42 protein-coding genes (1 of these 42 only partly in view) are annotated in these 57,671 nt (G+C 39.1%); 33 read left to right on the top strand and 9 right to left on the bottom strand.

What is annotated here, in order from left to right:
* Positions 1-570: 570 nt before the first annotated feature.
* The 14 genes from MR054_RS07680 (at position 571) to MR054_RS07615 (ending at position 19,158) form a co-directional block, all read left to right on the top strand.
* A complete protein-coding gene (locus tag MR054_RS07680; RefSeq protein WP_242157289.1) occupies positions 571-1,152 on the top strand; it encodes a lysophospholipid acyltransferase family protein in 582 nt (193 codons plus the stop codon).
* Entirely contained in the window at positions 1,149-3,473 is a 2,325-nt protein-coding gene (locus MR054_RS07675) for a phosphotransferase (protein ID WP_242157288.1), read from the top strand. The genes MR054_RS07680 and MR054_RS07675 overlap by 4 nt, the downstream gene beginning before the upstream one ends.
* Positions 3,474-3,998, top strand: a complete 525-nt coding sequence (locus MR054_RS07670; RefSeq protein ID WP_242157287.1) for a CDP-archaeol synthase — start codon at positions 3,474-3,476, stop codon at positions 3,996-3,998.
* Positions 3,995-6,427, top strand: a complete 2,433-nt coding sequence (locus MR054_RS07665) for a PEP/pyruvate-binding domain-containing protein (protein WP_242157286.1) — start codon at positions 3,995-3,997, stop codon at positions 6,425-6,427. Before MR054_RS07670 ends, MR054_RS07665 begins: the two co-directional genes overlap by 4 nt.
* Entirely contained in the window at positions 6,424-7,152 is a 729-nt protein-coding gene (locus tag MR054_RS07660; RefSeq protein WP_242157285.1) for a hypothetical protein, read from the top strand. The genes MR054_RS07665 and MR054_RS07660 overlap by 4 nt, the downstream gene beginning before the upstream one ends.
* A gap of 1 nt (position 7,153) precedes the next feature.
* A complete protein-coding gene (locus tag MR054_RS07655; RefSeq protein ID WP_242157284.1) occupies positions 7,154-8,125 on the top strand; it encodes a class I SAM-dependent methyltransferase in 972 nt (323 codons plus the stop codon).
* Between the two features lie 9 nt (positions 8,126-8,134).
* Complete coding sequence (locus MR054_RS07650) at positions 8,135-9,076, top strand: fatty acid desaturase family protein (RefSeq protein WP_242157283.1); 942 nt, start codon at positions 8,135-8,137, stop codon at positions 9,074-9,076.
* 598 nt (positions 9,077-9,674) lie between these two features.
* On the top strand, positions 9,675-11,042 hold the full coding sequence (locus tag MR054_RS07645; protein WP_242157282.1) for a 3-keto-disaccharide hydrolase: 1,368 nt from the start codon (positions 9,675-9,677) through the stop codon (positions 11,040-11,042).
* 2 nt (positions 11,043-11,044) lie between these two features.
* The gene (locus tag MR054_RS07640) at positions 11,045-12,385 is read left to right on the top strand and encodes a Gfo/Idh/MocA family protein (RefSeq protein ID WP_242157281.1); all 1,341 of its coding nucleotides are present in this window, start codon (positions 11,045-11,047) and stop codon (positions 12,383-12,385) included.
* 10 nt (positions 12,386-12,395) lie between these two features.
* Positions 12,396-13,595, top strand: coding sequence for a Gfo/Idh/MocA family protein (locus MR054_RS07635; protein WP_242157280.1), 1,200 nt, complete (start codon positions 12,396-12,398; stop codon positions 13,593-13,595).
* 17 nt (positions 13,596-13,612) lie between these two features.
* A complete protein-coding gene (locus tag MR054_RS07630) occupies positions 13,613-14,458 on the top strand; it encodes an alpha/beta hydrolase (protein ID WP_242157279.1) in 846 nt (281 codons plus the stop codon).
* 59 nt (positions 14,459-14,517) lie between these two features.
* Complete coding sequence (locus MR054_RS07625; protein ID WP_242157278.1) at positions 14,518-15,933, top strand: sulfatase; 1,416 nt, start codon at positions 14,518-14,520, stop codon at positions 15,931-15,933.
* A gap of 354 nt (positions 15,934-16,287) precedes the next feature.
* Positions 16,288-17,607: a sugar porter family MFS transporter gene (locus tag MR054_RS07620; protein WP_242157277.1), complete on the top strand. Its 1,320-nt coding sequence runs from the start codon at positions 16,288-16,290 to the stop codon at positions 17,605-17,607.
* A gap of 9 nt (positions 17,608-17,616) precedes the next feature.
* Complete coding sequence (locus tag MR054_RS07615) at positions 17,617-19,158, top strand: glycoside hydrolase family 32 protein (RefSeq protein ID WP_242157276.1); 1,542 nt, start codon at positions 17,617-17,619, stop codon at positions 19,156-19,158.
* A 331-nt stretch (positions 19,159-19,489) separates the two neighbouring features.
* Here the strand turns inward: MR054_RS07615 and MR054_RS07610 are convergent, their stop codons facing one another.
* Positions 19,490-21,046, bottom strand: coding sequence for a glycoside hydrolase family 10-like protein (locus tag MR054_RS07610; protein WP_242157275.1), 1,557 nt, complete (start codon positions 21,044-21,046; stop codon positions 19,490-19,492).
* A 356-nt stretch (positions 21,047-21,402) separates the two neighbouring features.
* Here MR054_RS07610 and MR054_RS07605 point away from each other — a divergent pair, with 356 nt between their 5' ends.
* The 9 genes from MR054_RS07605 (at position 21,403) to MR054_RS07565 (ending at position 38,796) form a co-directional block, all read left to right on the top strand.
* The gene (locus MR054_RS07605; protein WP_242157274.1) at positions 21,403-25,512 is read left to right on the top strand and encodes a two-component regulator propeller domain-containing protein; all 4,110 of its coding nucleotides are present in this window, start codon (positions 21,403-21,405) and stop codon (positions 25,510-25,512) included.
* 229 nt (positions 25,513-25,741) lie between these two features.
* Positions 25,742-26,827, top strand: a complete 1,086-nt coding sequence (locus MR054_RS07600; protein ID WP_242157273.1) for a PKD domain-containing protein — start codon at positions 25,742-25,744, stop codon at positions 26,825-26,827.
* A gap of 27 nt (positions 26,828-26,854) precedes the next feature.
* On the top strand, positions 26,855-29,983 hold the full coding sequence (locus MR054_RS07595) for a SusC/RagA family TonB-linked outer membrane protein (RefSeq protein ID WP_242157272.1): 3,129 nt from the start codon (positions 26,855-26,857) through the stop codon (positions 29,981-29,983).
* Between the two features lie 19 nt (positions 29,984-30,002).
* The gene (locus MR054_RS07590; protein WP_242157271.1) at positions 30,003-31,550 is read left to right on the top strand and encodes a RagB/SusD family nutrient uptake outer membrane protein; all 1,548 of its coding nucleotides are present in this window, start codon (positions 30,003-30,005) and stop codon (positions 31,548-31,550) included.
* A 25-nt stretch (positions 31,551-31,575) separates the two neighbouring features.
* Complete coding sequence (locus MR054_RS07585; protein WP_242157270.1) at positions 31,576-32,775, top strand: glycoside hydrolase family 27 protein; 1,200 nt, start codon at positions 31,576-31,578, stop codon at positions 32,773-32,775.
* 144 nt (positions 32,776-32,919) lie between these two features.
* Positions 32,920-35,151 (top strand): T9SS type A sorting domain-containing protein, encoded by a 2,232-nt coding sequence (locus MR054_RS07580; RefSeq protein WP_242157269.1) that lies wholly within the window; start codon positions 32,920-32,922, stop codon positions 35,149-35,151.
* Positions 35,151-35,855, top strand: a complete 705-nt coding sequence (locus MR054_RS07575; protein WP_242157268.1) for a hypothetical protein — start codon at positions 35,151-35,153, stop codon at positions 35,853-35,855. The genes MR054_RS07580 and MR054_RS07575 overlap by 1 nt, the downstream gene beginning before the upstream one ends.
* Before the next feature lie 311 nt (positions 35,856-36,166).
* Positions 36,167-37,675 carry a glycosyl hydrolase family 28 protein gene (locus MR054_RS07570; protein ID WP_242157267.1) on the top strand — a complete coding sequence of 503 codons (1,509 nt, stop codon included), beginning with the start codon at positions 36,167-36,169 and terminating at the stop codon, positions 37,673-37,675.
* 191 nt (positions 37,676-37,866) lie between these two features.
* Entirely contained in the window at positions 37,867-38,796 is a 930-nt protein-coding gene (locus MR054_RS07565; protein WP_242157266.1) for a sialate O-acetylesterase, read from the top strand.
* Between the two features lie 329 nt (positions 38,797-39,125).
* On the opposite strand, the gene MR054_RS07560 is transcribed toward MR054_RS07565, so the two are convergent.
* The 5 genes from MR054_RS07560 to MR054_RS07540 all read right to left on the bottom strand — a co-directional run bounded on the left by MR054_RS07560 (position 39,126) and on the right by MR054_RS07540 (position 47,021).
* Positions 39,126-41,492: a glycoside hydrolase family 88 protein gene (locus tag MR054_RS07560; protein ID WP_242157265.1), complete on the bottom strand. Its 2,367-nt coding sequence runs from the start codon at positions 41,490-41,492 to the stop codon at positions 39,126-39,128.
* 293 nt (positions 41,493-41,785) lie between these two features.
* The gene (locus MR054_RS07555) at positions 41,786-43,417 is read right to left on the bottom strand and encodes an alkaline phosphatase D family protein (protein WP_242157264.1); all 1,632 of its coding nucleotides are present in this window, start codon (positions 43,415-43,417) and stop codon (positions 41,786-41,788) included.
* A gap of 55 nt (positions 43,418-43,472) precedes the next feature.
* Complete coding sequence (locus tag MR054_RS07550) at positions 43,473-44,594, bottom strand: alpha-L-fucosidase (protein ID WP_242157263.1); 1,122 nt, start codon at positions 44,592-44,594, stop codon at positions 43,473-43,475.
* A 57-nt stretch (positions 44,595-44,651) separates the two neighbouring features.
* Complete coding sequence (locus MR054_RS07545) at positions 44,652-45,602, bottom strand: NmrA/HSCARG family protein (RefSeq protein ID WP_242157262.1); 951 nt, start codon at positions 45,600-45,602, stop codon at positions 44,652-44,654.
* 825 nt (positions 45,603-46,427) lie between these two features.
* Positions 46,428-47,021 carry a riboflavin synthase gene (locus MR054_RS07540; RefSeq protein WP_242157260.1) on the bottom strand — a complete coding sequence of 198 codons (594 nt, stop codon included), beginning with the start codon at positions 47,019-47,021 and terminating at the stop codon, positions 46,428-46,430.
* A gap of 139 nt (positions 47,022-47,160) precedes the next feature.
* Here MR054_RS07540 and pdxA point away from each other — a divergent pair, with 139 nt between their 5' ends.
* The 9 genes from pdxA (at position 47,161) to MR054_RS07495 (ending at position 54,652) form a co-directional block, all read left to right on the top strand.
* Positions 47,161-48,207: a 4-hydroxythreonine-4-phosphate dehydrogenase PdxA gene (gene pdxA / locus MR054_RS07535; protein ID WP_242157259.1), complete on the top strand. Its 1,047-nt coding sequence runs from the start codon at positions 47,161-47,163 to the stop codon at positions 48,205-48,207.
* A 73-nt stretch (positions 48,208-48,280) separates the two neighbouring features.
* Positions 48,281-48,823, top strand: coding sequence for a YceD family protein (locus MR054_RS07530; RefSeq protein ID WP_242157258.1), 543 nt, complete (start codon positions 48,281-48,283; stop codon positions 48,821-48,823).
* Positions 48,824-48,829: 6 nt separating this feature from the next.
* Complete coding sequence (gene rpmF / locus MR054_RS07525; protein ID WP_242083456.1) at positions 48,830-49,033, top strand: 50S ribosomal protein L32; 204 nt, start codon at positions 48,830-48,832, stop codon at positions 49,031-49,033.
* A 180-nt stretch (positions 49,034-49,213) separates the two neighbouring features.
* Complete coding sequence (locus tag MR054_RS07520) at positions 49,214-50,206, top strand: beta-ketoacyl-ACP synthase III (RefSeq protein ID WP_242157257.1); 993 nt, start codon at positions 49,214-49,216, stop codon at positions 50,204-50,206.
* Positions 50,207-50,237: 31 nt separating this feature from the next.
* Positions 50,238-50,723 (top strand): acetyl-CoA carboxylase biotin carboxyl carrier protein, encoded by a 486-nt coding sequence (gene accB, locus MR054_RS07515; protein WP_242157256.1) that lies wholly within the window; start codon positions 50,238-50,240, stop codon positions 50,721-50,723.
* A gap of 76 nt (positions 50,724-50,799) precedes the next feature.
* Positions 50,800-52,152 carry an acetyl-CoA carboxylase biotin carboxylase subunit gene (gene accC / locus MR054_RS07510; protein WP_242083451.1) on the top strand — a complete coding sequence of 451 codons (1,353 nt, stop codon included), beginning with the start codon at positions 50,800-50,802 and terminating at the stop codon, positions 52,150-52,152.
* 236 nt (positions 52,153-52,388) lie between these two features.
* Positions 52,389-53,504 (top strand): NAD(P)/FAD-dependent oxidoreductase, encoded by a 1,116-nt coding sequence (locus MR054_RS07505; protein ID WP_242157255.1) that lies wholly within the window; start codon positions 52,389-52,391, stop codon positions 53,502-53,504.
* A gap of 1 nt (position 53,505) precedes the next feature.
* Positions 53,506-54,195 (top strand): monofunctional biosynthetic peptidoglycan transglycosylase, encoded by a 690-nt coding sequence (gene mtgA, locus MR054_RS07500; protein ID WP_242157254.1) that lies wholly within the window; start codon positions 53,506-53,508, stop codon positions 54,193-54,195.
* The gene (locus MR054_RS07495; RefSeq protein ID WP_242157253.1) at positions 54,185-54,652 is read left to right on the top strand and encodes a 3-oxoacyl-ACP synthase; all 468 of its coding nucleotides are present in this window, start codon (positions 54,185-54,187) and stop codon (positions 54,650-54,652) included. Before mtgA ends, MR054_RS07495 begins: the two co-directional genes overlap by 11 nt.
* On the opposite strand, the gene MR054_RS07490 is transcribed toward MR054_RS07495, so the two are convergent.
* Genes MR054_RS07490 through MR054_RS07480 form a run of 3 tightly spaced genes read right to left on the bottom strand, consistent with a single transcriptional unit; the run spans position 54,653 to position 57,367 of the window.
* Positions 54,653-55,099, bottom strand: coding sequence for a GNAT family N-acetyltransferase (locus MR054_RS07490; protein WP_242083443.1), 447 nt, complete (start codon positions 55,097-55,099; stop codon positions 54,653-54,655).
* Positions 55,100-55,103: 4 nt separating this feature from the next.
* Positions 55,104-56,414 carry a phosphoribosylamine--glycine ligase gene (locus MR054_RS07485; protein WP_242157252.1) on the bottom strand — a complete coding sequence of 437 codons (1,311 nt, stop codon included), beginning with the start codon at positions 56,412-56,414 and terminating at the stop codon, positions 55,104-55,106.
* Positions 56,415-56,455: 41 nt separating this feature from the next.
* The gene (locus MR054_RS07480) at positions 56,456-57,367 is read right to left on the bottom strand and encodes an ABC transporter ATP-binding protein (protein ID WP_242157251.1); all 912 of its coding nucleotides are present in this window, start codon (positions 57,365-57,367) and stop codon (positions 56,456-56,458) included.
* Positions 57,368-57,569: 202 nt separating this feature from the next.
* On the opposite strand from MR054_RS07480, the gene MR054_RS07475 reads away from it, so the two are divergent.
* On the top strand, positions 57,570-57,671 hold the 5' end (the start) of the coding sequence (locus MR054_RS07475; protein WP_242157250.1) for a M28 family metallopeptidase. 855 nt of this gene lie beyond the right edge of the window; only the first 102 of its 957 coding nucleotides appear in the window; it begins with the start codon at positions 57,570-57,572; its stop codon lies beyond the right edge, outside the window.

Genomic DNA, 57,671 nt, shown 5'->3' with positions numbered 1-57,671 from the left:
CACCCCTTTAGGTTATTTAACTACAAATAATGACCCCGAGATTTAACATATTGTGCGATCACAGGTATTGTGATAGGCGGTGCGGGATTATCTTATATGCTTGTAAGCACTTGATAAACAATGAATTATATCTCCCTGTTTTTTAATTGCTCCAATATTTGATCAAAACTTCTGTCAAAAACCTATCTTTTATTGATTTGTGGAAAAATAAAGTGTATTTTTCTGGTAAGTTCATAACCTGTTAGTGATCGCCTTAATTTTGTTGAAATGGCCAATGAGAAGAGATAGTTCTTATCTTAAAATGAATTTACTGCATTTATTATGGAGGACTAAAATTATTTTATTTAATACGTATAAATGAATTAAAATGGAACACCTTGTACCAGTAAAGTCTATTTTTATTTACTATTGAAAGTCCTTATCACAATCTACAGGAGGATTACAGGATTAACAATTATGTTAATTACAGGAAGCATTTCTTTATTTCTTGTTATTGTAAGTTTTGGATTACTCAGAGGCTTTTGTATTACCTATATAATCAGGTATTCTTCTCGGTTCATACTGACAGTCATGGGTTTCAAAAGTTTTTACCCATCCTTAAGCGAATTTCCTAAGCATCAAGTTCTATATACTTTTAATCACAACGCAGAACAAGATATTTTACTTTTAACCGCTTTGGGACTCAAGAATACCAGATTTGTACTCTCCGAAAAGACCTGGATTTACATTCCAATTCTAGTTTCCGCTATATCCATTGGAACGCGCTATATACCTCAAAAAAAACACGCAAAAAGGCGCAAGAGGTTCTTTAAAAACACCACCCAATTTTTAATAAAATCGAAATATTCCATTGCAGCCTCGTCAGAAGGCGTTCACGATCATTTTCATGGAATAGCGCCTTTTAATAGAGGGATTTATAAAATGGCATTGGAGGCAAACTTGCCCATTGTTCCTCTTTATATTCATGTGCCCGAAGAGAGTAATATGACCGACTTTAAATATGCTAAAAATGGAACTTTAGGTATTGAGCTATTGGATGAAATTTCTACAAAAGATTGGAATATGGATAATCTCGATAAACACATTAATGATGTTAGAACCGTTTTTGTAAACCGTTTCAATGCGTTAAATCCTAATTGCAAAACCGTATGAATGCAAAATATCAACAGGCCCCTGGTAGAGGGTTAATGAACCAAACGGCGTTCGATTTAAGAATGAATTATTTGGAAACCTTATCTAAAGATATTAGTAAGGCTATAAAGTCTGAATCCATAGGGCTATTTCAAATACAAAACAATATTGAAAGTTTTATTGGAACCGTCGAAATTCCACTAGGATTGGTTGGCCCCCTGTTATTTATTGATAAAGATAAAAAGCTAGAATGGGTTCATAGTGCTGTTGCCACAACAGAAGGAGCCTTAGTAGCAAGTATGAACAGAGGGATTAAGGCGATCAGTGAGTGTGGAGGGTTTGAAGCTCATATTGTGCATCAAAAGATGGTTAGAACTCCCATGTATACCTTTAAGCGGCTGTCTGAATCTATTGCTTTTGATGAATGGATTAAAAGAAATTTCAAAAAAATAAAGGCAAAAGCACAACGGCATAGTAATCATGCCGAATTACTTGAAATTGGAAGTGTTATTATTGGAAAAATTGTACATCTAAAGTTTGTGTATTCCACAAGCGATGCTTCCGGACAAAATATGACCACTTCTTGTACCTGGAATGCCTGTTTGTGGATTGAAGAGAACTTTGAACTTGAGACCAATATAGAGATCTTAAATTTTGTTATTGAAGGGAATGGTGCATCAGACAAAAAAGTTTCTTTTTATGCCATTCAAAATGGAAGAGGATGTCACGTCATTAGCGAATGCTTTCTTACCAATGAAGTTATTGAAAAAACATTGAGAACGAATGCAAACGATATGTTTAGTTCCTATAATCATTCGCTTTCCATTAGTCGTTTAGATGGGATGGTGGGACATAATGTGAATGTGGCAAATGCCATTGCCGGAATATATGCTTCTACAGGTCAGGATTTGGCATGTATTCATGAATCTTCTATCGGGATTTTGCAGATAGAACAAACAAAAGAGGGGTTATACTTATCCTTAGTGCTTCCTAACTTAGTTGTAGGTACGGTTGGTGGTGGCACCCATTTACCGGTGCCTTCCAGAATATTAGAATTGATGGACTGCAGTGGGGCAGGAAAGGTAGAGCGGTTTGCAAAGTTAATTGCGGGATTTGCCTTATCCATAGAAATTTCGACGTTGGCTGCCATTGTGAGCGGTCAATTTGCGCGTGCACATCAAAAATTAGGAAGGAATAAACCTGTAAAATGGTTATTGGCATCTGAAATTGATATGAATTTCGTTAAAATGAATACGCCATACTTTAGGGATACCATTGACCGTGTAAGTTTTGATAATGAAGTCCATTTAGACAACGGAATTCTAACTGATTTAACAAAGAAGATTACTAAAAAGGTCATAGGATTCATTCAGGCAGATATCCATACAGCAGATGGGCAACACTATCCCTTATTACTAAAAAGCAAGGCACTTGGTAAGGAAGTTTTGGATGGCTTACATTTTATGGCAAGTAATGTTAGTGTTGATTTGGCGGATATTCTTGCAAAGCATTATAATGCCTTGGAATATAAGGACAACCATATTAAAGAATTGGCAGTTTATGAAGCATTGCAAAGTATTGGTTTTTCGTATATGCCTCGATTATATGGGACAGTAAGGAACAGAGATCGAGAAATTTATTTGATTCTTATGGAGCGTTTGGATTCAAGAGATATGCTATTAATGAATTCTGAATCCACTCCTGAAAAATGGACCATCCCATTTATTAAAAAAACAATAGACAGCATTCATCTTGTACATGTCCATTTTCAGTATGATAAGAACAAATTGGAATCTATAGAGGTCTTTGCTATCCAAAAGGCACTTAAGCTATACAATGCTTTTGTGGATTTGAACAGAAAGGATTATGACTATTTAAATGCAGATCATCGTTTTGATGAATTAAGGGATTTTATAAATGATTCGAGCAATAACGGATATAAGCCGATAAGTAAAATGAGCCTGATTCATAATGACTTTAATCCAAGGAATATTGCAATAAGAGCTAATGGAGACCCTTGTATTTATGATTGGGAGTTAGCAATCTACGGGATTCCGCATCGCGATATATTTGAGTTATTGGCCTTTACATTAACACCTGATTTTGAGTGTTCGGATTTAGGGGACATATTGAAATATCATTTTACACGGGTTCAATCCATGAATAATGAAGATTACAGTTGGTCCGATTATTTGCATGATTTTAAACTGGGAGGCCTGGCATTTTTAATTTCAAGAGTTAATTTTTATTTGACAGGAAGCATCTTAATGAATTACCCATTTATTGAACGAGTGTTTACAACATCATTTAATATGTTGGATTCGGTTAAAAAGATGCCATAAATGAATAATTTATATATCCACATATATCTGTTTTTCATTCCTTTAATTATTGGAAATGTTTTGCACATGATTATTGTCCATCGGAATTGGTTTAGTGGTTTGGCTTTCCCTATATCAAAAAAATGGTTTGGGAATAGTAAAACCTACAGAGGAATCATTGTACTACCGGCCCTAACAGGAGCAATAGCTTTAGTAAATAGTGTTTCGTTCGGTCCATTCGAAATATCGGTGGCAAATGATGCATTTGTCGGCTTTGGACTTGGACTGGCTTATATCCTGGCGGAGTTGCCTAATTCATTTGTGAAAAGAAGGTTAGGAATAGCAAATGGAGAACAGTCAAAAAAGTACAAATATCTGCAAACCTTTACGGATAAATCAGATTCTTTAATCGGTGTTTTAGTCTTTTACTTTTTAGCAACAGTAATATCGTTTAAGACTGTTGTATTTCTGTTTTGTATAGGCATGATTTTACATTTAGGGATCAGTCAACTGTTAGTGTTAATTAAAATTAAAAGGAATTTTTGAACCATATACAATCCCTTAAAGAACCCTTGTCTACTGATTTGGTAGGAGCAAAAGCCGCAAGTCTTTCTGCGCTATTTGCATATGGTTTTTCGGTACCTGACGGCTATGCCATTTCTAAAGGAGTGTTGGAATTTTATTCTAAAAATAACACTTTACCTAATGGGTTTAAACACGCTTTGGAGAGTTGTTTAATTACTCTGAATTCTCGAAAAATAATCATAAGAAGCTCTGCCATTGGAGAAGATTCTGATAGTTTTTCATTTGCTGGCCAATTAGATTCTTTCGTGGTGAATAACAAGACAGAAGAGGCACTGGAAGCAATCCGGAACTGTTGGAATGGTCTTAAAAATGACAGAGTCATTGCGTATGAAAACCTTTCCGGAAAGAAGCTCATGGAAATGGGTGTGGTAATTCAAGAATTTGTGGAAGCGGATTACGCAGGAGTAACATTTACATCTTCTCCGTATCATGCGGACCAAATCTATACAGAATATGTAAAAGGAGATGGCGAACAATTGGTTACGGGAAAAGTAACACCCAAAAGTTTCTCAGTTGATTTCACCTTAACACCTAAAGACGAACTTCCTTTTAATGGGGTTGAATTGATTCGGTTGGCAACAACGTTAAAAGAAAAGTATGGCTATCATATCGATATTGAATGGGTGTCTAAAGGGCAAAGCCTTTTTTTTGTACAAGCCAGACCGATCACCGTTCTTCGAAAAAAGAAAGTGCATTGGTCGAACACCAATTTAAACGAGAATTATCCCACGCCAATATCGCCGTTATTGTATTCGATAGCAAGGGATTCGTATTATCATTATTTTAAAAATCTGGCAGGATTATTACAAATCCATAACAGCAGCCTCCGCAAATTGGAATATGATTTTAGTAATACGGTTGGTATTTGGGGTAACAGACTGTATTACAACATGACCAGTATTCATAATATTCTGTCTTCATCGCCATTAAAAGCGTATTTCAAAGATGCATTTAATAAATTTGTAGGATATTCTGAAAAGGATGTTGCTCAAGTAGATACTTCAAAATCTACATCTTTGATTCCTTTTATTTTTCGTCTTATCCGATTAAATTTTTCTTTAGAAAAGCATGTTAAAAGTATCGAATTGATGGTTGATGATTTTGCTTTGAATGCACGTAAAAAGGGTAATAACGTTCCCCTGGAAACCTTGTTCTACAACTTCTTAGATTTGAGATTCAATCAATGGTATCGTGCAAGTTTAGCAGATTTTTTCTCTATGATACATTATAGCGTTTTAGGAGGAATAACTCAGAAATTTTATGGTGAGAAAAGTGTTGGAATGCACAATACTTTAGTACAGGCTATTCCTGGATTAATGAGTAGTGAACCATTAAATGACACCTATGATATGGTTCAAGAAATCAATAATAATAACGAAATAAAGGCCTTTTTTCAGTCTCATTCATCCATGGAAGTATATCAGGAAATTCAAGAGAATCCGAGTTATTTACAACTGAAGGAAACCCTGGATTCCTATCTTGAAAAATGGGGATTTAGATGTTCGGGAGAACTTATGTTTTTGAGTACCAATTATATTGAAGAGCCGGCGAAATTTATAGAGCTCTTAAAAGTGTATATGGCCCAAAATGCTCAAGATCCTCGAGAAGTAATTGCCATTAAAGATCGAGAGCGTAGACGAGCTATGCGCCATTTTGCGTGGAAAATAATTAAAAAAAGGGCTCTGTTATTTCCGATATCATTTGTTGAGGTCGGGATACTAAATCTAAGCGCAAAACTTTGCAAACAAGCCATTTCAAGTCGAGAAAGGGTGCGTTATAAACAAGCTGAAATGTATTATTATTTTAAAACTGTGGTTAAAAAGATCGGAGCTCAGTTTAAAGAAGAAAATAAAATAGAACATATTGATGATATGTTTTTTATGAGTTATAAAGAGATTGGAGAATGCGTATCATCTTCAACGATGTTTTCCAAAGATCTCAGACCATTGATTCAAGAACGCCGTGCTCGATTTAGTCTTGAATCTGAAAACAAATATCCTGAAAATTTCACCACTAATTTTGGTGAACGTCCAGAATCGATATATGAAGAAGTTTCCTTTACGGGAGATTTTACAGAATATAATGGGCTGGCGGTTAGCGGGGGCAGGATAAAGGCAAGAATAAAAGTGCTGGAATCGGTATTAGAAAGCCCTAAGCTGAACAAAGGAGATATCTTAGTCACTAAACAGACAGATCCAGGCTGGGCTATGGTATTCCCGTTAATTGGAGGACTAATTGTTGAACGTGGTGGTGCGTTGTCTCATGGCGCGATTGTAGCAAGAGAATTTGGAATTCCTGCAGTGATTGGAATCACAAATATTACAGAGATCTTAAAGGATCATGATGAAGTCATATTAGATGGCGATCTGGGTAAGATTATAATTTTATGATAGCAGTTTTAAGAGATTATATAAAAATTAGAATTCATCTAATTCCGCTGATTGGATTAACGATTCTTATGACTATTTTAATTCTTTCTGTCAATGACACTTTGGGGATCTGGCTTTATTCAATGGTGTTTTTATTTTCGTCTTTTATTGTCTTTAGAATAGTTGATGATATTTTTTCAGCTGAAACAGACATAAAAGAACATCCCGAAAGGACCTATCTAGTCCCTGCCAGATTTAAATTATTTAAAAAAGTAACGGGACTAATAATAGGGCTTTATCTTTTAACTGTTAGTCTTGTTTTTCCGTCTGCTTTTTTAATAATCCTTTTGCTCTTGGCAGGTTCAGTGGTTTTATATCTTTTATTTGGACGTCATTTGTTCCTATTAAAAATAATTCCATTATTAAAATACCCTGTACTCCTCTTTTGCGTTTCGATAACCTCAAGTTATCGTGGAGAACCAGAGGTGTTTCTAGCCTCTTTTTTACTTATAGCCGGCTTTGACAGTTTTGATCTTGTAAAAAGACACTCAAATCACATTTGGAAACCCATGATACTTTTTTTAGGCTGTAGCCTCCTGCTTTTTAAACCTTGGGAAGGCTATTTTAATAGTCTCCTGAGTTTGGCCCCATTACTTTTTATCTATAGGGCTAGAGATAAAAATTTTACCCCTTATATAATGATGGTATATTTTCCAGTACTGTATGTTATACTAACACATTTATAATATGAAGAGTTCATTTTTAAAGGAATTCAAAAATCCGGACAGGTATCGATTTGAAGCGGTTAATTGTTATTATTGTAATAGCGACAATTATGCCTTTTTCTTAAAAGGAGAAGAAGATTTAACGGGTAAAGAAGGAGAATTCCAATACGTAAAATGCAATAATTGTGAGATGGTATATCAAAATCCAAGAATATCCATAGATCAAATCAAGGAATTTTATGATGGAGAGTATATTGCACACCGTAAAAAGAAAAACTGGGGACTATTGACGCCATTATATGAATGGGCCATGAATAAACACGACCGGGAAAAAGAAAAGATCCTTATAAAACATGTTGCCCTCAATGAACAAACAGAGATCCTTGATGTGGGGTGCGCCGTAGGGACATTTTTACTTCACATAAATAAAAAGTACGGCGTTAACATTAGCGGTGTGGATTTTAAGGAGGGATTAGCCTATCCCGATTTTGATAAAATAGAGTTCTATGAAGGGTTGTTTTATGAACAAAAAATTAAAGAAGAACGATACGATGTTGTGACCATGTGGCACTTTTTAGAACATTGCTACGACCCCAATAAATCGATCCAAATGGCGAAAAAAGTACTTAAAAAAGAAGGGAAACTCATTATTGAGGTCCCACGATTAGATAGTACCACCTTTAGATTATTTGGCAGGAAATGGCCCGGAGTTCAAGCACCTCAACACACGGTTTTGTACGATAAAAAAGCCTTTGTTAATATGATGAGAAAAAATGGATTTCAGGTGATTAAATATTTACCTTGGGGTGCATTCCCCCCATATTTTTATGTTTTTGCCGGGGCATATTTTAAAATAATAGGAAAAAATTTAAATCTAAAATATATTATTTTTCCATACTTTTTAGGTCAACTTATTTTGACACCCCTACTATGGTTTCAAAAGTATTTGAATCTCTCTATGCAGACTGTAATTTGTGAAAAGATGGAGGTCTAATTTAATCCTATGAATAAGCATAATACAATATCCTCAAATTTAAAAGCCAGAGACGATCTTGCCTTTTATAGTCTTTTAATTCCAATGACTCTTCTAAGCTTGGGGGTTATACTCTCATCAAATAATGACGGGATCCTATATTGGACAGGCCAACTGCTATTATCATTTTTCTTTCTACAGGCCTTTATTTTATTACACGAATGTGCACATTTGAGTTTTTTTAAAACACGATCAATAAATAAAGTACTGGGACATGTGTTTGGCTTTCTATCAATGATCCCCTATTATTCTTGGCAGCAAATGCATAACTTACATCATCGATGGACGGGTTGGAGAGATAAAGACCCTACCACTGAAACTACCATCAATCCAAGTTCTTCGGCTGTAAAAAATTTAGTTGTCAATATAACTTGGCGTTTATTCATCCCCGTGTTTTACCTTAGTTATAAATTAAGTAATTATTGGAATTTGTTTAAAATTAAGCGGTTCTTAAGTCCGAAAAAATATAATAGAGTAAAAACTCAAGCCATAATATATATCCTCATATATATACTGTTGAGTTACTTTTTTGGAGGACTTATGGTCCATCTTTTTGTTCCTGCTTTCGCCATGAGTTTATTGTTGAAGGAATTGGTTATTATGACGCAACATTCCCATATTGAAATACCGGTTTCTAACCATAAGGAAGTGAAACCCCTACCCTATTTAGACCAGGTTAAATACACTAGAAGTTTTTATATCCATGCATGCTTTACCAGGTATTTCTTGTTAAATTTCAATCTTCATGAGGCACATCATGCGCACCCTGCCATACCGGCCTATAAATTATCGAAGGTTAATTTGGCTATTTCTGAACGGCCTACATTTATCTCCTGGTTCATCAAGGCAAAAAAGATGAAAGGCGTAGATTATATTTTCAAAACCTCCAAGCACACGGGTGAGTTCTTCTAATCTCGGGGAGTCATGGAAGTATTTTTGTTTACCGTTGAATGGGATTGAGGCCTCCAAAGATAAATTTCAAACTTCTAATGGGATGGAGTTAAAAACGCATTCCAAGTTGTGGACTTTATGGGTTTATGCTTATGTTACCTGAACCCCAAGATCTCAAGGGCCTAGAACATATCGGAAAAATAGTTGTTATATCTTAAGGAGACTCCATGCATATTATATCCTCTTATGGGATTTTGATGACTGCAACAGTCCCAATACGTCAAGAGACCCTTATGCAGGGGTCATAACCGCCTCTGTCCTGTTGGAATAGCAGGCCGATGTGTCCAACGACAAACGTCAAATATACTTGAAGTCGCATAGAGGCTTCTTGCTCAATTGAGTTAGGAAGACTATCGTAAACCGGCAACTGTAAACGCGCCTTTTATATTAAAACATGCCACAGAAATTTACCGGCAGGCAAGGAAATAGATCTTCCTATTAATATATGCCGATTATTATTATATTGTAGCCTTATTACGCGATAAAAACCTTAATACCCTTAACCGTGGGGTAACACATTAAAAAATTACGAATTAAAATGAAATTTAAAAAAAACCACATGTATCTCAGATCAATCCTTATTATTGTTTTTATGGTCTTCTGCGGGCAAACCTACAGTCAGAATTGGGAATCCTTATTTAACGGGGAAGACCTTCAGGGATGGAAAGTTGTTGGAGGGACCGCCACTTATGTTGTTCAAGAGGGGAACATTATCGGCAGTTCAAAAAATGACAGGCTTAACACCTTTTTATGTACCGAAAAAAGCTATTCGGACTTTATATTGGAATTAGAGATATTCCTTCCCAATAAATTAAACTCCGGTGTCCAGTTTAGGAGTAACACCAGAGAGGAGGAATTCGGAACACGGGTCTTTGGTTATCAGTGCGAAGTAGATCCGACCAAGCGTAAATGGACAGGAGGCATATATGATGAAGCACGGCGTAAATGGTTATATCCCATAACGAGAAACACCAAAGCACAAGAGGCCTTTGAAATGGCCACATGGAATACCATACGAATAGAAGCTTTTGGGAATGAAATTAATACGTTTGTCAATGGGCAGCATGCAAGCCGATTGGTTGACGATATGACGGCTTCCGGTTTTATTGGTTTGCAAGTGCACAATGTAAAGGAAGAAGAAGTTGGGAGGAAGGTCATGTGGAAAAACATTAGGATCATTACTGAAAATGTTCAGGAATATCTAACAACTGCCGACCCTGAAGTACCTCAGGTAAGTTACCTTAAAAACGAATTGACCCCCTGGGAAAAGGATCATGGCTTTAGACTGCTATGGGACGGCAAGACCTCCACGGGTTGGCGGGGGGCAAAATTAGATGATTTTCCCGAGTCCGGTTGGATCATCAAAGACGGTGTGCTAAGCATTAAAGGGAGCGATGGTGGCGAAGCCACAGGCCCGGGAGATATTGTTACCACAAAACTGTACAGTGATTTTGAATTAGAGCTTGAATTTAAGATTACTGAAGGCGCTAATAGCGGTATTAAATATTTTGTCGATCCCGGACTGAACAAGGGTGAAGGTTCTGCCATTGGTTGTGAATTTCAGATTTTGGATGATAAGAAGCATCCGGATGCAAAAATGGGCGTGATGGGAAACAGAACGCTGGGCTCACTCTATGACCTCATTACGGCAAAGAACCTATCGACTAAAGGGCGATCTAAAGATTTTAAAGGCATAGGGCAATGGAACAAAGCCAGAATTGTATCAAGAAACGGAAAAGTGGAACACTGGCTCAACAACGAAAAAGTTGTGGCATATGATCGATTTTCTCCAATGTTTGAAGCGCTCGTTAATTACAGTAAATACCAGCAATGGGAAAATTTTGGCAGATGGCCGGAGGGGGCTATCTTACTTCAGGATCATGGTAATGATGTGAGTTTCAGAAGTATAAAAATAAGAGAATTTTAAAAATGACAAGCAGAAGAAATTTTATAAAAAAGACCACTTTGGCCGGAACAGGCATAGCTCTGGGAAGTTCGGCAATGGCAATGACCGCTAGAAGTTATCGTAACATTATGGGTTCAAACGAGAGATTGAATATTGCCATAGCCGGTTTGGGAAGACGAATGGGAGCCTTTATTGAGCCCATAGCACTTAAGGAAAGCAATGTTAAGTTACTCTATTTGTGTGATGTCATGGAGAAACAAGGCTTAAAGGGGCAAAAGGCCTTTAAAGAACATATTGATTACAGTCCCAAATTTGAAAATGACATTAGAAGAGTGTTGGACGATAACCATGTTGATGTATTCATTAATGCCACACCGGATCATTGGCATACGCCCGGATCGATCTTGGCCATGAAGGCCGGAAAACACGTCTATGTTGAAAAACCTTGTAGTCATAACATGTATGAAAACGAACAACTGGTAAAGGCATCTAAGCATTTTAACAGAGTGGTTCAAATGGGTAACCAACAGCGTTCCTCAGGTCACACCATTGAAATCATTAAGGAGATCCATGATGGAGTCATTGGAAAACCATACAAGGCCCTTGCATTTTATTCGAACGGACGGGGCGAAGTGCCCTTACAGCAGGCTGCAGCGGTACCTGAAGGATTGGATTGGGACCTGTGGCAGGGCCCGGCCCCAAGAAGAGCCTATACTTCTGAAACATGGAATTACAACTGGCATTGGTATGGTTGGGATTATGGTACGGCCGAGGCCGGAAACAATGGCACCCATGAACTGGATGTGGCACGCTGGGCTTTACAAGTCAATTTTCCGCGAAGTGTTTATGTTGAAGCAGAAAAGCGACACTTTATTAACGATGGCTGGGAAATGTATGACGATATGGAGGCCACGTTTAATTTTTCGGATAATAAAATCATTAAATGGGATGGTAAATCACGTAATGAGTACAAAACCTATGGAACCGGTCGTGGTACCATAATTTACGGGACCGAAGGTTCTGTTTATGTCGATCGGGGTAAATATGTGCTTTATGATCGCTCAGGTAAAGCCATCAAAACATTTGATTCAGAATCGAATGAGGCAGGCACCGCCTTAGGGGGTGGTGGTGATACCTCCACCAAACATGTTCAAAATCTTTTTCAAACCATACGGGGCAAATCTACCCTGGCTGCTCCCATTGATGACGCCAGTATCAGTATGGCCATGGTCCATTACGCCAATATAGCCTATAGAATTAAACAAGGGTTTGATATTGATGACCAAACCGGTATGATGTACAACAGGGATGCGATGAACCTATGGTCACGATCCTATGAACCGGGATGGGAGCCTGTTTTTTAACATCAAGGAGATGAATAGACGGAAATTTATAAAACAAGGGGGCGCAGCTTCAGCCCTCATATTAACGGGTACATCGGCATTAGCTGATATGGCCTTACGGAAGGATAAAAAGGATATACATATCGGAATTATTGGAACAGGCCAAAGAGGCACTGGTTTAATTCCTTTTATAAACAGCATTGAAAATTTAAAGGTTTATGCCTGTTGTGACACCATTCCCTTTAGACTTCAGGAAGGATTGAAGCGAACTAATGGGAAAGCCAAGGGATATGCTAATTATAAGGATCTACTAGCTAATAGATCCATTGATGCCGTCCTTATAGCAACACCATTTAGTATGCATGCTCAAATCGCTTTGGATGCTATCGATGCCGGTAAACATGTTTATTGTGAAAAGACCTTGGCAAAAGGATACCAGGATATCCACCATTTGATCGCTAAAGTAAAAAACGCCAATATTATTTTTCAAACCGGTCATCAATATCATAGTTCCAGACTTTACCAACATGTGGTCAACCTTATTGAAGGGGGTAAAGTGGGGCAAATTACAGCGTTTGAGTGCCAATGGAACCGACATGGCGACTGGCGAAGACCGGTTCCGGATCCCAGCCTTGAAAGAGCCATCAATTGGCGGATGTATCGGGAATATTCCGGTGGACTGCTTGCTGAATTGTGTTCCCACCAAATAGATTTTGTCAACACCATTCTCAAGGCCAACCCCATACAGGTTATGGGTACCGGAGGTGTTGATTATTGGAAGGATGGACGAGAGACCTATGACAATATACATGTCCTTTACAGCTATCCTAATGGTGTGACAGCAAAGTTCACATGCCTTACCAATAATAAAAAGGATGGGTACCAAATTAAAGTTATTGGAGATAAGGGAACACTTATAATTACAACCGATTCTGCAACATTTTATTCTGAGGAGAAGAAAGAAACGAAACAACCCCTGTATGGGGATGTTGATGGGGTTTCCGGTGCAACTGCACCAGGCCGTTCCTGGGATTATGGTGAGCCTATTGAAATCACCCACGAAGATCCAAGCAAGCAGGCCCTGATGGATTTTAGGGATAGTATAGTTTATGGTAGAGAACCCATTTCCAATGTGGTTACCGGAGCTAAAGCGGCTATATGCGTACAAATGGGATTGGATGCCATGTACAATAATGAAATCGTTCCATGGAACCCGGAGCACAGTTTTTAAGATAACACCCCGGCTCGATGAGTAAGCGGAAACTATTCATACTAATAATAGGCCTTTTGATATCCGATTTGGGGTCCTCCCAGGAAAAGGTTTTGTATAAAGAAATAGATACTGCAAAGTTGTATTTGGATGTTTATTATCCAAGCCAAAGGGATACCACAAAAACATATCCTGCTATGGTTTTCTTTTTTGGTGGCGGTTGGAAAGGAGGAAGCATTGCGCAATTTGAACCCCATGCTACATATTTTTCTAAAAGAGGGTTAGTTTGTTTCCTGGTCGATTATAGGACCTTCAAAAAGTATAGTACAACACCCTTCGATGCCTTGAAGGACGCCAAAACGGCTATGCGCTTCATCAGGGAGCGGGCCAATTTATTTAATATAGACCCTTTAAAAATTCTAGCGGCCGGAGGATCGGCTGGGGGGCATTTGGCCGCGGCTTGCGCTTTAATACCGGAATATAACGAACCTACGGACCAGGGATCCATTAGTCCCGCTCCAAACGCTTTGGTACTTTTTAATCCCGTAATCGATAATGGTCCCGGAGGCTTTGCCTATGATCGCATTGGCTATGCCTATAAAAACTTTTCACCCCTTCACAATATTGTATCGGGCGCCCCACCAACCATTATGTTTTTTGGAACTGAAGATCATCTGGTTCCGGTAGAAACGGCAAAGTACTATCAAATGGTAATGGAAAAAGTGGGAAGTCGATGCGAACTTCATTTATATGATGGTCAGGGCCATGGGTTTTTTAATAAGAATCGAAATTTTGAACATTACGAAAAAACAGTAAATGCCACGGATGTGTTTTTGCAATCCCTTGGGTATTTAAGTCAGAACCCTGTTATTAAAATCGAATAAATTAATTAATCCTATTGCTCATTAAATACCTCTAAGGTTTGAAACTATCTAAATGTACTATGAAATTTATCTTATCTATCGGTATTCTATGGTTTTGCCTGCTCAATTGTAAACAAGCTGAGGTTGAAGAACGCCCCAATATTTTACTCCTTTGCATTGATGATCTGCGTCCGGAGATAAACGCTTTTGGGGCCAGCCACATAATTTCTCCTCATATGGATCGACTCGCCCAAATGGGGATGTCCTTTCACAGGCATTATGTTAATGCCCCTAGTTGTGGTCCATCGCGATACACCTTGTTAACCGGACAATACGGCCCTCCCAATAACAATGCCTTGTTCCTGAGAGCTCAAAAGAGGACAGACAATTCTTCTGCGATACAACCCAGCATGCCCGAATGGTTCAAATCCTATGGTTATAGAACCGTATCTGTTGGTAAGGTCTCCCACCACCCCGGTGGAAGAGGGGGCCAGGATTGGAATGACAGCACTGTTATTGAAATGCCCGACGCCTGGGACAAACAACTCATGCCTGTGGGACCATGGAGGCATCCACGTGGAGCCATGCACGGACTGGCTAATGGAGAAGTCAGGAAAAAATCCGGCCACATGGACGTATTTCAATCGGCTCAAGGTAATGATGTGGTCTACCCCGATGATTTGATAACAGCTGAAGCAACGAATCAGTTGAAAGAATTAACAACACAAAAAGACCAGCCCTTTTTTCTAGCTGTGGGCATAATAAAACCCCATTTACCTTTTGGTGCCCCTAAGTCCTATTATGATTTGTATCAGAAGGGCGCATTACCTGCCATTGCACATCCTGAGAAGCCAAAAGGACGAACCACATGGCACGAGTCCAATGAATTCATGAAATACAACCGTTGGGGAAAAGATCCCAATCGAGATGCGTCGTTTGCCGAAGAGGTACGCCGACATTATATGGCCTGTGTCTCCTACGCTGATGCACAAGTAGGCATTATTCTGGAGGAATTAAAACGGACCGGCGCAGACAAAAACACCATCGTGGTGTTATGGGGAGACCATGGTTGGCATTTGGGGGAACATGCTATTTGGGGCAAGCACAGCCTGTTCGAGGAGTCCTTACGCTCCCCCCTTATTATTTTTGATCCGGCTAACAAACAAGGAGGTCAACACATAAATGAAATCGTTGAGACCTTGGACATTTTCCCTACCCTCTGTGAATTGACGGGTATCGCCATCCCGGATTTTGCCGAAGGCACTTCGTTAAAAGGGGTTTTCGACGGACAAGACCCTGTTGATAAAATGGCTGTAGCCTATACATCAAAAGCTGAGACCATCAGGACGACAACGCATCGTCTGGTTGTACATAACGACGGCTTTGTAGAATTGTACGATCATTCGAAACCGGAAAAAGAGACGAGAAATATTGCTGAAGAGCATATGGATTTAGTAAACGAGTTGACAGCATTATTGAAGGCGAAACGACCTTAAATGGACTCCAACCTTACTAATGAATAATACTTTTATTTAAAATTTGCCATGATGAGGAAGAACTCACCCTCCATCTAAACCATTGTATTATCAAAAAATTGAAAGGATCTGGAGGTATTATTTTAAGTGTACTGAAAGGTTAAAATAGGGTTTAGTCACTTAACTATGGAGTGTCCCGGTATGATGGCGTATTGTTTGATTCAACCGGGCACTGGACCGCAGGGGCGGTAAAAGGTTACTATAATCTGTGCCGATTAACAGGTTGAAGCCTGAATAAAATGTAAAAGGCTTCAGAATGGGAATGCTTTTAATTTGATATCTTTAAACGACTAAATTAAACCAACTAATAACGATATGAACAGGAAAATAGTGTTATGGTCCCTTACGGCCGCCCTTGCCGGATTTCTTTTTGGATTTGATACGGTAGTGATTTCCGGAGCTGAAAAAAAACTGCAATTGCTATGGGGGTCATCCGATATGTTTCATGGCATAGTGGTTATAGGAATGGCACTTTGGGGGACCGTAATTGGTGCTTTTTTTGGAGGGATACCCACCAATAAAATTGGACGTAAGAAAACCCTGGTTTGGATTGGAGTCCTATATACCGTTTCCGCTATTGGTTCAGGTTTGTCCAATGATCCCTGGACATTTGCCGTTTTTAGATTTATTGGCGGTTTGGGGGTAGGGGCATCAACGGTTGCTGCTCCTGCATATATATCTGAGATTGCACCAGCAAAGGATCGCGGTAAGCTGGTTGGTTTATATCAGTTCAATATTGTTTTTGGTATCCTTGTCGCATTCTTCTCCAACTATATGTTAAATGGCATTGGAGAAAATGCCTGGCGGTGGATGGTGGGCATTGAAGCTATTCCGGCCGCAATATATACGCTATTTGCCCTAACCGTGCCCAAAAGTCCAAGATGGTTGCTTACCAAATTTAAGGATGACGAAGCAAAGCATGTGCTTCAAATTATTAATCCTGACTTTGATCCGGAACATTTGATGATGGAGATAAAACAGGAAATGGAAGATACCGTACCAAATGAAAATATATTCCTTAAAAAATATAGATTTCCAGTAATTCTTGCTTTTCTAATAGCATTTTTTAATCAACTTTCAGGAATTAACGCCTTTTTATATTATGCACCGAGAATACTCGAGGAAGCAGGTTTGGCGGAAAGTTCTGCTTTATTAAGCAGTATTGGTGTTGGCGTAACCAATATGGTCTTCACATTAATAGGAATTTACCTTATCGATAAGTTTGGCCGTAAGCAACTCATGTATATCGGATCTGTGGGCTATATCATTTCACTAACCCTGGTGTCTGTGGCCTTTACATTAAATTGGGAAGGCTCGCTTATGCCTGTTTTTCTTTTTATGTTTATTGCGGCCCATGCCATAGGACAGGGGACCGTTATTTGGGTGTTTATTTCAGAGATTTTTCCAAATCATTTACGGGGTTATGGACAGGCCTTCGGCAGTTCGGTACATTGGGTGTTGGCAGCAATAGTACCTTCCCTGGTACCTGTACTGTTTTCAACCATTGGGGCGGGAACGGTATTTGGCGTGTTTGCCTTTATGATGGTATTGCAATTGGCATTTGTTTACTATATGATGCCCGAAACCAAAGGGGTATCGCTTGAGGAACTAAGCAAGACGTTGATAAAGGATTGATATTTAGAGATGAGAAAATTTAAGTTCTTAATTATTGTGGTCCTGTTAGTTGTTGGGTGCAAAAAAACAACTCAATCTAAGCATGATATTATCCGTCAAACGGTACACGAAAGCCTGAAGACCGAAAAGTACCGTCCAAAATTCCATTTTACACCAAAAGCTAATTGGATGAATGATCCTAATGGTTTGGTGTATTATAATGACAATTACCATCTATTCTATCAGTATTACCCTGATAGTACCGTTTGGGGACCTATGCATTGGGGACATGCAAGGAGTAAAGATTTACTGAATTGGGAGCATAGACCTGTGGCCCTGTATCCGGATAGTCTGGGGTATATTTTTTCAGGAAGTGCCGTCATAGATAAAAATAACAGTTCTGGTTTTGGTCAAGATGCCATGATTGCCATGTTCACCTATCATGATCCCATAAAGGAAAAAGCAGGGGCCAATGATTACCAAACCCAAGGGATAGCCTACAGTACTAATGAAGGTGAAACCTGGACAAAGTATGAGGGCAATCCAGTAATAAAGAATCCGGGTATAAGGGATTTTAGAGATCCGAAAGTATTTTGGAATGAAGACCTATCCAAGTGGCAAATGGTTTTGGTAGCTAAAGACCATGTTCAAATTTATGAATCTGAGAATTTAAAGAACTGGACGAAAATAAGTGCCTTTAGATATGCAGACCATCCACCTCTTGGTGTGTGGGAATGTCCGGATTTATTCAAGCTTAAAGTAGCAGGAACAGATGAGGAAAAATGGATCTTAATTATAAGTCACGGAGGAGAAAGTGGGCCAAATGGAGGTTCAGGAACAAGGTATTTTGTAGGGGACTATGACGGTACAACCTTCACTACAGAACAAGAGGAAAGCCAGTGGATCGATTATGGAACTGACAATTATGCCGGAGTAACGTATAACAATACACCTAATAAAAAGCGCCTATTTATTGGATGGATGTCCAACTGGAACTACGCCGTAGTGACTCCTACTGAAACTTGGAGGAGTGCTATGACTTTGCCAAGGGAATTACTATTAATCAAAAAAGACAATACATACTTAGTCAAGAGTAAACCAATAGTTGATTTTGAAAGCCTGTTAGTAGATATTCCTGAATCTGAAATTTCAGGAAGTGTTCCAACCAACTTTAGATATGATCGTTTACAACAAAGCGTAATTTCTTTTGATACGGAATTGCAAGGTGCTATGGCATTTGAATTGTCCAACACTATTGGAGAGAATTATAAAATAGAATATAACAGCGATAATGGGGTGTTTTCTATCGACAGGAGTGCGTCGGGTCATGTAGATTTTAGTGATGCCTTTAAAAAAACTTCACGTCAAAACATGAATATAGGGCAAAGAACCAATCTTTCCATTACCATTATTCTAGATGCATCTTCAGTTGAAATTTTCATAGATGATGGAGCGTATGTAATGACTACACAAGTATTTCCTAACGAAAATTACACCCACTTTAAGACCTACTTAAATCAAGATACTACGATAAAAAACTTTAAGATTAAAAAGGTCAAAGAAATTTGGTAGTATATTACGAGAACAATAATGTTTAATACTTGGATTTTAAAAACAGGAATAGCCAGGTTAAGCTTGTTGTATGATTTGGTTTTTAGAGGCAATTTCAAGACTCCGAAATCCATGCCAAGAGAAGCCAGGTTTTCTGAGGATCTTTTTTAAACCGTATAAACATTGGAGGATACAAAGGGTATTTTTTGTTTTCTTCAACAGAGGATTATTCCAGGGCTACCCATCTGTAAAAAGGTCTAATACAACGTCCAAACCTATTGGCGGCATACCTGTTTAACATGTGTCCCGGAGAAGCGAGTCCCAACAGGATAAATGGGGATCGATACCATGGCTAATCCATAGAAATCGTAAAAAATTCACTTTGATTACCCGTCCGGTCAACGGCGGTGATCCCAACTTGATCCAGCAGTTGCGTCTCGTCATCCTGAGTCATAAAGCGATAAGAAGTTACCCCTTGATTCAGAATCCTGTGTTCCCAGGGCATGTTCTTAAATTTAAAATACAATACCCATCTGAACACCTCCCTTTCCCTTGGATGACTCCATGATATCACCCGCACATCCTGTTCGCTATGAATTTGAAGGGAAGGCCTTTCCGGGGGGATATTATCTAACCAGGGTGAGGAAGGTACTAAAGCCGTTTCGGCATAAGGGCCTTTAATTAAAGCATTCGATATCGTATCCTGTCTAATCAATGGTCCTATACTCCAATGAATAGCGCCATTGCTCTTAGGCAACATGCCACGTGTGATCATGATTTGGTTTACGGTTTCGTCGGGATTGCTGTCTTTTGTTCTACTTTGTATTCTTAGGCCCGGCCAAAGATGTCTTTGCTGACTATTTTGATTTTGCCACCAACCTAATAACACCGGGAAGCTTTGGTCTATTTGATTTATTTTCCAATACAATTGAGGGGCGAAATAATCGATCCAGCCTTCATTTAACCAAAGCTTGGCATCGGCATACAATTTCTCGTATTGATCATACCCTTTTATGGATTCAGGATACCCCGGTCGCCAAATCCCAAAAGGACTAATTCCAAATTTAACAAAGGGTTTTACGGCCTTTATTTCCGAATACACTCTTTTTACAAAACGATTGACACTCGCTCTTCTCCAATCGGCTTTAGCGAGGGTTCCTCCGGAATCCAGATATTTTTGCCAACTTTTATCATCCGGGAAGTCCTTCCCATTGTTATAGGAATCGTAAGGATAAAAATAATCATCAAAATGAATCCCATCAATATCATATCTATGCACAAGATCCAATACAACCGCTAAGGATCGATCTTGCGTCCCTGTTAAGGAAGGGTCCATCCAGTACATGCCATTTTCCAGTTTCACGACCAATTCGGGATTCGTTTTTATAATGGAGTTATTGCTGATTGCACCACCTTGGGTGTGGTGGGCCCTGTAAGGATTTAACCAGGCATGCAGTTCTAAACCTCTTTCATGAGCAGCCTCAATCCAAAAGGTCAGGGGGTCATAAAATGGTTCGGGAGCTTGACCCTGTATCCCGGTAAGATAATAGGACCATGGCTCTAAGGGGCTTTGATAAAACGCATCTGCTTGCGGACGTACTTGAAATATCACAGCATTGAAATGATGTGCTTCTAAAAAATCCAATAAGTTTAGGGCTTCCTCTTTTTGTTCCTCTACAGACAAACCCGGTTTGCTGGGCCAATTAATATTAGCTACAGTAGCCACCCAGGCCCCTCGGAATTCCTCAATGTGATATGGTGTTTTGGGATCCCACGGGATCTCATGATCCAACTTTTTGGAAGGTGCTTCAGCGGTTTTGCCCACATAAACAGGATCCTTTGAAGGATGACATCCCCCTATGAAAAGAAGAACAACTAAAACAGCAACAACATTCCTAGATATACGCATAATTTGATTTCACTTTTATCATTTAAGGTCACTGGCGACAAGGTTCCCAATTCCTTGGTGTTTTAACCTGTGAATCACCTTGTATTCCATAGATTAGAATGGCCTAAGTTTCTGGATTTTCTATAAAGTTATTATTTTTAATTGTAAAGTAAGAGCCTCTGGATTATCGAGAACGATATTTATATAATATAATTAAACCAATTAAGAGTTTTAATCGTTTAGGGGGATGGACCTTTTGTATGATTAATTGTTTGGTATTATCAAAAAAAAACCGGACAGAGTACGTATGTATACTTTTGATATTCAGATTTTATTAGGGGTTCATGCGTTGATTTTTTTAATATATTTATCCCATAATGACCGCATCTTTTAAGTATATTATTGTTGCCGGATTATGCATGGTGTCGTTTGTTGGAAAGTCTCAAAGCGTTGATTTTAAAAAACTTTCCATAAACGAAGGGCTACCTCATAGCGATGTTACCAGTATAGTTCAAGATTCCTTGGGATTCATGTGGTTTGGAACTTACAATGGGCTGTGTAGGTTTGACGGTTATGAAACGAAGGTGTTTCGCTATAGCCAAGATGATAATAATAGTATCAGTAATAATCGAATTCTTTCCTTATTATCCGATTCGTCCAATAATTTATGGATTGGAACCGAATTGGGTGGGCTAAACAAATTAAATCTTACCACCCAGCAGTTGCAAAGAATGCGATATGATTCCCTTGATGACAATAGCATTAGTAGTAATCAGGTTACTGCTATTTTCGAAGATTCAAATGGGACCATATGGGTAGGGACTAACAAAGGGTTAAATGAATTAAAAAATGATGCTTTCAAGCATTATCTCAATCCCAACACCCTGGTAAATACGATAATCAGTGATGGTAAGGATGTGCTTTGGATAGGAACAGGTGAAGGACTTATTTATTTTAATACCAGAACCAAAAGCCATTTGTTTTATGGATCTGTTCAATATGGTACTGTGAATGCCATTCTTCAGGATCGTCTTCATCCTAATATTTTATACTTGGGGATGGGCTCGGGCCTGTACCAGTTTGATAAATTGACTAAAACCTTTACCAGAATGCGATCCGAGGAAGTGCTTTCCGTCTCTTACGACCATCGAAGTAATATTTGGTATGGTACAAGAAATAATGGCGTCTTTAAGTTGAGTACTACCGGAGAGGTGGAGCATTACCAAAAAAATAAAATGCTGGCACAGAGTTTAAGTAACAATGAAGTCTCATCGCTTTACGAGGATTATTCCGGAGTCTTATGGGTGGGTACCTTAGGTGGTGGAGTTAATCAATACAATACGCGGCAAAAAAAGTTCAAATTATATAAAATAAGACCAGACCAAGAAAATACAATTAGTAGTGACGTTATTATATGTTTTAATGAGACCAACGATCATAAATTATGGATTGGGACAAGAGGTGGCGGGTTGAATGTTTTGGACCGAGACACGGGGAAGTTTCATGTTTTTGATAGTTTTAGAAGTGATAATGACCTGGATTGTAATAATATTTCTGCCCTTTATCACGACGATAAAAACAATCTATTGGTAGGAGCATGGGGTGGATTGTTCTTGCTGGATCCAGCAGCTCAGAAAAACATAATAACAAAAAAACAACCAGCCTATATCGATCTATTGTCAAAATGGGATATTGAACCCGTGAGTATCTTTAAAATAGCTATGGATAGCGATGGCCATGTATGGCTATGCACGCACCATGGACTTATCGAATTTATTCCTGATGAGATTGGCTCCTATGAAAAAGGAGTCATAAAGCGTTACAGACAAAGCGATGCTTATGAATCCATATCCGATGATAGGATAACCGATATTATGATTGAACATATCGAACACGACACAAAGCTTATTTGGGTAGGATCCAGAAATGGTTTAAACCGAATGATCGTAAAAAATGATACGTTAACATCACTACATAAAATATATCACGATCCGAAGAAACGTAATGGATTGAGAGCCAATTATATCTCCTTTCTTCATAAGGATAGTTCAGGACATTTTTGGGTTGGTACCCTTGGAGGGGGACTCAATAGAATGACTAGTGGAAGAAGTAGTACTGAAAATGAATTCACATTTGAAGCCTATACCCAAAATAACGGCCTTGTTAATAATGATGTTGAAGGGCTATTGGAAGATTCAAAAGGGAACCTCTGGTTGTCGGGGGAAGGCATTACCAAATTTAATTATCAAAACAATACCTTTAGACACTATACCGTCGAAGATGGTTTACAAAGCAATTCATTTAAGATCTGGGCGGCGTTTAAGAATGACAATGGGGAGTTGATTTTTGGGGGAATCAATGGATTTAACATGTTCAATCCCGATAGTATTGTGGATAATCCCATACCGCCTAAAGTATGTATAACAGAGTTAAAAATCTTTAATAATGATGTGGAACCATACGAAAAAATTAGTAATGAGGTCATTTTATCAAAAACCATAAGTCATACAGGACGTATAGCATTAAAGCACAGTTTGAACAATTTTACCTTAGGGTTTTCAGCACTTCATTATACCTCTCCACAAAGTAATAAATTTAAATATAAGTTAGAAGGAGCGGATGAAGATTGGACCATGGCCTCGGGGGACAAACGTTCGATTTCCTATGCTAACTTGAATACGGGAGACTATACCTTGAAGGTCATGGCCGCTAATTCAGACGGGATATGGGGCAAACCTATTAGTATGGATATAAATATTTGCCCTCCATGGTGGTTATCTAAATTCGCCTATGCAGTATATGCCCTCATGATTATTGGCCTGCTATTGCTTTTTAGAAAATATTCATTGATCCGGGTTCAAGAAAAGAACAGGCTTCAGTTAGAGGGTGTATTACGTAAACAGGAAGAAGAAGTAAATCAAATTAAACTGCGCTTTTTTACGGATATTTCCCATGAAATTAGAACACCGTTGTCCCTTATAGTGGGACCAATTAAAGAGTTGGTTGCCGAAAGTAATATAGGGATGAAGGTTCGAAAAAAAATAGCTTTGGCGCATCGCAATATTAATATGCTTATGCGATTAACAGATGAGATCATGGATTTTAGTAAATATGAAAAGGGTCAAATGGGTCTGCATGCTGCCAAAGGAGACCTTGTTTCTTTTATTAACGAGATCACACTCTTTTTTGAGCATATAGCTTTACGCCGAAAAATCACCTATTCTTTTAGCTCCAATGAGAAGGAAATATGGGTATGGCATGATAGAAACAAATTGGAAAAGGTAATTTTCAACTTATTAAACAACGCCTTTAAATTTACGCCGGATGAAGGCGAAATAAGCGTTCAATGTACTAAGAATGAAGAAGAGCGTACGGTTGAGGTGGCAGTTTACAATAGCGGAATAGGGATTCCGGACCATGAAATCTCACATATTTTCGAACGGTATTACCAGATCGATAACCACACAAAACATACAGGATCGGGTATTGGACTGTCGTTAAGTAAATTTATTATTGAGCAACACAAGGGAAAAATTTGGGCAGAAAGTGAAATGGATAAGTATGCCGTTTTTAAATTCACCCTCCTTCTTGGCAAGGACCATCTTGGGGAACATGAGATGGTTTCGAAACACTTTGAATCGGAAAGACCTGAATACTACCATCCTCAGCAACAACTGGTGCTTCAGGAAGATCAGGTATTCATTGGAGAGGATGGAGGCAAAAGTAATATCTTGGTAGTAGAGGATAATGATGATTTAAGACGCTACATTAAAGATAATTTATCAAAGTATTTTAACATATATGAAGCCAATAATGGAGAAGAAGCTTTAAATATCACCTCAAAAAGAACCTTCGACCTTATTATAAGTGATGTCATGATGCCAAAGATGGATGGTATTATGTTGTGTAGAAAGTTAAAGACTTCAATAAATACAAGTCATATTCCTATAATACTACTAACAGCCAGGACATCCCTAATCTATAAATTAGATGGCTACAGCACTGGGGCAGATGACTATATCACGAAGCCATTTAATATTGAATTACTTGTGGTCCGAACCAATAACCTTATCAATTCCCGCAAAAAGCTCCGTGAAAATTTCAAAAAAGATTATTTAACCGAACCACAGCATGTTACGGTTACCTCTTTGGACGAGAAAATATTGCAAAAATGCCTGGATAGCATAGAAAATAATATGTCTAATACCGAATTTAGCGTCGAAGAGCTGTGTATGGATGTTGGTTTAAGTAGGTCTCAGCTATATCGAAAAATAAAGGCCTTAACCAATTTGTCGATCAATAATTTTATTAAAACGGTAAGGTTAAAACGAGCAGCGCAAATTCTTGGGCAGGACAATTCCTCCGTTGTCGACGTTATGGATAGCGTTGGGTTTTCGAATAGTTCCTATTTTACAAGATCTTTCAAATCTGAGTTTGGATGTACTCCTAAAACATATAGAGCCAAATTTAGCAAATCAAAAAAGTAACTTTATTTTCCCCTTATTGGCTATCTAAAACACTGCATTTTAACCGTTTAATCAAAAATGAACATTGCGTGTCAATTTATGATTGATGAGTGTTATATTATTTTTCCTTCCCAGGTTAATTTTAGGTGTACAGGAATGGTGATGCATTCCAGACGAAATTAACTTAACAACTAAACTAAATATTATGAAGCGAAGTTTACTTGACTTTTTTAAAAAGTTATGCCTTATTATGGCACTATTTTTAGTCCATTCATGCGATGAAGGTGGAGTCGCGGAAGGACCACGAAAAAAAGAATTTTTGTCAAGGATCTCAGCAGATAGGGCTGTAGTTAATGATGACATTATATTTACCGATTTATCATTAGGAGCCGTAAGTCGCAGTTGGGTATTTGAAGGCGGAGATCCTTTAAGTTCATCAAGCCCTGAGGTCTATGTTAGTTTTCCCGAAGCGGGGATAAAAAACTGTTCTTTAGAGGTAATTTTCTCAGATGGTTCACAGGAAACCCAAAATTTCACTATTGAGATTTTACCGGAACTAGTGGCAAGTTTTACCTATGCTGAAACCGGAGCGAATATTCCAATTCAATTTACAGACACCAGTGAAGGAGAACCTGATGGATGGTCCTGGGTGTTTCCGGGTGGTACGCCAGCGACTTCTACCGAGAGAAACCCTATTGTTACTTGGCCTTCAGAACGGGAAGTCACCGTATCCTTAACGGTCTCCAGATCTTTTGATGACATTACAACGTCTTATGAAATACCTGTTTCAATAGGGCCACCTAATTTATGGACATCAGAAGCACAAGGATTTGAACACCCCGATTCTCCGTTTTGGTGGCAAACGTGGTTAGGCGGAGGAGGTTGGCCTGCGGGTAGCCTGACTACCGTATCGGGGGGCGCAAACGATTCTGCTAATACCGCCCGAATAGCTTATCCGGGGGGAAGTACCTGGAATATGATTACGCGTGATACAAGAGCGCATAACGCTGCAATTTACAAGGGGAAAACCTATAAAATAAGCTTTTATATAAAGGCACAAACCGCAACGACAATCGCTTTTGTCCGATTTGCCAACCAGATTCCTTCTTGGTGGCCAGACGCTTGGAAAAATGGCGATCCCGATCAAGGGTTTTACTCTCAAGGAATTTATGGCATAAATGTAACGACGGCCTGGCAATACCATGAAGCTCAATTTACAATAAATGACTTACCATACGATGTAGGATTAAACACATTTCCCGATATTGAGTTGAGCGGACCGGTGTCTCCAAACGTCATTTTCATTGACGAAGTCAGGTTACAACAATTAGACTAAATACAAAACCAACTTAAAATATATTTTATGAAAAATTTAAAAGAAAAACTCTTTTTCTGGAGTTTTATAATGTTCACTATACTCTTATCTGCTCAAGAAGTAACCATAACAGGTAATGTGTCAGATGCTTTGAGTGAAGCCCCATTATTAGGAGCTAACGTTCTTATTCAAGGAACGAATAAAGGGACAGTAACTGATTTTGATGGTGGATACACGATCAAAGCCAGCGTAGGTGATGTGCTCGTGTTTTCATATTTAGGATTCCAGGAATCCACAATTACCGTTGGAAATAACACGACTATAAATGTTCAGCTTTTACCAGGGAATGACACCTTAAATGAGATTGTTGTAATAGGTTATGGAACATCTACCCGAAAGGATTTATCCGGATCGGTGGCCTCCATCAAGCCCGAAACTTTTGAAGAACGCCCCATTACTACGATTGAAGATGCCTTGCAAGGGAATGCAACAGGACTTTTAATTCAAAGTAGCAGTGGGCAACCGGGAGCAGCAGCCAATATCAATATTAGAGGTATTTCATCTCTTACAGGTAATACGCAACCACTTATCGTTATTGATGGTTTTCCAATATTTGAAGTTAATACCAGTGGTGGTGGTGGCCTGGAACAGTTTAGCGGACAAATCAGCGCCTTCTCATTTATTAACCCTAACGATATTGCGTCGGTTGAAGTTTTAAAGGATGCTTCTGCAACCGCCATCTATGGGAACAGAGGAGCCAACGGGGTTATCTTGATAACAACTAAAAAAGGGAAAATCGGTGCGCCAAAGGTAAACTACAGTTCTTATTATGGTGTTCGTGATGTTCAGGGATCCTACGATGTCATGAATCTTTCCCAGTATATTCAATATCAACAAGAACAAAATCCCACTAATCAGCTTTACACCAACTTGGAAGATAATACGCCCTATGAATTTGATGAGAATATGAGGTCTAGAAATTGGCAGGACGAAATCTATAAAACAGGGATTGTCCAAAGCCATTCCATATCGGTTCAGGGAGGTAATGATATGACAAGATACTTGCTCTCTGGTTCTTATCTTGATGATGAATCGATTATCATTGAAACTGATTTTGAAAAGTATGACCTCAAACTCAGTTTGGATCAAAAACTGCGTGAAAATGTAAAAGTAGGAGCTTCCCTGAGTTATAACTATATTGCAAATAATGGGGTGCCTACCGATGGTAGGGAAGGTACTGCATATGGTGCGGTTATGGGTGCGTTTATAGCCTCGCCACTTCGCTTGGATGAGGATACGCAAGCCTATTTTAGAAGGGCAGGGGTTCAACAGGTTTTACTGGATGATTTTACGAATAATTATTTAGGGGATCCTGAAAATCTTGCCAAGAACACACAATTAAATAAGAACTTAAGCAGATTTATCGCCAATGGCTATTTAGAATGGGATATTACCAAAAAACTAAATTTAAGGGTAAGTGGTGGTGTCGACATGTTTAATGGCAAGGATCAACAGTATTATCCCAAGAACACACCGTCGGGATTTCTGGTATTCGGCAGGGCGATTGTAGCCTCATTTCTTAACAGGAGCTGGATCAATGAAAATATCTTCACATACAAAAATCAATTCGGAGAGGACCATAAACTGGATTTAGTGGCCGGAGCAACCATACAGGACAGCCACTTTGAATTTTTAAGAACAGAAAATGTAACTTTTGCCAATGAGCTTTTGGGATATAACCAGCTTGCCTCTGCGGCCGAATTCAGAAACATCTCCAATGTTACGGATTTAAAATTAATAGGATTCTTATTGCGTGCAAACTATACCTTTAAGGATAAACTGATTTTAACCGTAAGTGGAAGACGAGATGGAACCTCGCGTTTTAAAACCGATAAGTGGGGTAATTTTTACTCTGGAGCCATTGCCTATAATTTGGCTGAAGAAGATTTTATGAAAAAGATCAAAGATATTTCATTGTTCAAGTTACGGGCAAGTATAGGTGAAACTGGTAATGCCAATGTATCCACACTGGGGGCATTTTCCCAATTACGAAATACCAATTATAATTTTAATGATAGTGAGGTTCCCGGACAATCACCGGCTAATTTGGCTAATGAAGATTTATCATGGGAAACGACTCAGCAAATCAATGCCGGAATTGATTTGAGCTTGTTCGATAACAGGATCTCCCTTACGGCCGATTATTATATCAAGAAAACAAAAGATTTAATACTTCAAACACCCATCCCCAATGTAACCGGGTTTGATTTTGCTTTCCAAAATATTGGAGAATTACAAAATTCTGGAATAGAATTTTCACTTAGTACCATTAATGTTAAGACACCAAACTTTGAATGGAGAACCAATTTCAACATCACTTATGGGACTAGCGAAATCAATGACTTGGGTCAAGGAGGACAACCTATTTATGTAGATCCTAATTTTGATAATGTTATTAAAGATGAAGTAATCCTGGAAGAAGGTGGTGAAATAGGAGCCTTATTTGGTTACATCCAGGAGGGACTTTATCAACCTGGAGACTTCGATTCTTCCGGGGATCTATTGGTTCCGGGGCGCGGTGTTGGAGAACAACCCGGCGATATAAAATTCAGGGATGTCAATGGAGATGGCATTGTTAATGCCGATGATAGAGTGGTTATTGGAAACACGCTACCGGATTATTATGGAGGGCTTACCAATACCTTTAGTTATAAGGGCATAGATTTAAGTGTTATTCTCCAATACTCCATTGGTAATGATGTATTTCATGCCACCAGAACAAGAACGGAGCGATTCATCGGAGGGGGTAGCAACCAATCTACTAAGTACCTTGATCGATGGACTCCAGAAAACCCTACAAGCACGCAATATGCGAGGTTTAATTCTTTGGTGGCTGCTTCAACATTTGTAGAGGACGCCTCCTTTTTAAGAATTAGGAACATTAAATTGGGGTACAATTTTCCAGCTTCCATTACCGATAAGTTAGGTTTGAATAGTTTGAGATGTTATGTTTCGGCAGATAATTTAAAAGTATTTACGAAATATACAGGGTACGATCCGGAGGTAAGTACCAACCAGGGGGATGGTAGTAGAAGCTCTGTGCTTTCCAGTGGATTTGATTATGGTGCATTCCCAAGATCTCGAACCATAACCTTTGGTTTAAACCTTGATTTTTAAATTAAAAAAATTCTAAAAAATGAAAAAAGCTTTATTTATTGCAGTTCTCATGATATTTTCTTGTGATTCTGCACTTGATGTTGAAATAAAAAATAATATTTCCACTTCTAATTTCTTTCAATCTCAAGTCGATTTTGATCTTGCCCTTACAGGGGCCTACGATATATTAGGTAACCATCAGGACGATTCTGGTTTTGGCACTTATTTCAGGGGTTTGCTTTGTATGGGACGTGCAGGAACCGACGAAGGTTACATTGTAGGATCGTTTGCACAATATGGGGTTGAACTGTCTAATTATACCTTTACCTCCGTATCACAGGTACCGGATAGGGTCTGGGCATTTCAATACAAAGGGATCTCCCGAGCCAATACGGTTATTACAAGATTAGACCGTGCAGGCGATATAGACATTTCTCAATCTGAAAGAGACCGAATCGAAGGAGAAGCCCGTTTTTTAAGGGCCTTCTATTATTTTCAGTTGGTAAGATATTATGGTGGTGTTCCCTTGGTTACAGAGGAGGTAACAGACATTTCACAAGTTAATTTTGAAAGGGCAACGGTTGCGGAAGTATATGCCCAGATCATAGAAGACCTTAATGCTGCAGAGCAACTACTGCCTATTAGTAATGAAAATGGAAGAGCCGAACGATATGCTGCTACAGCCTTCCTCGCTAAGGCATATCTTCAAATGTCAGGATTCCCACTTCAGGATCAAAGTGCAGCAGCTTTAGCAGCCCAAAAAGCCAAAGAGGTCATAGATAGTGGCCTGTATGCCTTATTGCCAAATTATGAAGACGTATTTAAATTGGAGAATGAATATGCCAGTGAATATATTTTTAGTGTGCAATTTACCTTTTGTGGCAATTGTGAAGGGGGTCAAGTGGGTACTTGGGATGGTATTCCGGGAAACTGGGCGTTTGCCCGTACCTATAACATATTTAGAACCTTCAACGAACATTACGAGTCCTACAATCCGAACGATTTAAGAAGGGACTATAATGTTGTAGACTACCGGATTATTGATGCCGATGGTAACACAACCCCTACTAATGATGGCAATAAATATGCCTTTAAATGGCGGCATGCGCCCAATCCGGAAGATAGGCCTGGAGGAACAGGTTGGTTCGAATGGCAAAGCTCTTTCGATTTCCCTTTAACACGTTATGCGGATATCCTATTAACCTATGCAGAAGCAATAAACAGAAGCAATGGCGGACCGAACGCAGAGGCCTATGAAGCTATTAATATGATAAGACGTAGAGGGTTTGGCGTAGACATGAATATGCCAAGTGCCATGGCCGATCTGCCCAATGGTTTATCATTTGATGCTTTTCAAAATGCCATTTTAGACGAAAGAAAATTTGAGCTTTGTTATGAAGGACACAGATGGCATGACTTGGTAAGATTTGGCAAATTGATTGATGCTGTGAAAAGTATAAATTCACCGGAATCTTTAGACCGATCTCCTGCGGCAAATAATATACAGCCACATCATGTGCTTTTCCCGATTCCACAATCGCAAATACAAATAAGTGACGGTGTACTAACCCAAAATGAAGGCTATTAATAAATTATTGATATAAACAAAACGGATGATTAAATATGTTTTTACACTGGTTTTCACTGTGTGTATAAGTTTTATATATGCCCAAAAGTTTGAAGATCTCGCACAAACCCCGCCCATGGGCTGGAACAGTTGGAATAAATTCAATTGTAATGTTAGTGAACAGCTAATAAAAGAGACTGCAGATGCGATGGTGTCATCGGGTATGAAGGCGGTTGGATACCAATACATTGTAATTGATGATTGCTGGCAAATTGAAAGGGACCCAAATGGAAAAATCGTAGCTGATCCCGAACGTTTTCCATCAGGCATTAAAGCACTTGTAGACTATGTACATGGTAAGGGACTAAAATTTGGAATTTACTCCTGTGCAGGCACCAAAACATGCCAGGAACGTCCGGGAAGCCACGGCAAGGAACTTATAGATGCCAAAACGTATGCCGATTGGGGGGTTGATTACCTAAAATATGATTGGTGTTTTACTGATGGTATTGAACCCATATCGGCGTATACCACTATGAGTGAAGCCATCAGGGAAGCAGGGCGTCCCATGGTATTTAGTATATGTGAATGGGGATTGAGCAAGCCATGGACCTGGGCTGCCACTGTTGGCCATTTATGGCGCACGACTTATGATATTAGAGACTGGTACGATGGTGAAATAGAGGGCAACTTCCTAGGGTGGAGTATTATATTGGACAAACAAGTTGGTCTTGAACGCTATTCCGGACCGGGCCATTGGAATGACCCTGATATGTTGGAAGTGGGTAATGGAAGACAAACCAATACAGAATATCAAGCTCATTTTAGCTTTTGGGCTCTTTTAAATGCCCCGCTCATTGCGGGTAACGATTTGAGAAATATGGATGCTAGAACCATTGAAATTCTTACCAATAAGGAAGTTATCGCCGTAAACCAGGACAGGCTTGGCAAACAAGGATATAAAATCTTTGATAGTGGTGATACCGAGGTTTGGTGCAAAAATTTATACAATGGCGATTATTGCATCATATTATTTAACCGTGCCTCAGGTAGTCAGCAAGTGGCTGTACAATGGGAAATGATAGCTCCTGAACTGGCAACGTCCAGTTACATGGTCAGGGACTTATGGAAACACAAGAATTTAGGGTACTTCAAATATGGATTTAATGCAGTAATCCCTTCCCATGGTGCAAAAATGATAAGATTGACCGGAATGGATAAAGGGAAAGTAAATTTAACCCCTTAATGAGGATGATCACTAATATTTTAGGAGATGTCCCATGAAGTAGTTTCTAATTAGGAATAACTCACATAAATCTTTTAGCCCCTTTATGTGTAATTTCTGTTTCGAATTTATTATTAAAATAGGGTTAACCTATAGATGTACAACATGATGATATCAACTTTTCAAAATAAATCAAAATTAAAGTGCTTCCTGGGCATATTGCTCGTGCCTTTGATGGTCTTGTTTTCAAACCAATCTATTGGTCAATGTTGGTCCTTTACACTCGATGATAACCCATTAACCATAAGTCAATCTATGTTCCCTGGTGCTATAAGCGGGTATTTTCCGGATGGAGGTATTAGTGTCCTGGAGATTGACTCCAATTATTATGCATTCTGGGCTATGTTCGAAAATTACCGCAGTGTTTCAAATTCGCCCCTATTACAAAATCATGTAGGGCAATTAGACCCTGCCAGTGCTGTTTTTGGCGGACGGGAACCTAATAACGGGACCTCGAACGGATTTAACGATGGAGGCATGTGGTTTATTGGTGTTAGGAAGTTGGCCGATGGTAGGCTTGCAGGATTTTTTCATGCGGAGTCCCATTGGTATCCTCGTAATACCAATGGGGGCATAGCATACAAATCCATTGGCGTGGCCTATTCCAATGATAATGGCGTAACATGGGGGACACCGGAGTTGATTCTGAAGCATTTCTATGATAAACCGGAAGCCCCCGCGTGGTCAGGCTTAGGGGATGGCTGTGTTATCTATAATCACTTGAAAAATAGATACTATTGTTACTTCACGCCAGTATTTGGCAGTGTCAATCTGAGTATGGCAATTTCTGAGGATCCTGCAGGTGCCCCTGGAACCTGGATGAAATGGTACAACGGGGCCTTTTCCGAACCCGGTATAGGAGGATTTCATTCCCCGATAGATGGACTATCCGGCAGGCCTGGGGCCAATCCATCTGTACATTGGAATACTTACCTCAATAAATTTATTATGATTTATCATGGTTGGAATGAAAAGCTATACATCTCTGCCAGTGACGACGGTGAAGTTTGGGAGGTGCCTCAGTTATTATTGGACGAAGGTTCCAAAACATGGTATCCCGTTGTTGTCGGTACCAATAGTACTGAGGGAGGCCAAACTGTAACCTTATATTACGGTAATAATTTTCAGTCTGATGGGAGGCGTACGTTGACGTACAGAACCCTTACGTTTAACAAGGGTCTTTTGGAAACTACAGGTCAATTGTTGTCTGACGGCAGATATGCTATTAGAAGCCCCTCTAACAATAAAAACTTAGCCGCCACTGGTGCCAGTTCTTTTAATGGGGTTTTGGTTTTTCCGGATACCTTCGAAGATCAACGATGGGATGTCAGCCATTTGGGGAATAATGAATACAGGTTTACACATGCCTGCTGTGGCGGAAGATTGGATGTTCAGAATTCCAGTTGTGCAGATGGAAGCCAGGTGTTAAGTGCAACGGCTGATGATACAAGTGAGAGTCAGATTTGGAAGGTAGAGCAATTGACTAACGGTAATTTTGTTTTACGACCAAAACATTGTTTAACTCAGGCTTTGGGGAGAGAGAGTGCCTCCTCAGATAATGTAGTAACCGCAGATTACAACGTGTGTAACGAGTTGCAGGCATGGTCTTTTATAGCAGAAAACTTTGCTTTACCGGTTACAAATTTTAAAATAGAAGCCATTAATGAAACCTGTAGAAACAAAAATAACGGAAGTATAGAAATAGATGCCGTAAGAAACCTAAACTATACCGCTGTTGTTAGTGGTAATGGATTTACCAGTACGGACCCATTTACAACTTCCCTTACCAAACCGGACTTAGCAGCGGGCGATTATAGAATTTGTATTACCATAGAAGATCAGCCCAATTTTGAACAGTGTTTTAATATCACGATTAACCAACCTGAAGACCTGTCCGTTTTGTCAAAAGTGAATACGGATAAGGGTTCAGTGGCTTTATATATGACAGGGGGTGACACTTACCGGGTATCCTTAAATGGCATATCAAAAGAAACTACGTCCTCAAGTATTGAGCTTCAATTGAGGTATGGGGAAAATAGGCTTAACGTAGAAACCAATCAGAGTTGTCAGGGAGAATATGAAGAAATCATTTTTTATGGAAATGAGATGGTCTTGTTCCCTAATCCTGTTTCGGATAACCTAACTATCTATTTCGGTGAATGGGATTACAAAACGGTCTCTGTGAGGATAGTATCCCTTTTGGGGGATGTAGTATACAGTGCGAATGCCAATACACCCCGTTTAAACATTAATGTTTCCGGGCTTTCTAAAGGTGTTTATATTTTAAATATTTTGTCTGAATTGAAAAATAAAAGTTTAAAAATGATCAAGAACTGATGAAAAAGCCTATTCTATATATTATCGGAAGTTTTATGGTTTGCATTTGTGGGTTTAATTGCAGTAGCGGCGGCAGTGATCCTGATCCAAAAACTGAAGAACCTCCAGGAGCAGCGAATCTCATTTTTCCCGGCAACAACTCAGAATGTACCGAAGGCTCTAATGTATCCAGTACAGAAAGCACCATTACATTTGATTGGTATGATGCCAATAACACAAGCTCATATCAATTATTTATAAAGAATTTAAAGACGCAATCCATTGAAAATTATAATACCTCGACCTCTCAAATAAGCGTGACCCTTTTGAGGGGGACGCCCTATTCCTGGTATGTCATTTCTAAGAATGTGACCACACAAACGGCCCAAAGTAATACGTGGAAGTTTTACAATGCGGGGGATCCAGAGTCCTCCTACGCTCCTTTTCCGGCGGAACTGGTGGCCCCTTTATTATATGCGAAGTTAAGTACCGGAACAACGAGTGTGCTTCTCGATTGGAACGCCGAAGACGTGGATAATGATATCAAGGAATTCGACTTGTATTTTGATGTGACGACTCCTCCCAATACTAGGATAACAACGACGAGTGATTCCAATTTTTCAGTAAGCGTAAGTGGAGGCAATACCTATTATTGGAGAATAATTACCAAAGACAATCAAAACAATAGTTCAGAATCCCAGATATTTCAATTTAGTGTGGAATAATTGGGATAACATACCTATTCGTTCATTGTTATATTGTACCATCCTGGTGAAGACTTTAATTGCTATAAAGAATAAAGCATCACCTAGTTGGTAAGCCTAAGACAACAAATAAATGTCACAATAATAAAATGAAATAAATATTTTTAAGATTATAGTTAGTAGTTTGTTTAGTTTTTATCTCAATGTTTTGAGTTAGCCGAAAAAAGGGAAGTAATGAGGCTTCCCTTTTTTAAAGGAGTAAACGAATTAACACCTAATTGACTAAATCGAGGAAGGGATGCCAGAACGAAAGAATACATAATACATGAGCAATGAAAGCATTACAGATTGTTTTTCAGGGGGTGGTCTATTTATCTATTTTAGGGTTACCGGCACAAAAGGAAAGTTTTAAAAGCACTTCTGTTACTCAGATAATAGAAAATGGATGTCAGAAAAAAGAAGAAGACACAAGGCTAACTATTTATCCTGCCCCACCAAATGAAATACGTTCCAGGGATTATAAGGTAGAGGTTAATGGTAAATCGGTAGACATTTATCTGGCGGAAATTGCCACAATAAAAAATCGTCCGGCCTGGACTTTGAACCCCAAAGATGTTGGGGGACCTTACTCGTTTTGTTATTTTGATTTTTCAGGCGAAGTCACCATCAAAGTTACTTCATTGAATAAACCATTGGACCATCTGGTTGTGCGTCCTTTATCAAGTGGCATTAAACCGGACATAGATGGAAACACAGCCACGTTTACAATACGCAAACCATGTAAACTGTCTATTGAACCAACAGGCAGGCTCGAACCCCTATTGATTTTTGCTAATCCGCTGGAGATTGATCCGCCAGAAAAAGGGGACCCCAACGTCATATACTTTGGACCCGGGCTTCATAAGCCCGAAAAGATTAGGCTTTCAACAGGTCAAACGCTCTATATTGCAGGAGGGGCTATCGTTAAAGCTGGCGTGGATGCTTCCGGGGATAACATAAAAATAATGGGCAGGGGCATATTGTGTGGTAACGATTGGGAATGGCGAAAGGGACCTGGAAATATGATTGGTTTAAGAAATGCCAGCAAGGTTATTATCGAAGATATTATCTTAAGGGGGGCATGGAGTTGGACCATACCCATGTACAATTGCGATTCTGTTAAGATCACCAATATCAAGTTAGTCTGTAGCAAAAACCCTAATGATGACGGCATTAATCCTTGTAATTCACAAAGCGTATATATTCGGGATTGTTTTATACGTACTGATGATGATTGCATCGCTATGAAAGGTATAAAACGGGGTTCTAATAACGACAATATTGAAGACATCATAGTCGAAGACTGTATTCTCTGGAGTGACAGAGCCCGCGTTTTTCTATTAGGTCACGAAAGTCGTGCATCATTTATGAGGGACATTACTTTAAGGGATTTAGATATTATACATTTTAATATGAGTCCCTTTCTTTTGGAACCAGGAGAAGAGATGTCTATTGAAAATGTATTTGTTGAAAATGTAAGGCTCTATGCCGATTATCCTAAGCAGAGTGGTGAACGAACATTTGAATTAATCCGTTTAAAGCCTACTATTAACCAATATATGAAAAGACAAGTGCCGGGAAAGATCAGCAAGGTGCATTTTAAAAATATAGCCTTAACCGGTAAAAAAAAAGAAGGCTGGTATCCGATATGGATTGTTGGTGCGGATACAGACCATATGGTCACCGATATCACCTTGGAGAACATTAACTGGTTTGGTCAAGTATTGGATAAAAACGCAACGCAGGTGAAGATTGATGGGAACACGAAGAATATACAGTTCATAGATTCTAAAAACAAGTGAAGAATGAAATCAGACCAATGAGGAATCTTAAAGACGTATTTATTTCATTAACCATAAATTTAATTACTACGGTTATACTTTAATTATTTTAGTGTAGTGTTCAAAAATGTATAAATTGGACTCAAAACAGATTTTGAATTGATATTATTGTGTCCTCTTTAATGATAATCCGGGCCTATAAAAAAAGACAAATGCGACAGAGTATTCTTCTTATTTTCATTATGAGTCATATGCTATCCATAGCACAAAACAAAATAATAGAAAAGGAGAGGGTTCGACTCTACTTTCTCGGAGGTCAATCCAATATGGAAGGGCATGGTCTGAACCAAGAGCTCCCGGACACCCTTAAAGCCACAAATGATCGGGTATGGATCTTTCATGGATACCCAATCGGTGACGAAGACCCTAATGGTGGTTTAGGGAAATGGGCTAAGCTCAAACCTGGAAACGGTGCAGGATTTTATTCAGATGGTGTGCAAAACACATACTCCAATAAATTTGGAGCTGAGCTGTCTTTTGGTAAAGCATTACAGGAATTGTATCCCAATGAAAAAATTGCCCTGATTAAATATGCTAGAGGAGGGTCTTCCATTGATAGTCTTGCAGCACGACATTTCGGTTCTTGGGAAATGGATTTTTCAGGGGCCAATGGGATAAATCAGTTCGATCACTTTTTGACAGCAGTTAATGGGGCCATGACAGTTAGGGACATTGATAAAAATGGCATCGAAGATGTATTGGTTCCATGTGGTATCATCTGGATGCAAGGTGAGAGTGATGGCGTCCTAACTAAAGACATAGCCCTTCGGTATTATTTTAATCTAAAGCGTCTTATGGATCTGATACGGGCTACTTTTCGTGATGATGATCTTCCGGTGGTGATAGGTAAAATTTCTGATTCAGGTTTAGATAATAATGGAAAAACCTGGAGATATGGTGAATTAATTCAAGACGCACAAGAGGTGTATGTAAGAAAGGATGGAAATGCGGCCATTGTAAGAAATACAAAGAATTATCAATATTCCGACCCTTGGCATTATGATAGTAATGGATATATAGATTTGGGAATTAAATTTGCAGAAGCCATCTATAGTCTTGATAAGGCAAAACAATCCCCTTGATTAAATCAGAAATACAGTTTTCAAAGACACTGTTTTCTGAAGCCCCTCCAGTTTTTGTTATCTCGAATACTACAGGAATTACCGGCCCAAAATAATACCCGTGTTTCTCATCGAGAAAACATAGGTCTCCATGAAAAATGGAAGTTCATTGTAGACCCTATGGAGGATGGATACTAACGCCATCACTATGAGATTAAATCTAAATAGGTGATTTCTGATCGGGGAAATACAAAGAAAGCATTTCCATTAAAAAAAGGTTGGATGTTTATCTTACCACTAGACCTATTACCGGACCTTTGGAAGTCATTTAAAATAAGGGGTAAAAGTCTTCAAACGGAATTTGGTTTTTCCAGTATAACGCCAAGAACATTAGCATCATAATCCGTGTAGTTATGCCAGGGGCCATTAAGCCAAAGCAATACTTTATAGCCTTCGTTGGCCACCAGAATGGGGCGGATATTTCTGTAATTTGAATTGGAGGTCATGGCCTTCCACTTAATGGTATCTATAGTGTCATCCTGTGCGATGGTGGCTTCATAAATTTCATGAACACCCCCCAGATCCTTTCCTGTTGAGGGATCAACATCGGTTGAAATATAGACTTTTCCGGGATCTTCGGGATCCAGAGCCATAAGACCTGTATAACTGCTTTCCACCTTGTATAAACATTTTCCGGCATAGGCTATTTCTCGATCGTGCCAAGCCTCTCCATCCCAAGAAGCAAGCCTGTATCGGTGATCGGAATCATTCAGATATAAGGTATAACCTATGTGAGGATAATGGTTACCGTTTGTTGCCATGGCACAGGTCCAGGCACTATAAGGAACACTTTCTGTAACAATGGATTTTTCATTGGTATCACTGCCTGCAAACACTTTTTCTCCTTCCGAAGCCCTTAAGGGCCCTTTACTTAATGGCTTTATCAGAGTGCCATCAACCTTATAGAATGCACCATCACTAAACGCAACGAAATAGACATTATTACCAAACTGACGGGGATGACCGTCGGTGTAGGATATGCCAATGGTCCCAGGATCTATTTGGCTGTATCTGGGATAAGGTCGCTGATAGCCCTCAATATCATTAGCTATGAAATGCGTACGATTGCCCCAAGTTTCACCATGATCTTTAGAAACAATAAATGCCGGATTAAACGTTAATCCATCCCTAAAAAAGTTGTATAATTTACCTTCATTTTCAAAATAATACAGGTTCATGTAGGTAACACCATTCTCATGGTCGTAAACGTGCTCATAGGTTTTGATATCACCCCAACTTAAATAATTATCCGGTTCTGAAATACGGTAATAATGGATCTTTTCTGAACCGTGCTTTGCCCATACTGCTAGAATACTATTGTCCGGTCTTTGATAAAGCGCCGGCACGTTGTGATCGTCTGCTTCAAGGTTTTTATGCAGTACGATAGTACTATCCAGTTTTTCAGATTCCAAATCATAAACCCCAATACGGGCATCCCCGCTTGTCCCACTCAAACCGGCTATTAACAATTTTCCTTGACTAATAATAGCTCTGGGATCCTGGTACCAACACCAACCCCCGTCTTCCATAATCGTTTGGTATTGGCCATCCCTTGCCAAGGGATGAAACCTGTTCAAATAGGTATACAGTTCAGACCCTGCAGCCAGAAAAGCCCCAATACCATATACTTCAGTATAGTCTTTAAAACTTTCACCCGGTGCGGCACCAATGGGCTGTACATATCCTAACATCCCGTCTTCATTTACACAATTTGAAAGGGCATGCCATGCTTTAAACAAAACAGGTTCATACGTCGCTTTATCCAAAAAGCCATTATTAATACCCCAGGCCATACCAAAAGTAAAAAAGGCTGTTCCACTGGTTTCAATCGTGGGATAGTCTGCGGTGTTGCCCAAAATACCTCCGGACCAAGTGCCGTCTTCCCTTTGGGTTTCTTTTAGTTTCTCGGCCATCTGAACAAATAAGGTTTCATAAAATGATCTGCCCATCCAATCTTTTGGTAAGTCGGGAATCATTAAGGCCAAACCTCCAAATACCCAACCGTTGCCTCGTGCCCAAAAGATCTTTTTACCATTTTTTTCCGTTTGATCCAAAAACGATTTATCCCTGTAAAACAAATGTTCCTCCGGATCCCAAAGCTCATTATAGGTCATTTTATATTGGGTATCCATGTACTCCAAATAAGTACTGTCCTTGGTGATCTTGGACAATCTGGCCCAAACCGGGGGTGCCATGAAGAGGGCGTCGCACCAATCCCATTGGTATTCTTTCCCCTGTTCACTCTGCATGATGGAATCGAATCGCCTTTTGGTGGGTTCAATGGAAGCTATGGTTTTTAAGCGGATGTTTTGATTAAGACTGAGATAAAGTTGCCCCACGGCATGGTCATCTGCGTGATACATCCGTTTATGAAGGTTCCATTTATTTTGGTCTCCAATGCCAACGAGCCAATTCATATATTTCGGATAATGAGATACCTTCGTCAATTCGAACATCCCGGCATAAAGGGCCGCACAGGTCCAGTCCAACTCATGATGCTTTTTTCTGTTATGCCACGGTTTTCCAATGGTATCAGATGGTAATGCTCTATATTTGCCCATGTCCTCAAAGGTCTCGATTTGCCAATTAGCCACCTTTTCGGACAGGGCCAAAACCTCTTTAGGGTTAGGTACTGGCACCTCTTTTGAGGTTTTCATCTCTTGACAACTGATAAAGACGAGGACAAAAGACAGTATGAATAAAGTTGGATGCATTGCTTGGTTGGTTAAAAACATAAATTAAATGCGATTTATGACCTCTATAAATGGTCAGAATAGCCCTAAAGATAGGTAAATATTTGCAAGACCAGGTTAATGTGACCTGATTATTTATTCCTCTATTTTCTTCATTCTTGGCATCATTTTTTTGAACAAGAAACCATATGATTTAGGTTTAAGATAAATGGTAAAGTGTTTTGTTCTTTATGACGATCTTTGGGATACATAGCGTTTTATAAATCCGTTTTTATGGTAATAGGAAACCCCATGAATTGCTTAGCGCCCTCAATGGAAACATCAGTATCTCTGGGCCAGCATTCGAAGGTGACCTCCTTATTTTCCTTGTTAAACCTAATGAGACCATAACCCGAACCTTCTGAGGCTTGATCCGGATTTACATAGGCATGCATGGTAATTTTATTGTGAAATCCATCTAAATATTGACCATTCCATGGCAACACGCCATTTGAATTCGGACCGCTTTTTTCATTTTCCGGCCACCACCATCGGCTATAATAGTTGTTGACTATGGCCGGTACAACAAAGGCCCAGGGGCCATCATCGAAGTCATCAATTCCGTGTTGAATGACCGTAGCCAAATGCTGATCGCCAGCAATGTGTATGGCATGGGCAGCTTTAATGGACCTTAATGCTTTGTTTCTTCCTTTTTGAGGCCATCCGTTTGAATCCATATCTGCATGAAGCCGATTGGTTATGTTTCCATGGATGTGAGCACCTCCACAAAATCCGGTTTGGGACAGCACTACTTTGACATGATCCTTGTGTTGAGTCCCCCATGTTGTTAAGAAATTAAGTTGTCTTTCCCCAAGTAGCTTTAAGCCTTCGATATCGACACTTTCAGGATCGTAATTAGGGTCTCGTATATGATCCGGTCTCGGACCTATTTGAGGAATTTTTCCTTTGGGTCCCGATTTAAACTTTCGATCTTCAATGATCGCAAAATCTATTCCACCTAACACTAAGTTGGTGTAATAGACTCCTATACCCTGATCAATAGGGGTGGGATCATAAGGGTCGGGTAAATGTCCGGTTTGACATTTTTCGACCATTTTCACATACTCCGGTGGGAAAAAATAACCGCCGTCATCACCTGCACGGGTGGATGCTTTCTTGCCGCCTTCACCCCAAAGATTTCCTTGACCTATATCGTGATCATCGGGAATTGTAATACACGGGCGATGGCGAAATACGTCCCTAAACTGCATACCAAATTTTAACCACGCGGCTGTATGCTCGGAATGGTCGTAGGATTGGTCTCCGGCAAAAAACACAAGATCGGGATCCTGATAATTGATGTTCCTTACATAATTTTCCCTCCCACCTCTATCTTTATTACTGTTACAGGATAAAGCAGCCAATAAAATCTCCTTTTTCTCAACAGGGGTTTTTCTAATTATCCCTTCAAAAGAAGCCTGTTCGCCATGCCGTATTCTATACTTAACGTCCTTGCTGTGATCCCAGTTTTCAATACGGAATAGGGCCGACCATCCTATATCGTCAATTTGTTTTTTTTGTATTTCTTGCCACCTGCCATTTCTGTAAATTTCCAGACGTACCGTCCTTGTTTCATAGGGATAAAGTGGAAATAATTGAGCTGTTAGTTTAAGAGTGTTTTGGTGAACCGTATAAATACCAAATGCTATAACGTCTTCTCTTTTCACTTTAACGTCAATAATTTTATTAGGCTTCCTATTCCACCAGTCATTTGTTGCAATGGTGTCAATTCCCGTAAAAGGAGCTACTACCGGGGGTATTAACAGGTCAGTGTTCTTATTTGGAGATTTATTTTTACAAGAGTAACAGCTAAAAATAACAAGGCATAAAAGGTATTGGAGATGTTTCATCAGATGGGATTTGAATTATTGTAACAATGTGCTTTTCTATGGAATAGGCAACGATCTAATTAGTTAGTAATCTCTTACCGGCTTCCCTTAAGGCCGTAACATCTTCTTCAGGAAAAGAACCATCACCTTTTGGCCCGACATTCAACAATAAATTGGCATTCATTTTGTTGGCTTCGTCAAGCATAGCAATGATATCGTCTGCCGATTTATGAAGACCATCTTTACTTTTATTATAACCCCAGGCATGGGGTTGCAGGGTATTGCATATCTCCCGTGGTTTATATTTATTTTTTTCGTAAGCTATTTTTGCCACATCAAATTGCTGCCCTACTTTAGCATTTCCACCCCTTTCAGGAGCCATAAAATCCTCCTCGCCATTGGCTCCTTGTTTGAATGAAATCAAGGCATGTGGAGACCTGTTTCGAATTAAGGCATAGGTAGAGTCAATAGGGAATAAATCGGGACGATGATAATAGCCCATAATGGGATCGAACCAAATGCCGGCAATATTGGGATACTGTGAAAGTAGCTCCTTAATTTGGGTATGTACAAAATCGACATAGCCTTTAAAATCGGCATCCTCTTTAAATTTGTATTCGGGGGGCGGCGTCTTGTAGGCCGGTCTTGCGTTATGCCATCCGCTATCACGGGAGTAGAAATAAGGATGCTTCCAGTCTGCACCATACGAATAGTATAAAAATAAACCAAGTCCCTTAGCTTCACAGGCCCTATAGAGTTCACCAATTAAATCTCTTTTGGCAGGTGTATTTAAGACATTAAAGTCGGTGGCCCTGGTGCGGAACAAACAAAATCCATCGTGATGTTTTGAGGTTATGGTGATGTATTTCATTCCGGCATCCAGTGCCAGATTGGTGATGGCATCGGCATTAAAATGTTCGGCAGTGAACGTGTTTTTTAAATGGTCATATTCGGATAATGGAATCGTATCCCGCAATTGAACCCATTCCCCTTTTTCCAAAAGACTATATAAACCATAGTGGATGAACAGGCCATATTTGGCATTCTTAAACCATAGAAGATTTGCACTTCTGGGATCTTCTTTGTATGCGTCTTTATAGTCCTTTAAATAACTTGGGATGTTGGTGTGTTGGGTACTACATCCCGTTAAAACGAACACGGCAATACTTAGAACTTGAATTTTAAAGGGGTGTTTCAACAGGTCATTCACTTCATTATTCGAAAATGTTATAGATTACATTATCATTCTTATGGATTAATCAATAGGGATACGAGATCCATATTTGGAAAGCCATTGGTCAAAATTTTGCATTTCAGGGTTGAGTTCCAAAGATAAGGCTTCATCACGCGCGCCATTAAAATCGTCATTGAAATCCCGCTTAAATTGAAACATATTACCTAAATCGTCTGCTCCGGGAAAACCAAAACCACGGTAGGTCTCCGGGCTTACGGCATTGTAGATTACATTAACGCCCAATGCTTTAGACAGTTTGGCAGCCATGTCCGTTCCGGTTAACTTCTCACCTACAATACCAATGGTTTTACCAATGAGAGCATCCTCTTTCTTGAATATACCATAAGCGCATTTGCCAATATCTTCAGCAGCCATGCCTGCCAATGTTTTATCATCCATAGGGAAGGCGATATAATAATTTCCATCCTCACCTTTTTGGGGTCCCATGCCAAAATGGATGAAATTATCCCAATAAAATGAAGTTCTCAAAAATGTAACCGGCAAACCGGCTTCTACAAAAAGTTTGTCGGCCGCACCTTTACTGTCAAAATGGGGGACCTTGTAATGGTCCTGAAGGGTTGGCATGCGGTCGTCATCCAGGGGCACCCAGTTTCGGGTATCCTCCAGAGTGGACCAAATAATGTGTTGTAAATCCGACATTTTCGCCACCTCTATAAAGTTTTTTATCTGTTGATATTCCTTTTCGGCAGAAAAATGTTCCCAAAAAAAGGTTACAAAATACGCTCCATACGCCCCTTTCAAGACCTGTTCAATACTTTTTATATCGTTAATGTCTGCTTCTACCACTTCGGCACCCATTTGCTCAAGTGCCTTTGCTTTTTCAGAATGGACATCTCTGGTAACGGCCCTGACGCTGTAGTCGGATTGCTTATCGTTTAAAATGGCGCTAACAAGTCCGCCACCCTGAGCCCCTGTTGCTCCAAATACGGTGATGATTTTTTTGTTTGTCATTTTTTTCTTTTTTATGTTCGACTTTTATTTTTGTCTCATTTTAAGATTGGGGCTTGACAACCTTTGCACTTCAAATTACGGATGGGGCTAATGTTATAAACAGGTAGGTTACTCAAAAAGTTGGATTACTAATTTAATAAAAAATAACGTGACTCTAAGAATACAGCGGATTATATTCCGCGTATTAGCTTGAAGCATGGTACTCGTGCTGATCAGAACATAGAAAAAATACCAGGGGTTCAATCGGTGAACGAACCTCAAACATTCCACCCGCAGCCATTTAGGGGGAGGCACATGATTTACATTCCTTCCTTTTCATGCCATTGGAATTCCTCCCCTTAAAGATCATTCCGGAAGGATATACATTATTGCTAATACAGTTTTTTTTGATTTAATGGATTACCATGGAGTTCCCATTGAAGAAACTAAAGTTAATTATATATATTTGCTAAGCTTAACGTATAAGCAAGGGATTTTTTCTTAATAGCTTACATTGATGTCGACTAAAATGTTAAAAAAAGTTGCATTTAATCGACATTCCAAAACATTTGTATGTGTATTTTTATCAAATGGACATAGAATGTATAAGTTAAAGCGTATTTTTTTTTTAGATTAGCATCCCCATGAGCCTACGGAATAAAAGAATATTAACCTTCACCTTATTTTTATTAATAGGTGTGTTATGTATGGCACAAAAAGATGTACCACCCCCACCACCACCTACACCTGGTCCAGGATTACCCGTTGGGGTCAATTCTTTAATTCTTCTGGCATGTGGTCTTTTTTATGGAATAAGGGTCTTGTATAAAAACAATTGAATGTCTTTTATAGCGTATTAGCGGACACTAATTTTGCCACATACTTCCCCAAAACATCAAATTCTAAATTCACTTCCGAACCTATTTTAAAGGTATTGAAATTGGTATGTTCAAAGGTATAGGGGATTATAGCCACACTAAAGGTATCCTTCTGCGAATTCACAACGGTTAAACTTACCCCATTAACCGTTATGGATCCTTTTTCAATGGTAATATTATTATATGCAGTGTCGTATTCGAAAGCGAAAATCCAGCTGCCATTAGCCTGTTCTATATGGGTGCATCTGGCGGTTTGGTCGACATGGCCCTGTACGATATGTCCATCCAGGCGATCACCTAATTTCATGGCGCGTTCTAAATTAATTTTATCGCCAACAGAGAGATGTTTTAGGTTTGTTTTGGACAGGGTTTCGTTTATGGCAGTAACGGTGTAAACGGTATCCTGTATTTTAACTACAGTTAAACACACTCCATTGTGCGCAACGCTTTGGTCTATTTTTAATTCGGAAGTCAGGCCACTTTCAATAGAAATATGAAGATTGTCTTTTTCTTTTTCCAATCGTGTTACGGTTCCAATGGCTTCAATTATTCCAGTGAACATAATATTGTATGTTTATTTGGTTAAATTTGCACCATCAAAAGTACATGATTTTTTTTATTTGATACCCTAAACGGGATATGAAAAGGGGGTGTATGAATAAGTCATTACAGAGAAACATAAATTAAACGTATCATTTTTAATGGAGAACGTAGAAAATATAATTGTTGGCATATCTATAGGGGATTTAAACGGTATAGGAGGTGAAATTATTTTAAAGACCTTTGAAGACGAAAGAAGCCTGGAGCTTTGCACTCCTGTGGTCTTCGCTTCATCAAAAGTTATGGCCTTTTTAAATACGCATTTTAATACATCGATCCATTTCAATGCCATCAATGATTTGGAGCACATGAAACAGGGTAAGTTCAATGTGTTTAATTGCTGGAAAGAAGCCGTGGATATTAACTTTGGTCAAGAAGACGTTAATATGGGAACGTACGCGATAACATCTCTTGAGGCTGCTACCAAAGCACTGAAGGATGGGAATATAGATGTTTTGGTTACCGCACCAATTAACAAACACACCATTCAATCCAATACCTTTAATTTTCCGGGACATACCGATTATCTGGCAGAACAATTAGATGGGGAGAGCTTAATGTTTATGGTGGCCAATAATTTACGGGTGGGATTGTTAACCGATCATGTTCCCCTTAAGGACATTGCGCATCATATTACCCCGGAGCTTATCGAAAAAAAGATATCTATTGTTTGTGAATCCCTTAAAAAAGATTTTAGGATAAATACCCCTAAAATTGCAGTTTTGGGGATTAACCCGCATACGGGAGATCATGGAGTCATTGGCAATGAGGATGATGCCATTATGCGACCAACCTTAAAAAAGATTAAAGCATCGGGTAAATTGGTATTTGGGCCTTATGCGGCCGACAGTTTTTTTGGGTCGGATAATTATAAAAACTTCGATGCCATAATTGCAGTTTACCACGACCAAGGGCTCATTCCCTTTAAAACCCTATCCTTTGGTCAAGGCGTTAACTTTACGGGAGGCTTGAACAAAATCAGAACATCGCCGGACCATGGAACAGCCTATGAAATTGCAGGAAAAGGGGTTGCTGATGAGAGTTCTTTTAAAGAAGCTTTGTTTACGGCTATCAAGATCTTTAGAAACAGAAGTGAATATGAAGAGTTTAGTGCGAATCCTTTAAAAAAAGGCTCGAAAAAAGGCTAAACAAAAAAATGCGTATAAGTAAGGTACCATAAATAAAAATTTATATATTTGCAGGCTCAAAATAGATGTGATAATGAAGTCTTTAAGTGAGTTTACAATTCCATTTGTGGGGTTAAAAAATGGGACTCATCTTTTTGAATATAAGATTGATAAAGCGTTCTTTGAACATTTTGAGTATGAGGACTTTAATGATGTGAATATTAAGGTTAATGTTATTTTGAATAAGAAAACAACATTGCTTGAGTTACATTTTGAAGTTTCTGGAGACGTCAATATTAATTGTGATGTCACCAATGAGCCCTATGATCAGGATATTAATACCGGTTTTGATTTGGTGGTTAAATTTGGAAATGAATTTGATGATGAGCATATAGATATCCTGATTATACCGCATGGGGAATACGAAATTAATATTCAACAGTATATTTACGAATTAATTGTATTGGCTGTACCTATTAAGCGTATTCATCCCGGAGTAAAGGATGGCACTTTAGATTCAGACATACTTAAAAAATTAGAAGAATTGAGCCCTAAGCTTAATAAAAATGGGCAAACCAACGATGAAGAAATAGATCCTCGTTGGGATACATTAAAGAAATTATTAACGGATAAATAGAATAAAATGGCACATCCTAAAAGAAAAATCTCAAGAACAAGAAGAGACAAAAGAAGAACCCATTATAAAGCAACTGCGCCAGAAATTGCTACATGTCCTACTACAGGAGAAGCACACTTGTATCATAGAGCACATTGGCATGAGGGAAAATTATACTACAGAGGACAAGTATTAATTGACAAATCCGAAGAGATAGAAAATTTAGCATAAATAGTATTTATGGCTGCCTGAAAACGCTCACTTGTGAGCGTTTTTTTTATGAAGTGTATTCATCGAGTCACAAAAACACATAATTTTGTGTAGAATTACACCAAAATTTAGTAGTTTTCACAAATTTTAAATGTTTTTGGTCAATTTTTTCGATTTTTTGGTCAATTTAACTCTAAAATTATGAGTAAAATCTCCGCGGCAATTACAGCAGTGGGTGCTTATGTACCGGATTACGTGTTAACCAATCAAATTCTTGAAACTATGGTTGACACGAATGATGAATGGATTACCACAAGAACAGGGATTAAAGAACGCCGAATTTTAAAGGAAGAAGGCAAAGGCACCTCTTTTTTGGCTATTCAAGCCGCTCAAAACCTTATTGACAAGAAAGGAATCGATCCAAAAACGATTGAACTGGTTATTGTCGCAACAGCGACACCAGATTTGAAAGCTGCTTCAACAGCTGCCTTTACAGCTTCTCAAATTGGGGCAACAAATGCATTTTCCTTCGACATGGATGCGGCGTGCTCCAGTTTTTTATATGGCATGTCCGTAGCGGCAAGTTACATTGAATCCGGTAGATATAAAAATGTCTTGTTAATAGGTGCCGATAAGATGTCTTCCCTTATTAATTATAAGGACCGGGCGACTTGCATCATTTTTGGAGACGGGGCGGGCGCCGTTCTTTTTGAGCCCAATGAAGAACATTTGGGGCTAATAGATGAATATTTAAGAAGCGATGGTACGGGTCGTGAGTTTTTACAAGCAACCTATGGAGGGTCTTTATATCCCATAACCCATGAAGCCATAGACCAGGGTGGACAATATGCCTTCCAGGAAGGAAGAACGGTATTCAAAAATGCGGTTTTCAATATGGCTGACGCCACTGTTAAAGTTTTAGAACGTAATAATCTTACCAAAGATCAAATCGATTGGCTTGTACCCCACCAGGCCAATAAACGTATTATTGATGCTACCGCACAGCGCATAGAATTAGAAGAAGAAAAAGTAATGGTCAATATCCATAAGTATGGGAATACCACATCGGCTACCTTGCCATTACTATTAAATGATTATGAGACCCAACTTAAAAAAGGAGACAATTTAATCTTTGCCGCTTTTGGCGGCGGATTTAGCTGGGGAGCCATTTATTTAAAATGGGCCTATAATTAAACTACATAACCAATTACCAAAATAGCACATTATGGAAATTAAAGAGATTCAAAACTTAATTAAGTTTGTTGCAAAATCTGGGGCAAGTGAGGTTAAACTTGAAATGGATGACATAAAAATTACTATTAAAACAGCAGGAGATTCAGATACGACTGTTGTACATCAGGTTCCGGCCGCTCCCATGCCACAAATGCAGCAAGTGGCTGCGCCTGTACCGCCTCCCGTAGCAGCAGAACCGGCTGCACCTGCCGCCGCACCGGCATCAGAAGACTCAAAATACATCACGATTAAATCGCCAATAATAGGAACATTTTATAGAAAACCATCACCGGACAAACCGTTATTTGTTGAGGTGGGGCAAACCATAGCTGAAGGAGATGTATTGTGTATTATCGAAGCCATGAAACTGTTCAATGAAATCGAATCTGAAGTTTCAGGAAAAGTGGTTAAGATTTTAGTGGATGATGCCTCTCCCGTAGAATTTGATCAACCCTTATTTTTAATAGATCCGTCATAACCAAATTTAAAATTCCAAAACACAAATCCCAATTTGTTGGAATTTGGAATTTTGAGATTTTAAATACCACTACGTTATGTTTAAAAAAATATTAATCGCCAACCGAGGAGAAATTGCACTGCGTGTCATTAGAACCTGTAAGGAGATGGGTATAAAAACCGTGGCCGTCTATTCCACTGCCGATGCAGAAAGCTTGCATGTAAAATTTGCAGATGAGGCTGTTTGTATAGGACCCCCTCCTAGTACAGAATCTTACTTGAAGATGTCTAATATAATTTCTGCGGCCGAAATTACTAATGCCGATGCTATTCATCCAGGGTATGGATTTTTATCGGAAAACGCTAAATTCTCTAAAATTTGTGAGGATCACGGTATTAAATTTATAGGAGCCTCTGCCGACATGATTGACCGTATGGGAGACAAGGCCAATGCCAAGGCCACCATGAAAGCTGCCGGAGTGCCTTGTGTACCCGGAAGCGATGGTGTAATCAAAGATTTTGAGGAGTGCAAAAAAGTAGCAAAGAAAACAGGATATCCTGTTATGCTTAAAGCTAGCGCTGGAGGTGGCGGTAAAGGCATGCGCGGGGTTTGGAAAGAAGAAAATCTTAAAGCCGCCTGGGAATCTGCACGTCAGGAAAGTAAAGCCGCCTTTGGGAATGACGACATGTATATGGAAAAGCTTATTGAGGAACCTCGCCATATCGAAATTCAAGTTGTAGGAGATTCTCGTGGCAAAGCGTGTCATTTATCGGAAAGGGATTGTTCCATACAGCGCCGACACCAAAAGCTAACGGAAGAAGTGCCTTCTCCATTTATGACATCGGCACTTCGTAAAAAAATGGGTGAAGCTGCTGTTAAAGCCGCTGAATATATAAAGTATGAAGGTGCCGGAACCATAGAGTTTTTGGTGGACAAACATCGCAATTTCTATTTTATGGAAATGAATACGCGCATACAGGTAGAACACCCCATTACCGAACAAGTTATTGATTTTGATTTGATACGTGAACAAATTTTAGTGGCGGCTGGCGTGCCTATTTCAGGTAAAAACTATACGCCAAACCTACACTCTATTGAATGTAGAATAAATGCGGAAGACCCCTTTAATGGGTTTAGACCCTCACCGGGAAAAATAACCACTTTACACGCCCCCGGGGGACATGGGATACGATTAGATACCCATGTTTATTCAGGGTATACCATCCCGCCAAATTACGATTCCATGATTGCCAAACTCATCACCACTGCTCAAACACGTGAAGAAGCCATAAGCAAAATGAAACGTGCTTTAGACGAGTTTGTCATTGAAGGGATAAAAACAACCATTCCTTTTCACCGTCAGTTGATGGATCATCCGGATTATTTAGCTGGGAATTACACCACGAAATTCATGGAAGATTTTGTCATGGAAAAACAAATAGAAGAATAGTGTTAAAACTCCGAAATCTCTTTTCGGAGTTTTTTTTTTGAATGGGTGCTGAAGGAGGACCGATGGGCATAAATAGGGTTTTTAAGAATTCGAAAATACCGAACAGGGCGATTTGTATCGTAGACGAAGGACTCCATGCTGCCAGACTTAGTATGGGGTGGTAGGATAAGCTCCACAACTAAACAGTTCATTAACTAAGAAATTCACTATTTTTACATCTGGTTAATACACATATTTTGGACTTATCCTACTGGGAAATTAAGACATGGCTTACCAATGTAGACTTTACTATAGTTGGCAGTGGCATTGTGGGTTTAAACTGTGCCTTATCTTTAAAATCACGATTTCCTAAAGCCAAGATTTTAATATTGGAAAAAGGGGTTCTGCCACAAGGGGCCAGTACAAAAAATGCCGGATTTGCATGTTTTGGGAGTTTAAGCGAGATATTAGACGATTTAAAAACACATACAGAAGGGGAGGTTTTTGCATTAGTTAAAAGGCGTGTTGCTGGGCTGGCGTTGTTAAGGGAAATTTTGGGAGATAAGAAAATGAACTACCAACCATTTGGGGGGTATGAGCTCTTTATGAAGGCCGACACGGCACATTTTGAATGCTGTATGTCAAAAAAGACAGAGATCAACCAGTTACTTGAACCTATTTTTAAGCAAGATGTGTTTAGTGTAAAAAACAACGTATTTAATTTTAAAAACATCAAGGACAAGTATATTTTTAACACCTTTGAAGGCCAACTCGATACGGGAATGATGATGGCCGCCTTATTGCAGAAAGTTCAGTCTAAAGGCATTAAAATATTATATAACCTATTCGTTGAACATTTTTCAGAAGACACCCATTCGGTTAAAGTTAAAACCAATCTGTTCACCTTTTCGACATCCAAATTACTTATTGCTACCAATGGATTTGCTTCAACATTGCACATCAAAGGGGTAAAACCGGCAAGAGCTCAGGTTTTGATTACCAAACCTATTAAGAACTTACATATTAAGGGCACATTTCATATGGACAGAGGGTTTTATTACTTTAGGAATATAGACCACAGAATTCTTTTTGGTGGTGGCCGGCATCTGGATTTTAAAGGTGAGGAAACTGTTGAAATGAAACAAACAGAACCGATTCAATCTCATTTGGAAACACTTTTAAAGGAGATCATTTTACCCGAAACACCTTTTGAAATTGAACATCGTTGGAGTGGTATTATGGGGGTTGGGAATCAAAAGAAAGCGATTGTAAAACCATTAGGGAATCATGTGTCTTGTGCTGTACGGCTTGGAGGAATGGGGGTGGCTATTGGAAGTTTGGTAGGGAAGGAATTAGCGGAAGTATGGGATTGATATGTTAAGACGGTTATTCAAGTTTTTTTATAAATGTGTTCTCTGGTTTTTGGTCCTGTCCTTTTTTTGGATACTGTTATATAAATGGTTACCGGTACCATTAACACCACTCATGGTTATTCGTTATGCTGAAGGTCAGACATCCCAAACCCAAACATCCTGGAACCATGATTGGGTACCACTGGATAGGATATCCAGAAACATTCAACTTGCCGTTATTTGTAGCGAGGATCAACATTTTGTAGGGCATAATGGCTTTGATCTAAAAGCGATTGAACGGGCCATAAGCGAAAATAAAAAGGGACATCGTATTAGAGGCGGGAGTACTATAAGTCAGCAAACCGCTAAGAATGTATTTCTATGGCCCCAACGCAGTTGGCTTCGAAAGGGATTGGAAACCTACTTCACCTTTGTAATGGAATTGGTTTGGTCTAAGGAACGAATTATGGAAGTGTATTTGAACAGTATAGAAATGGGTAAGGGTATCTATGGGATTGAAGCTGCCTCAAGACACTGGTTTGGGAAATCTGCTGGGAAACTGACAAAGGATGAAGCTGCCGCCATCGCTGCCATTTTACCAAACCCAAGAAACTATAAGGCCAATCCGGCATCTCATTACATTCAAGGCAGAAAGGCCTGGATTGTGAGGCAAATGGGGATATATGGAAATTTAACATACGATGGCAAATAATATCACCATAGGATTAAAACAGGAGCTCTATAAGGCCTGTGAGGCCATTATGCAAGCGAAGCTCCTTAGGATAAAGACCACCATCACGGAGTTACAGCAATCCTTAAATTCTGAAACAAAAAGTAGCGCCGGGGACAAGCACGAAACCGGTCGTGCCATGGTGCAATTAGAACGGGAGAAATTGGGGCAGCAGTTGGCTGAAATTCAAAAAACCATCATGGTTTTGGCTAAGATAAATGTCATAAATACAACAAAAAAGGTAGGCTTAGGGGCCGTGGTATTTACGAATAGGGCTAATTATTTTATAGCAATAAGTGCCGGAATGTTGCAAGTCCATGACCGGATATTCTATGCGATTTCAGCGAATACGCCTATTGGGCAATTACTCATGGGAAAATCTGTGGGAGATCATATTGTTTTTAAAGGAGACCCCATTAAGATAGATCACATCATATAACTATTCTGATATCATAACCCATTCATCGGAATGTAAACAGGGACTGGAGTCCATAAGCTTAAATCCGTTTTTTTCATAAAAAAATTTTAAATCGAAAACCTCAATGGTCAACCAAAATTTTTGTTTGTCATACCGGTTTTTTACGGCTTCCAGCCATTTGCTGGCTATATTTTTGTTGCGGAATTCCGGCAATACATATAAGTAGCCTATGTACAAATAATTCGCTTTGAACAAATAGTTGTACTCCAGTTCGATGGGTGTGGCATGAGGTGGGGTTTTAGAAAATACAATACCACCTGCAATAACCTGACCATCGCATTCAATGACATAAATGGAGGAGGATGCCTTATAATTGGGCCATTGTGGAACGATGCTGTTTTTCCAGTCTAAGGGTAATATCCTAAAAAACCGATGGGGAACCCTGTTTTTTTTAAAAAGGAGTTTCATGTTTTTATAACAGGCCCCAGGCCCAAAGTTTATCTGAATCTTCAATCCATCGGTTACCAATATCCGTTCGGTAATAACTGTTATTCACAATAATGTTGTCAATTCGGTTTTGCATCATACGTCTGGCATCTTTCATGGTAATACCAATTCCCGTAATAAGAAGGGCGATACCTGTATTACCGGTAATGAGCCATTCGTTATTGATGCATTTCAGATGTATGGGATGAACGCCTTCTTTAAGTTCTTTTTTGAAAATTATAACAGAGTCTTTTGAAAAGAGATCAAAGCTCTTTTTGTCGGTGTACGGAAATGGGGGCACTACAATATAGGCCCCAATTTGGAACCCTTTTTTAGTGTTGAAAACAAAGGTGTCACCACACGCAATTTTATAAATCAGGTTGCCCAGAGGTTCGTTTATGCCATCTCTTTGGATGTAAACCTGAGGGTATCCAAACCGTGAAGTGAATTCCAGAGGATAAATCCCGTTCCCGTTTACAATGCAGTTAATATCAATGTGTCCCACGAAATGGTTCCTCGCTAGTGAGCCTTCGAATTTCTTAAGCGTGGCATCGAAAATAGGAGAGTGGTTAACCCAAAACATACTAGATCCCATTTCACCGGTGGATACGCCAAGCTCATTTGGGAATAGTTTTTTATGTTCGAAGGTTACATTAAGGGGCCTTATAAAGTGATTGCCATTAAAAAAAGCAGACACCGATACCTCAACCCCACGAACTTTTCTTTGTAATTGAAAATTGCCAAAGGTGTTACCCCATGATTTTTCGTAGGCCTTTAGCACGCGTATGATATCCAGACCTTCATCATCACTGCCTACAAACAATAATTGTTTGAGATCCTGAATTTCACCACATGGTTTAATGACATAGGCATCAGGGTTTTGCTCAACATAGGTTATGGCATCCTGGAAATTGGAGAACTCTTTAAAGGGCAGGGTTTTTATTTTATGCCTTTTAAGCTCTTGTTGGCCAAAGTTTCTATCGAGTTCTAACAAATCCGTATATGCCGAACCACCAAAGACTAATTTTCCGGAAGCCCTTAACGCATCACATATCTCACCGTATCCATTATAATCAAAAACGATAACGTCTGCCCAGTCAATATGGTTTTGCCAATTAGTGACTTTTTTAACAAATCCATATCCGATTTCCCTGGAGGGTTTGTCATCAATAAAAAGTTTTACTAAATGACCTTCTTTTTGAATTGCGTGTGCAATATCGAGTATTTCTCCCCACTTTGATATAAAAAGAAACGCTCTTTTTACGGAGGAATTTTTGACAATAGGTGCCTTTTTCAACTGCTATAAAACAGAAATTTAATGGCGCAAATGTATGCTATTTAACGATTGATTGTTAAAAACAAGGTGGAATTTTTTTTAAGGCGTGATGGATGTTCAAAGAATAGGGTTTTGCCGTTATAATCGGCTGCAATTAAGTAATGGGTGCCTTTATAATAGGAGTGCTCAACGGTAACCTTTAAGTTGGACTGTTTGACAACCTGAAGTTGATGGGCATAAATAATTTCATTTTCAATGGTGTTAAATTCACCAAAAAAAGAAGCAACCAAGGGGTTAATAGGATTATTATACAAGGCCTCCGGGATGTTGTTGGCAATGACCTTTGTATTCTCCAGAACAATCATGGTTTGGGCATAGGACATAACATCGTTTTTATCGTGAGTCGCCACAATGCAGGTTATGTTTTCCTTCTTTAAAAATCGGAATAAACTTCGGCGTAGGGATTGTTTTTTAAAATTATCGATATGGCTAAACGGTTCATCGAGCAATAATATCTCCGGTTGTTTTGCCAAGGCCTTGGCTAGGGCAACCCGCTGTTTTTGTCCACCACTCAGATGTTTTACTTTGGTTTGGGAGTGTTCCGTGAGTTCAACCACTTCCAATAATTCCCGTATACGGTTCTCTTTTTCTTCTGGGTAAAAGTTTGAAAGAAAAGCACCTATGTTCTCAGCAACTGTTGTAAATGGCATCAAGTCAAATTCCTGAGCGACATATTTCATATATTCGGGACCGGTAATGAGATTATACTTTGGTCCTAAAATTTCCTGATCATTCCAGAACATATGGCCTTGGTTTAAATCGTATTCACCGTATAGTAATTTTAGCAAGGTGCTTTTACCGGAGCCACTTTCACCAATAACAGCAAGGATTTCACCTGGTTTTAGCTGAAATGAAATGTCATTTAAAACAAGTGCTTTGTTATAAGAAAAAGAAAGGTTTTTAACAATGAGCATAATTGAAAAGGTATAAAATAGTAATCCGAAACCTAGAAAACAACCTCTAATTCGGGTCTTTGGGTTAATAATTACCCATGAGGATAATCTCGAAACCCCGCTTCAAAAATACACAAATGATTTAGAAGAATTTATGATAAGTCCAAAAGTAAAATCAAAGAGCATATTCTATATCTTTGGGGGATAATGAGATGATTTGACCATGATTGTAAAATATGTTTTTTTGGTAGGAATTCATGTGTTCTGTTTCAGCATGTTTTCACAGGATGGGATAACCGTAAACGAACTCCATGCCCATATGTTA

Origin of the sequence: Aestuariivivens sediminis (genome assembly GCF_022662105.1) — a bacterium.
In the GTDB taxonomy this organism is placed as follows: Bacteria; Bacteroidota; Bacteroidia; order Flavobacteriales; family Flavobacteriaceae; genus Aestuariivivens; species Aestuariivivens sediminis.
This window is presented reverse-complemented; position numbering and strand designations above follow the sequence as displayed.

What these genes read in the sequence shown, in the direction of transcription:
- MR054_RS07540 (WP_242157260.1), bottom strand. Translation starts at nt 47,021, where the DNA reads ATGTTCACTGGAATAATTGAAGCCATTGGAACCGTAACACGATTGGAA.
- rpmF (WP_242083456.1), top strand. Translation starts at nt 48,830, where the DNA reads ATGGCACATCCTAAAAGAAAAATCTCAAGAACAAGAAGAGACAAAAGA.
- MR054_RS07645 (WP_242157282.1), top strand. Translation starts at nt 9,675, where the DNA reads ATGTATCTCAGATCAATCCTTATTATTGTTTTTATGGTCTTCTGCGGG.
- MR054_RS07670 (WP_242157287.1), top strand. Translation starts at nt 3,474, where the DNA reads ATGAATAATTTATATATCCACATATATCTGTTTTTCATTCCTTTAATT.
- MR054_RS07560 (WP_242157265.1), bottom strand. Translation starts at nt 41,492, where the DNA reads ATGAAAACCTCAAAAGAGGTGCCAGTACCTAACCCTAAAGAGGTTTTG.
- MR054_RS07675 (WP_242157288.1), top strand. Translation starts at nt 1,149, where the DNA reads ATGAATGCAAAATATCAACAGGCCCCTGGTAGAGGGTTAATGAACCAA.
- MR054_RS07655 (WP_242157284.1), top strand. Translation starts at nt 7,154, where the DNA reads ATGAAGAGTTCATTTTTAAAGGAATTCAAAAATCCGGACAGGTATCGA.
- MR054_RS07620 (WP_242157277.1), top strand. Translation starts at nt 16,288, where the DNA reads ATGAACAGGAAAATAGTGTTATGGTCCCTTACGGCCGCCCTTGCCGGA.
- MR054_RS07490 (WP_242083443.1), bottom strand. Translation starts at nt 55,099, where the DNA reads ATGAAACTCCTTTTTAAAAAAAACAGGGTTCCCCATCGGTTTTTTAGG.
- MR054_RS07635 (WP_242157280.1), top strand. Translation starts at nt 12,396, where the DNA reads ATGAATAGACGGAAATTTATAAAACAAGGGGGCGCAGCTTCAGCCCTC.
- accB (WP_242157256.1), top strand. Translation starts at nt 50,238, where the DNA reads ATGGAAATTAAAGAGATTCAAAACTTAATTAAGTTTGTTGCAAAATCT.
- MR054_RS07625 (WP_242157278.1), top strand. Translation starts at nt 14,518, where the DNA reads ATGAAATTTATCTTATCTATCGGTATTCTATGGTTTTGCCTGCTCAAT.
- MR054_RS07605 (WP_242157274.1), top strand. Translation starts at nt 21,403, where the DNA reads ATGACCGCATCTTTTAAGTATATTATTGTTGCCGGATTATGCATGGTG.
- MR054_RS07610 (WP_242157275.1), bottom strand. Translation starts at nt 21,046, where the DNA reads ATGCGTATATCTAGGAATGTTGTTGCTGTTTTAGTTGTTCTTCTTTTC.
- MR054_RS07580 (WP_242157269.1), top strand. Translation starts at nt 32,920, where the DNA reads ATGATGATATCAACTTTTCAAAATAAATCAAAATTAAAGTGCTTCCTG.
- pdxA (WP_242157259.1), top strand. Translation starts at nt 47,161, where the DNA reads ATGGAGAACGTAGAAAATATAATTGTTGGCATATCTATAGGGGATTTA.
- MR054_RS07570 (WP_242157267.1), top strand. Translation starts at nt 36,167, where the DNA reads ATGAAAGCATTACAGATTGTTTTTCAGGGGGTGGTCTATTTATCTATT.
- MR054_RS07640 (WP_242157281.1), top strand. Translation starts at nt 11,045, where the DNA reads ATGACAAGCAGAAGAAATTTTATAAAAAAGACCACTTTGGCCGGAACA.
- MR054_RS07595 (WP_242157272.1), top strand. Translation starts at nt 26,855, where the DNA reads ATGAAAAATTTAAAAGAAAAACTCTTTTTCTGGAGTTTTATAATGTTC.
- accC (WP_242083451.1), top strand. Translation starts at nt 50,800, where the DNA reads ATGTTTAAAAAAATATTAATCGCCAACCGAGGAGAAATTGCACTGCGT.
- MR054_RS07495 (WP_242157253.1), top strand. Translation starts at nt 54,185, where the DNA reads ATGGCAAATAATATCACCATAGGATTAAAACAGGAGCTCTATAAGGCC.
- MR054_RS07555 (WP_242157264.1), bottom strand. Translation starts at nt 43,417, where the DNA reads ATGAAACATCTCCAATACCTTTTATGCCTTGTTATTTTTAGCTGTTAC.
- MR054_RS07630 (WP_242157279.1), top strand. Translation starts at nt 13,613, where the DNA reads ATGAGTAAGCGGAAACTATTCATACTAATAATAGGCCTTTTGATATCC.
- MR054_RS07650 (WP_242157283.1), top strand. Translation starts at nt 8,135, where the DNA reads ATGAATAAGCATAATACAATATCCTCAAATTTAAAAGCCAGAGACGAT.
- MR054_RS07575 (WP_242157268.1), top strand. Translation starts at nt 35,151, where the DNA reads ATGAAAAAGCCTATTCTATATATTATCGGAAGTTTTATGGTTTGCATT.
- MR054_RS07680 (WP_242157289.1), top strand. Translation starts at nt 571, where the DNA reads ATGGGTTTCAAAAGTTTTTACCCATCCTTAAGCGAATTTCCTAAGCAT.
- MR054_RS07590 (WP_242157271.1), top strand. Translation starts at nt 30,003, where the DNA reads ATGAAAAAAGCTTTATTTATTGCAGTTCTCATGATATTTTCTTGTGAT.
- MR054_RS07530 (WP_242157258.1), top strand. Translation starts at nt 48,281, where the DNA reads ATGAAGTCTTTAAGTGAGTTTACAATTCCATTTGTGGGGTTAAAAAAT.
- MR054_RS07600 (WP_242157273.1), top strand. Translation starts at nt 25,742, where the DNA reads ATGGCACTATTTTTAGTCCATTCATGCGATGAAGGTGGAGTCGCGGAA.
- MR054_RS07585 (WP_242157270.1), top strand. Translation starts at nt 31,576, where the DNA reads ATGATTAAATATGTTTTTACACTGGTTTTCACTGTGTGTATAAGTTTT.
- MR054_RS07660 (WP_242157285.1), top strand. Translation starts at nt 6,424, where the DNA reads ATGATAGCAGTTTTAAGAGATTATATAAAAATTAGAATTCATCTAATT.
- MR054_RS07615 (WP_242157276.1), top strand. Translation starts at nt 17,617, where the DNA reads ATGAGAAAATTTAAGTTCTTAATTATTGTGGTCCTGTTAGTTGTTGGG.
- MR054_RS07545 (WP_242157262.1), bottom strand. Translation starts at nt 45,602, where the DNA reads ATGACAAACAAAAAAATCATCACCGTATTTGGAGCAACAGGGGCTCAG.
- MR054_RS07565 (WP_242157266.1), top strand. Translation starts at nt 37,867, where the DNA reads ATGCGACAGAGTATTCTTCTTATTTTCATTATGAGTCATATGCTATCC.
- MR054_RS07520 (WP_242157257.1), top strand. Translation starts at nt 49,214, where the DNA reads ATGAGTAAAATCTCCGCGGCAATTACAGCAGTGGGTGCTTATGTACCG.
- MR054_RS07480 (WP_242157251.1), bottom strand. Translation starts at nt 57,367, where the DNA reads ATGCTCATTGTTAAAAACCTTTCTTTTTCTTATAACAAAGCACTTGTT.
- mtgA (WP_242157254.1), top strand. Translation starts at nt 53,506, where the DNA reads ATGTTAAGACGGTTATTCAAGTTTTTTTATAAATGTGTTCTCTGGTTT.